The sequence below is a fragment of the Parasulfitobacter algicola genome, from assembly GCF_013315265.1.
In the GTDB taxonomy this organism is placed as follows: Bacteria; Pseudomonadota; Alphaproteobacteria; order Rhodobacterales; family Rhodobacteraceae; genus Parasulfitobacter; species Parasulfitobacter algicola.
This window is the reverse complement of record NZ_JABUFE010000005.1, coordinates 170,903-224,174: the sequence shown is the minus strand read 5'-3', so window position 1 is coordinate 224,174 and position 53,272 is coordinate 170,903. Positions and strand designations below refer to the sequence as shown.

Sequence of the window (53,272 nt, the reverse complement as noted above, 5' to 3'; positions counted from 1 at the left end):
TTCGAAGAGAACAAAGGTAACCTCAGACATCGACAAACAGGAATTTTGGAAAACAGACATTGACGGATTAGAGAACAGAATCTGCACGAAAGCAGACTCCTGCGCAAACGCAGCGAAATGGTGCTTTGTCCGCATCTAACCAGTTCGAACACGATGCAGCGAAAGGCAGGTGTATGGATACGAAAGGTTTCTCAGAATTTCATCTGTACCAACCATATGACACACGACTGTCGCCTATTTTTACTCGACTCAGACATGACAGGCGATTGTAACGCAGAACGAACCTACGAATAGCGCTTTCGGCGTTAACGTACTATTCTGCCCTCTACCGAAGCAGACCCCTTTGTACAAAAATTTCAGTACCAAACCCGTGTACAAAATATACAAAACTGCGCGCGGGGCGGCTACCTGTTGGTAATCCAACGGCACTGATAGGGCGCAAAACTTAGATCTGTGCCGGTGGCATAAACTGCTTCGCCCGACAGCACATCAACCCAATCATCCCCGTCAATCAGGTTGATCGAACTTGGCGCGATGGTGACTGTTTGATCACTGACATTATGCAGCGCAAAAATAGATTGCGACCGGTCCAGGCTTTGCCGCCATATTCCGAATATGCGTTCATCCAATTGCAGCGTGAATTGCGTAGCATTTGGATGGAAAGCGGGCTGCGCACCCCGGATTGAGATACGCTTTTTCAATGAATTCAATGCTTTGCTTTGAATGCTGTCCGGATCATCGAGCAACGCGCGCAAGGTCGGGTAATCCCATCTGTGGCGATTGATCGACCGCGCACGGCCTGTTTTTGCAACCGCACCCGAGTCATTTGACGTGGCCAGCATAGCGTGAATATAAAATGCAGGGATCCCTTCCAGCGCCATAACAATCGTCTGACTGGCCAAAAAGCGATCCATTTGCAAATCATCTTCGCCCTCAAATGTGCCCTTCATTGCATCGAAAAAGGTGATGTTCAGCTCATAAGGCGCTTCGCCTCCGCCGGGCATGGCGCGCATGGACACTTGCCCACCAAAATCTTTAACCTTTTGTATTATTTTACCTTTTTCGTCATCAGAAAGGATATCTTCGACAGGTCGCATGCCGATCCCATCGTGGCTGGCCGAGAAATTCAGATAAGCGCACCCCAATTGTGCAGGCGGCATTGAAACTTGCCAGCGGTTCAATTCGCGCGCTGATCCGCTTAGCATCGCATGCAGCAAAAGCGGTGGAAGTGGAAAATTATAGATCGCGTGCGCTTCGTTCCGATTACCGAAATAGCTTAGGTTTTCAGTCTTAGGCACATTGGTTTCAGTCAATAAAATAACGTGTTCTGTAGCAAAATCACACAGCAATCGCATCAGCCGAACGATAGCATGCGTCTGGGGCATATGGATGGATTTGGTGCCAATCTCTTTCCAGATGAAAGCCACGGCATCTAGGCGGATTACCCGAACTCCATGATCGATATGCAGCCGCATAATCCGCAAAAATTCCAGCAAAACCTGCGGGTTACGAAAATCCAGGTCAACCTGATCATGGCTGAAGGTACACCAAACGTGGCGTGTCCCGCGGCTTGTTTCAACTTGGCGCAGCAGCGGGTTCACACGGGGTCTGACGACATGCCTTAGATCATCATCAGGCGACGCCTCAAAGAAAAATTTATCATATGGATCATGGCCTTGCAGGTAAGAGTTAAACCACGTCCCCTGACTGGATACGTGGTTCAGTACCAGATCGGACATCAACATAAAGTCCTGTGAAATTCGGGTGATATCGGCCCAATCCCCAAGGGAAGGATTGACCGCGCGATAGTCCGTCACCGAAAAACCATCGTCTGATGTATAGGGGAAAAAGGGCAGAATATGCACGCCGTCTACGGTCCCTTTTAGATACCGCAGCAGGAAATCGCGTAATAAATCCAGTGGTTTATGCGTACCATCGACGATCGAATTTCCATAGGTGATCAGCAATGCGTCGCGTTCGGACCACAGATTGTTCCCGGGCACCCGCCCCCGTCTGCGGCGCGATGTACCGTCGGGCCAAAAGGCCTCAATCACCTGACTGGCCAGAATATCGTGACTGACATCGGGATAAATTGCCGCCAAAAGGTCGGCCAGTTTTTGGCTAAATGAACGGCTTAGATCAGTCATCGCGCAGGCTTACGTTGTTGCATCCGCACCGTTAAGCCAGCCCAGATGCCTAAACGTCAAGTCTGTGGCTTACAACAGGTGAAAAAAGATCAGCGTCTTGAAAAATAAGCCTAAAAACTAGCCAAGTGCGTAACCGGCACCGCGAACAGTGCGGATCGGGTCCTGACCTTCGTACTGGCAAAGCGCCTTGCGCAGCCGTCCGATGTGCACATCGACCGTACGCGTATCAACGTAAATATCGCGCCCCCAAACACGGTCCAAAAGCTGTTCGCGGCTCCAGACGCGGCCCGGTTTTTCCATGAATGTGGACAGCAGGCGAAATTCGGTTGGGCCTAACTTTAGTGGTGCCCCACCGCGCATCACACGGTGTGTTTCGGCATCCAACACAATGTCTTCAAATTCCAGCTTTAGTCCAATAGAAGCAGGCCGCGTGCGGCGCAACTGTGTACGTACACGCGCCATCAGTTCGACCAGAGAATAGGGTTTGACGACATAATCATCCGCGCCCGTTTCAAGCCCGCGCACGCGGTCAACCTCTTCGCCGCGTGCAGACAACATGATAATCGGTACGCTGCGCGTATCGGGGCGCATTTTTAGACGGCGGCATACTTCGATCCCGCTGACATTGGGCAACATCCAGTCCAGCACGATGATGTCTGGCGACAACTCATCTACCAGCAGCAATGCTTCTTCGCCATTTTCAGCCTTTGAAACTAAGAAACCTTCGGCTTCAAGGTTATAGGCAAGAACTTCGCGCTGTGCCGGTTCGTCTTCAACCACCAGAACACTGGGTTGATCTGCGGCCATATCCCTATACTCCGGTCATATCATAGGAGGTACGATCCCCTTTGGGACGCGATTCATCGGGCATTTCGCCCGTCACATAGTAAATTACCTGTTCACAGATCGAAGTGACGTGATCGCCCATTCGTTCGATGTTTTTAGCGATGAAATGTAGATGCATACAGGCCGTGATGTTGCGCGGATCTTCCATCATGAACGTCAAAAATTCGCGAAATAGTGCATTGTACATCTGGTCCACATCATGATCACGCATACGCACATCCTGCGCCAATTCGGGATCGCGCTGAATATAGGCATCCAGCGCGTCTTTCAGCATGCTTTCAACCTCTTTCGCCATACGTCGCAGCGCGACCGATGTGCCATCGATCTGCTGCATCTGCACCAGAATACCGGTTCTTTTGGCCATGTTTTTCGCATAATCGCCAATGCGTTCAAGGTTTGCGCTGATTTTCATAACGCTTAGAACAATCCGCAAATCCTGGCCCATAGGCGCGCGCAGGGCGATGACGCGGGATGCTTCTTCGTTCACCTGTTCTTCCAGCGCATCAATACGTTTGTCATTATCACGCACGGTTTCAGCCAGCTCTTCATCACGATTTTCAAGCGATTTGGCGGCGTCAACGATAGCCTGTTCAACAAGACCGCCCATTTTGACGATTAGCGCCTGAACCGCTTCCAGGTCACGATCAAAGCCGGATACGATATGTGGTTCGTTCATCTGATATCTCCTTAGCCGATCCGGCCCGTGATATAGCTTTCGGTACGCGGGTCTTGAGGATTGGTAAAAATGTCACCAGTCTGACCGTATTCAACCAGATTACCCAGATGGAAAAAGGCTGTTTTCTGACTAACGCGCGCCGCCTGCTGCATTGAATGTGTGACGATCACCACCGAATAGCTTTGGCGCAGTTCGTCTATCAGCTCTTCGACTTGCGCTGTGGCAATGGGATCAAGCGCCGAACAAGGTTCATCCATCAGCAAGATTTCAGGTTCTGTGGCCACCGCGCGCGCAATGCAAAGGCGCTGCTGCTGACCGCCTGACAACCCGGTGCCAGGTTCGTTCAGACGGTCTTTCGCCTCGTCCCACAGGGCAGCGCGACGCAAGGATTTTTCAACGATCTCATCCAGACCTGCTTTGTTTTGGGCCAGGCCATGGATTTTCGGACCGTAAGCAACGTTATCATAAATAGATTTTGGAAATGGGTTTGGCTTTTGGAAAACCATACCAACCTTGGCACGCAATTGCACCGGATCAACAGCCTTGTCATAAATATCTTCGCCATCAATGCGGATGTCCCCTTCGACGCGGGCCACATCAATTGTATCGTTCATTCTGTTGATACAACGCAGAAATGTGGATTTACCGCATCCAGAAGGACCAATAAAAGCAGTCACTGTCTTATCAGCGATACTCACATCAACATCTTTGATCGCATGATTGTCGCCATAATACACCTGCACACCTTTGGCAGAAATTTTGATGTCGCTGGTGTCCACGTCTCTCTCCAGTCGTCTCATATCGTTCATCATATCTCTCCTACCAACGGCGTTCAAAGCGGCGGCGCAACAGGATTGCGATCAGGTTCATCGTCATCAGGAACAAAAGCAAGATGATAATCCCGCCCCACGCCCGTTCGTAATATGCCGGATCGGCCCGTTTGGCCCATTCGAAAATCTGTGCGGGCATGGCTGAATTCGGGTCAAGAAAGCCCTCTTGAATGCCATTGGGATACTCTGAAGCGATAAAACCCACCATCCCGATCAACAGCAGTGGCGCCGTTTCACCCAAAGCCTGCGCAAGGCCGATGATCGTACCAGTCAGAATGCCGGGCATGGCCAGGGGCAGAACGTGGTGAAAGACTGATTGCATCTTTGACGCACCAACCCCAAGGGCCGCATCGCGGATCGATTGCGGCACAGATTTCAGTGACGCGCGGGTCGAAATAATGATTGTGGGCAATGTCATAAGGGTCAGAACCAGCCCCCCCACCAACGGGGCAGACTGCGGCAGATGCGCAAACTGGATAAAGGCCGCCAAACCCAGAATGCCGAAAACAATCGACGGAACGGCGGCAAGGTTTGATATGTTGACCTCTATAATGTCCGTAAATCTGTTCTGCGGGGCAAATTCCTCAAGGTAGATCGAAGCCGCCACACCAATCGGCAAAGATAGGCACAGCACAACCAGCATCATAAAGAACGACCCAATCATTGAAGCCCCAATGCCCGCTTGTTCTGGCCGTGCCTCGGACGCGTCGGTGCCCGTGATGAAGCCCCAGTTGAACACACGTTCAACCACACCCAGTTCTTTCAGATCATCAATCAACAGCAGATGCGCGGACGAAATGTTGCGGTCGCGCGCAATCGACTCGCGCGTGACACGGCCCTTTAGGTACCCATCAACCCGGCTTGAGGCCAGAAAGCGAAATTCAATCGTTTCCCCAATCTGATCAGGATTGCCCAAAACATAGTCGCGCAGTTGGGCCGCTGCACTGGCTGACATGATCGCCCGCATATCACCCCCATCTTCAAGCAAAGTTTCAATGCCCAGACTTTCGACTTTGTTTTCCAAAGCACTGTTGATCAACGGTGCATAGCCGAACGTTGATACCTTTTTGATATCCGCCGGGTTACGATTGCCGTTCTTGTCCAGAACATCTTCATTCAAAGTAACATTCATCGTAACAAAGGTTTGCGTAAAGGCGTTGGTCCCATTCACAATGATCGCCGACAACAGGGCGACCAGAAACACCAAACCGATGCCAACCGCGATCATACCATAAATCTTAAACCGTTTTTCGGCAGCATTCCTGCGACGCGTCCGCTGATCAAGCTTTAGGAGGGATGTTTTTTTGGGTGCCCCACCGGGGGCTGCGGGCTGTGTCACGGTGGCGTCGGTCATTCGTACTGCTCCCGGTATTTGCGCACGATATAAAGGGCGAATACGTTCAGACCCAAGGTGATCACGAACAAGGTCATGCCAAGGGCGAACGCCACCAAGGCCTCGGGCGATGAAAAATCTGCGTCGCCGGTCAGTTGGCTGACGATTTTCGCGGTGACGGTTGTCATGGCGTCAAAGGGGTTCATGCTAAGCCGGGCGGCCGCCCCTGCCCCCAGAACCACGATCATCGTTTCCCCGATGGCACGCGATGCGGCCAAAAGGATCGCGCCGACGATGCCGGGCAAAGCGGCAGGCAAAACAACCTGACGGATCGTTTCTGAATGCGTGGCACCCAGCCCAAGGGACCCGTCGCGCATGGCTTGGGGAACCGCGTTGATAATATCGTCGGACAGCGAACTGACGAAGGGGATCAGCATAATGCCCATCACCAAACCGGCGGTCATCACGGCCGTACCCCCTTGCATCCAGTTCAGACCCAACGCGCCGTCATCGCCAAAAGCGCTGACCAGCAACGGCCCAACGGTCAGCAATGCAAAAAGCCCGTAAACGATTGTGGGAATACCAGCCAGCACCTCAAGCATGGGTTTGGCAAAGGCACGTACGGGCGATGACGCGTATTCAGACAAGTAAATCGCCGCGAACAGCCCAATTGGAACGGCAACCAACAGCGCAATTACCGAAATATAGAACGTGCCCCAAAGCAGCGGCAGAATGCCCAGTTCTGATCCACCGCCAAAGCTTGGGCTCCAAGTCGTGCCGAAAAAGAAATCTGCAAACGCGCTTAAATAATCGCCCGTTGTCACACTGAATGTTTCACCCGTTACTGATGTCATTTGATCCAGCAAGGCCACATTCCCAAGCGGGCAGTTCTGTAGGTTCATGTCAGCCGCACGCAATGCCGCAAGGTGGGTTTGTTCATAGTTATCCACTTCGCTTAGACACGCCTGGATCGAAAAGAATTCGCCTGTTGTGAAAATCAGCGACAAGACGATGCCCACTGTGGTCAGGATCGCAATCGATGCGGCCCCAAGCAGCAGGGTATAGATCGTTTTTTCGACTGTGTTACGCGCCCGAAACGTGACAGAGGTTTTGCGGAACGCATAGGCAAATCCGGCCAATGCAATGCCGATCACAAAGATCGCGCGCAGCATGTCACCTGTGGATGTCATGGTGCGGTATTCCTGCGCGGCTTGCAGAACCTCGGGCCTGACGCTTGATCCAAGAACGACGCCCGCCTGGCCTAAGCGCGCGCGAATATCACTGGATCCTGCCTGAACAGATCGCGCATCTTCTTCTGTCATGAAGCCTTGGCTGACCGCCACATCCAAACCATTGGCAAGGCGCTGCACGTCACTCATCACAAGGCCGATTGTGCTGCCTGGGTCAATGGTATCTGCCGGAATATGACTGCGTACGCTTGAGCTGACGATCAGCGGCTGTGCAAGCATCCATATTACCAGCAACAGAAACGATGGAACGATCGTAAAAATCGCGATGTTTGATCCATAATAAGATGGTAAAGAATGCAGCTTGCGCTTGTCACCGCTGGCAACCGACATTGCCCGCGACGTGCCGACGAAAAATCCGATTACGGCAAGCGAGACAATGATCAAAAAAAGCCAAAACGAAGACATGGCGCAGCACTCTCTGGGTTAAATAGAGAAGTTGAATGAGGCGCAGCGGGGGCAGCACAAGACTGCCCCCAAAGCAATTTACATATTTGTGCCGATGGTATCTTCGTCAGAAACCATCGTCTGTGTTTGACCAAGCTCTGGATCAGATACCAGACCATATTGCGCCAGTGGACCGTCTGGGCCGGCGATTTCATCGGCCACGAAGAATTCAGCAAATTCTTTCAGGCCGGGGATCACACCGATATGGGCCTTTTTGATATAGAAATACAGCGGACGTGATACCGGATATTCCCCGCTGGAAATCGTGGCAACTGTCGGTTCAACACCAGCCATTGTCGCCACTTGCAGCTTGTTTGTATTGTTTTCATAAAACGACAGACCAAACACACCGATGCCGTCTTTATTCGCGTCGATGCGGGCCAGTGTTTCGGTGTAATCACCGTCGATATCGACCGAGCGACCGTCTGTGCGCAAGCTCATGCATTTTTCTTCGGCTGTGTCTTCGTCAACACCGCTGTCCAGCATGGCCTGAAAGAAACCGCCATCTTCACAGCCCTGCAGGATCACTTTTTCTTCGAAAACTTCGCGTGTGCCGTGCTTGGTGCCCGGAACGAATGCTTGAATTTCCTGGTTGGGAAGATCTGCGCGTACCTGATCCCAAGTGGTGAACTGGTTTGGAACCAGTTGGCCGTCGATAAAGTGTTCGGCAGCCAGCGCTTTGTACCAATCTTCTTGTGTGAATTCGAACGAATTGCCGTTCACGTCAGATGCGAAAACAATACCGTCATAGCCGATGCGCACTTCGATGATGTCTGTCACACCATTTTCGGCACAAATTTGAACTTCACGTTCGCGGATTGCGCGGGACGCGTTTGCGATGTCGATTGTGTTGGCACCAACACCTTCGCAGAAACGCTTTAGACCCGCAGAGGACCCGCCTGATTCAACGACAGGGGTGGGGAATTCAAAATTTTCACCAAAGGCTTCTGCAACGATGGATGCATAGGGCAGCACAGTTGACGAACCGGCGACCTGAACTTGATCACGGGCCGAAGCAGCAGTTGCGGAAACAGCAGCGATCGCCAGGGCAGAGGCGGTCAGTTTCACGAAAGACATAAGGAAAGCTCCCAGTTGATAGGTTCTGGCCCTATTGTGGACCTATGCGATGGCTACCCATTGCGCACTATGCTTTTGTGAAGTTTTTGTAACAGTTTTATGACGATCCGGGAATTCCTGATCCGGATTATGAAAAACTTGCACCTGCACGTGTAATCGGCCCCTGATCAATCGGTAAAAGCACTGTAAAACAAGTGCCAACACCCTGTTCACTGTCCACACGCATGCGTCCGCGGTGGCGACTGACAATATGCTTCACAATCGCCAATCCAAGTCCTGTTCCCCCCATTTCACGCGACCTGTGGTTGTCTACGCGATAAAATCGTTCCGTTAAACGAGGAATATGGAGTGGATCGATTCCCTCGCCCTGATCCTGAACCTGAAGTTTCACGGCTGGACCACGCAGCGATGGGTCGCGCGTACTTGTCGTCAGATCAACATGAATCGTCTGATCATTGCGACCGTATTTGATGGCATTATCGATCAGATTGGTTAGCACTTGCATCAGTTGATCTGGATCACCCTGAACCCAAATTGGTGCATTATCTAAGGTAAATTCAATTTTTCCGCCGTTTTCTTCGGCAAGCGGACGCAACGTATCAACCGCTGAACCGACAATGGCCGCAAGATCAATACGTTCATTGGGGCGCATTCGTTCTTCGCCCTCGACCCGGCTCAGTGACAACAGATCGCGGACCAACCGGTTCATACGCGTGGCTTCACGCTCCATTATGCCCAGAAATCTGTCGCGGGCTTTTTCGTCATTGCGCGCAGCCCCGCGTAGCGTTTCGATAAACCCCAGCAAGGCCGTCAACGGCGTTTTCAGTTCATGACTGACGTTCGCCACAAAATCCCGACGCATCTGGCCCAGTTCTTCCAGATGGGTGGTGTCTTCCAACGTCACAATGACCGCAGGTTGCCCCGCATAAGTGATCGGTGAACACCGCACAGCGAAGGTCGTATCGCGCCCGGCCTCTGATCCGAAATAGCGTGTTTCATGGGTTTGACCGCTGCCAAGTGCGTTTTCAATCGTATCCAACAGCGCAGGCTGACGCAAAACCGTTACATAGTTGCGCCCAGTCAAACCACGGCCAAACAAATCTTCGGCCCTTGGGTTTAGGGCGATCACCGTTTCGTCTTGCGCAATCACCACAAGGGGCAGCGGAACAGCGGATATCACCGAAATCAAAACATCATGATCCATGGCTTGCCCGCCCCCAAACGTCTATGACGTCGCTTTTGCGGCGTTCAAACCTTGGATAATCTCGCCTTGCAACAAATTTATATCTTCGACACCAACGGACAGGCGAAAGAACCCTTCTTGAACGCCCATGCGAAGACGTTGGTCTTCGGTCAGCGCACGGTGTGATGATGATGCGGGATGCGAGATGGTCGTGTTGATATCCCCAAGGGTCGGGGCAAAGGCAAGATTTTCGCATCCCTTCACAAAAGCATTGGCCACATTGCGACCACCGTCGATTTCAAAACTCAGCATGTTGCCGCCCTGTCCATTCAGCAGGAACTGCGCGCGATTATGATCCGGGTGATCAGGACGTGTGGGATAGATCACGCGTTTGATCATTGGGTGGTCGGCAATATGGTCGGCCAGGGTTTTGGCATTCTGGCAAGCGCGTTCGTAACGCAGATCGAAGGTGTACAGACCCCGTTCGGCCAGCCAGCAATCAAAGGGGCTGGCGGTCAACCCAAGGGTGGCAATGATCCCGTCAAGCTGTTCGCTGTGTGCGGGATCCTTGGCGGCAACATAGCCCAACATCGCATCCGAATGCCCTGCCAACAGCTTGGTCACGGAATGAATGATGATATCGGCGCCATTGTCGAACGGGCTGTATCCGCGCGGCGTCGTAAACGTGTTATCGACGGCCAGCAGAGTATCGTTTTCCTTACAGAGGGCTGCGATGCCTTCCATGTCTGCCACGCGGATTGTGGGATTCGATACGACCTCGACCAGGATTAGTTTTGTGTTTGGACGAATGGCCTGCGCCATGGCATCGGCATCGGTGGAATCCGCCAGTGATGTTTCGATCCCGAAACGCGGCAAATCATCGGCCAACATGCGCAGAGACCGGCCATAAAGCTGGCTACCACCCACAACGTGATCGCCCGCCTTTAGCAAGCCCAGCATCACAGCCGTAACCGCAGCCATGCCCGAACTGACGACAATTCCGCCTTCGGCCCCTTCTAGCCCGTCAATCAACGTGGCCAAAGCCGTTGCATTCGCGTGCCCTTCGCGGGAATAAACAAAGCCCGGCGTGATGCCGTCGTATTGATCATCCAGCATGTCAGGACTGTCAGACGCATAAACGACGGATGGCTGCAAAGGTGACACAACAGGGCGACTGGCGCTTGCAGGAAAATGGCCACGCCGAACGAATGTTTTTTTCATGTTTGGGTCTTTCAAAGTGGTTTCAATCCCGCCCGAAAGCGGCGCATGTTGTCTTGATAATGCAATGCCGACGCATGCAGCATCTGGATCGCGTTTTCATCCAGCTGCCGCACGACCTTGCCCGGTGCGCCCATGACCAGACTGCCATCAGGAATATCTTTGCCTTCGGTGATCAGAGCCCCTGCCCCGATCAAACAATTTTTACCGATTTTGGCACCGTTCAGAACAGTCGCGCCCATGCCGATCAGACTTTGATCACCAATTGTGCAGCCGTGCAGCATCACCTTATGCCCGATCGTGCAATTTTCACCGATGGTCAGCGGGGATCCCATATCAGTGTGAAAGACACAGTTTTCCTGAACATTGCTGCCTGCGCCAACAGTAATCATCTCATTATCGCCGCGCAATGTGGAACCAAACCAGACTGATGCCGCCGTTTCGATCCGGACCTTGCCAATCAGATTGGCATCAGGCGCAATCCATGTGTCATCTGCAATTTCGGGGGCAATGCCATCAAGGGAATAAAGCGTCATGGCAAATCCTCAAACTGTTGTTGCAATGTGCGCACATGGTTCGTCAGACCGGGCTGTTGAGACCGGCGCAATCGCGTGGCCTTCAGGATTGTTTTCAGCTGATCTTCGGTTGCATCCAGATCGTCATTCACCAGCACAAAATCATAACCATCCCAATGGCTGATCTCATCCCAGCTTTTCTGCATTCGGCGTTCGATCACATCACTGGCGTCCTGGGCGCGTTCCACCAAGCGACGGTGCAATTCTGCAATGGATGGCGGCAAAAGAAAAATCGACAACGTATGTCGACCCAATGCCGAGTTGCGGATCTGCTGCGCACCTTGCCAATCAATATCGAACAATACGTCCCGTCCCGCTGAAATCGCGGTTTCCACAGGGCCTTTGGGCGATCCATAGAAGTTTCCGAAAACATGCGCATGTTCCAGCATTTCACCACTGGCCACTTGGGCCTTGAATTCAGCATCTGTAGAAAAGTGATAATCTATACCGTTTTTTTCGCCCGCACGCGGCGCGCGTGTCGTGGCCGAGATCGAAAAGCGGATATCAGGGTCCCAAGTCATCAGCCGTTTGGCCAATGTCGATTTTCCGGCACCCGAAGGTGACGACAGAATGATAAGAAGGCCACGGCGCTGGATCATATTATTCAACATTTTGAACCTGTTCACGCATCTGATCAATCACTGCCTTCAGGTCAAGCCCGATCCGCGTCAGATCCACTGATCCAGATTTAGAACAAAGCGTGTTGGCTTCGCGATTAAATTCCTGAGACAGAAAATCCAGCTTGCGGCCCACCGGCCCATCTGCAGCCAGCAAGTCACGCGCTGCATCAACGTGGGCTTTCAGGCGATCGATCTCTTCGGTGATGTCGGCTTTGACCGCCAGCAGCGCCAATTCCTGTGTCACGCGTGCTTCATCGACGTTATCCGTATTTTCCAGGACCCGCGCCAATGCTGTTTTCAGCGCTTCTGCCGCATCGCCCTGGCGCGCCTTGGCGGCAATTGCGGCTTGATCTGTCAAAGTTGCAATTTGGGTAATATGGTTTTCCAGAACATGTTGCAGCGCCGCCCCTTCGGATTGCCGCGCGTTCAAAAAATCGTCCAGAACCGGTTTGAAATCTTCCAGCAACAGCGCCTTTAACTGGGTTGTATCTGATGTCTGCGCGACCGCTTGATAAACTGACTTATGCTGCAAAAGATCAAAGGCGGATACATTGGCAAGCGGCACGTCCGCGCGGTTGGCCTGCGCTTCGATATGGGCGATTGCATCAAGCAGTTTGTTCAGTTGATCTGTATTGATCTCAATCGGAACTGTTGCCTCGTCGCGTGTCAGACGAAGGTTAATATTGATGCTGCCACGCACCATCTTCTTCGACGCAGTCGCTTTGATCGATTGTTCAAGCCCTTCGATCCAGTCCGGAATACGCAGGCGCAAATCGAAACCTTTTGCGTTAACGCCGCGTATGTCCCATTGCCAAGCATATCCTTGGCCTTCGCCTGTTTTTGCTGCAAATCCGGTCATTGACTGCATCTGCTATCCCCCATCATTTTTAGTTACTTATGCGGCTTAGACCCGATTGAGCAAGTCTGTCTTTGCGATCATGCCCGTTCTTTCATCACAGCCTTTGCAGATGTGGCAGCCGTACGTCCAGTTAACCAATCATATACAATTTTAGTTACATTTCGCTTTAAACCGCTAATTTTAATGAAATGGTAATGAATATGAATCGGACGTTAACACGCCCCGAACTCAGTTAAGACTTATGGTCAGGCAAATGAACGAACAGCGCACTCAGATTCAAAGCAAAGATAATGTCGTCTCACTTTTTGATTTCCAGCCCGAACAGATCGTTTCATCAACCGATGAAGTTGAAAAGTATTGGAATAAAATTCGGAATGGACGCATGCTGCCCTATCGTTCTGATGTAGATCCCCGGGGTATCGAAAATTCTTTGGAATACGCCTTTATCGTTGAACGCATTGCACCAGGTCTTGCGCGTTTTCGCCTGACCGGATCACATTTGAAGGACCTGATGGGCATGGATGTACGCGGGATGCCGTTGACCTGCATGTTTACCCCCGAGTCCCGCAAGCAGATGACCGGGTATATTGAACGCCTGTTTGATGGACCCGAAACAATATCGCTTTCACTGACCGCTGAAACCGGAATGCGCCGTCCGCAAATCTTTGCCAAGATGGTTCTTTTACCGCTGAAAAGCGATCTGGGTGATGTGAGCCGTGCGCTTGGTTGCATTGTCACGCAAGGCAAAATTGGCCGCTCACCGCGCCGGTTCGACATAGATTTTGCCAATTGCAAATTGATCAATTCAAAGCCTGCATGTCAAAAGCTTGTACAACCACAGCCAAGCCATCAGACAGAAACGAAAAAGCCGGACGATATCCGTCCGGCCCTGACTTTGTTGACGTTTGACAACTGATTAAACCGCAGCAGCATCCATGTTTGCGATGCGAAGATCCGACAGTTCCTCGGCCACCAAAAACGCCAGTTCAAGCGCTTGACTGGCGTTTAGCCGTGGGTCGCAGGCTGTGTGATAACGATCACTTAGATCTTCTTCGGACACTGCGCGCACACCGCCGGTGCACTCCGTTACATCCTTGCCGGTCATTTCGAAATGCACGCCCCCTGGAATTGTACCTTCGGACTTGTGAATGGCAAAAAATTCCTGAACTTCGCGTAGAACACTTTCAAAAGGCCGTGTCTTATATCCAGTCGCGGATTTGATGGTATTACCGTGCATCGCATCACAGGACCAAAGCACATTGGCACCTTCTTCGCGTACAGTCTTGATCAAACGGGGCAGATGTTCGCCAACAGACCCTGCACCGAAACGTGCGATTAACGTCAGTCGCCCGGCTTCATTTTCAGGGTTCAGCTTTTGCATCAGAATTTTCAGATCATCCGCAGTTGTGGTTGGCCCGCATTTCAGTCCGATCGGGTTTTGCACTCCGCGACAAAATTCCACATGCGCGCCGTCAGGCTGACGTGTCCGGTCACCGATCCAGATCATATGACCAGACCCTGCCACCCATTGGCCACTGGTGGAATCGATCCGCGTCAACGCCTCTTCATATTCCAGCAACAAGGCTTCGTGGCTGGTGTAAAAATCCACGGATTGCAGCGTATGTGCAGTCGCTTTATTGATCCCGGCAGCCTGCATAAAGTCCAACGTGTCGCTGATACGATTGGCCATATCGCGATATTTCTCGGCCTCGTCCGCATCCGTAAAACCCAATGTCCAGCCGTGAACCTGATGCACATCGGCATAACCGCCTGTTGAAAACGCACGCACAAGGTTCAGCGATGCCGCAGCTTGTGTATAAGCCTGCAACATGCGTGATGGATCGGGGATGCGCGCCTCGGGCGTGAAGTCGAAACCGTTAACGATATCACCGCGATAGCTGGGCAGTTCCTGATCGCCTTTCACTTCTGTCGGGGCACTGCGCGGCTTGGCGAATTGTCCTGCCATACGACCCACTTTGACCACTGGAACCTTTGCGCCATACGTCAGAACCATAGCCATTTGCAGCATCACCTTGAAGGTGTCGCGGATTGTATCTGCGGAAAATTCCGCAAAACTTTCGGCGCAATCCCCACCTTGCAACAAGAATGCTTCGCCCCGCGATGCGGCACCCAATTGCTTTTTCAGCCTGCGTGCTTCGCCTGCAAAAACCAACGGAGGATACTGTGAAAGCTGGGCTTCAGCCGCTTTTAGTGCCACATCATCCGTATATTCAGGCATCTGAACCCTAGGCTTGTTGCGCCAGTCAGATTTGTGCCAATTGGTCATTGTCTTTGCTCCGGTTAGCGATATCAGATGCCCCATATAGCGAATGATACCCCTTTTTGCCAATGCCTTTCCGCAGTGCTTTACCCTTGAATGCGCCTTGTAAAACTGTTGTGGTGCAGCACGACACTAAAACAGGTTGGCTCATGCCATTGGAAAATCAGATTACCCCCATCGACACGGCTGACCCAAAGTCCCGTAAATTTGCGTTTGTCCTGATGGATAATTTCACAATGCTATGCTTTGCAGCAGCTGTTGAATCCTTGCGCATTGCAAACAGAATGTCGGGTAAAACGATTTATGAATGGGTTGTGCTAAGCGACAGCGGCGATGTTGTGACCTGTTCAGCCGGTATATCGTTTCAGGTTGATGGTGATCTGTCAGAACTGTCACGCGATGACACGATTTTGTTGTGTGGCGGTATTGATATTCAGATCGCGACAACCAAACGGATATTGAACTGGCTGCGCCGTGAAGCGCGCAAAGGCGTGACCATCGGCGGGTTGTGTACCGCCGGGTATTCACTGGCCAAGGCTGGTTTGCTGGATGGTAAAAAGGCTACAATCCATTGGGAAAATCAGGATAGCTTTATCGAAGAATTCGAAGACGTTGATCTGACAAAATCAATCTTTGTCATGGATGGCAACCGCTATACGACTGCCGGCGGAACATCATCGATTGATTTGATGCTGAAGCTGATTGCAAACAATCACGGGGAAGAACTGGCCAATGCCGTGGCTGATCAGTTGATCTACAATTCGATCCGAACCGATCAGGATACCCAACGATTGTCGACACCCACGCGCATCGGGGTACGGCATCCAAAGCTAAGCCAGGTCATTCAGATTATGGAATCCAACATAGAAGAACCGATCAGCCCCTCGATCCTGGCCCAGAATGTCGGGATGAGCACGCGCCAACTGGAACGCTTGTTCCGTCGTTATCTGAACCGCTCGCCCAAGCGATATTATATGGAACTGCGCCTGCAAAAGGCACGTAATCTGCTGATGCAAACAGACATGAGCGTGATCAACGTGGCCTTGGCTTGCGGTTTTGCATCTCCATCGCATTTTTCAAAATGCTACAGATCGCATTACGATACAACGCCTTATCGTGAACGTGGTGCACAGGCTGCGCGCTTGTCGATCTGACGACGATAGAACCCAACCAGCTGAACCACGCCTTGCCGCCTGCGCGCCAGCGGTCTATGACGCAGAAAAAGTTTTGCCCACACGGAAGGCCAGCCAATGATCCCTCGTTATTCCCGCCCTGATATGGTTGCCATCTGGTCACCTGAAACCAAATTTCGCATCTGGTATGAGATCGAGGCGCATGCCTGCGACGCCATGGCCGATTTGGGCGTGATCCCCCGCGAAAATGCGGATGCGGTGTGGAAGGCCAAGGATGTGGACTTTGACGTTGCCCGAATTGACGAAATTGAGGCCGTCACCAAACACGACGTCATCGCCTTTCTGACCCATCTGGCCGAACATGTGGGCAGCGAAGAGGCCCGCTTTGTCCATCAGGGCATGACCAGTTCCGATGTGCTGGACACCTGTTTCAATGTCCAGCTCGTACGTGCGGCGGATATTCTGCTGGCCGATATGGATAACCTGCTGGCCGCGCTGAAACGGCGGGCGTATGAACATAAAGACACCATTCGGATCGGCCGAAGCCATGGCATTCACGCCGAACCCACCACGATGGGTCTGACCTTTGCCCGCTTTTACGCCGAGATGGACCGCAACAAACGCCGACTTCAGGTCGCGCGCGAAGAGATTGCAACAGGTGCGATCAGCGGCGCCGTCGGCACTTTTGCCAACATCGATCCCGCGGTCGAGGCGCATGTCTGTGACAAACTGGGCCTGGTGCCTGAACCGATCAGCACACAAGTTATCCCCCGCGATCGCCATGCCGCGTTTTTTGCCGCCCTTGGCGTTGTGGCGTCCTCGATCGAAAATATCGCGATCGAAGTGCGCCATATGCAACGGACCGAGGTGTTGGAGGCCGAAGAATTCTTCAGCGCCGGTCAAAAGGGATCCAGCGCCATGCCCCATAAGCGCAATCCGGTGCTGACCGAAAACCTGACGGGCCTAGCGCGTCTGGTCCGCATGGCTGTGATCCCCGCGATGGAAAATGTCGCCCTTTGGCACGAACGCGATATCAGCCACAGTTCCGTCGAACGCAACATCGGCCCCGATGCGACAATCACATTGGATTTTGCTCTGGCCCGTCTGACCAGCGTTGTCGATAAACTGGTGATTTACCCCGATAACATGCTGGCCAATATGAACAAATTCCGCGGCCTGGTCATGAGCCAGCGCGTGCTGCTGGCCCTGACCCAAGCTGGCGTCAGCCGCGAAGACGCCTATCGCCTAGTGCAACGTAACGCCATGAAGGTCTGGGAAGAGGGCAAGGATTTTAAAACAGAATTGCTTGGCGACCCAGATGTAACCGCGGCACTGTCAAAGGATGACATCGAAGAAAAATTCGACCTTGGGTATCACACCAAACATGTCGATACGATCTTTGCACGGGTGTTTGAAACAGCCTAAAGCTTCAGCAAGTTGCTTCTCATCACTCATAAAATATTGCGGCATCAGCATTGTCCAAAAGCGTTCAATCAAACAACCTTCAAGAATGTTAAGAATGCACTTTGTGACAGTATAGTATTATGATATGTCGAATTTGCTTATTTTAGCATTTTAAATAATTTTTTTTGAGGAGTTATATTATGTCTGATGAATTCATTTTTGTACCAAATGGCGAAATCCTGACAGAGAATGGTGTTGTTGTAGAGTATGAGTGGGTAGAGTCCCCAGAGCTTATTGCTAACTATCTCATGGCTGACGAAATGCTCGCAGCATGGTTTCAGGATTTCCTGATCAACCCTGAAGAGGCTGAGGCAAAGCCAACACCAGTCCCGGTGAGAGATATGCCTGTTCTGGTTGCCAATGTTGACGTTTGGGCCGAAACTTTTGAACTTCTTGGCTGGTGCGGGAATGATGGTCTACCTGTGCCGTTCACCCCTGATGATTGGCGCAATCCAGAAGAGCCAGATGATTGTGGTGGTCCCTTCTTCACGGACATTGGTACATTCGAAGAAATGGGCTTTCTTTAAGTTTGTTCAGCCAACGGATATTGCAGAAGCACGTCTATTGACTGTGCTTATGTGGAATACAGATGACTATCGGTTAGCGCTGATAGTCATTTTAAGTCGCACGTTCTTCCAACAGCAGCCATTCTTCTTCTGCAGCCTGAAGCGCAGCCTGGCGTTCAACCAACGCCTCTGTTCCCTTTTGAAATTTCACCGGTTCTTTGCTGAACAAATCAGGTGCAGCCAGAAATTCTTCCAGCTTGGCAATTTCTGCCTCAAGTCGTTCAATCACCGAAGGCAGTTCTTCCAGACGATGTTTTTCGGTAAAACTAAGCCCTGGTTTAGTTTCTTTTTGAACCGTCGGCTTACCGTTTTTTGCAGACGATTTTAATGCGACATCCGGTGTTTTGGCCACAGATCTTTGCGTTTGATAATCGCTCCATCCGCCGGCATAGGTTACGGCCGTGCCCTGCCCCTCCATCGCGATTGTCGTGGTCGCGACACGGTCCAGAAAGTCGCGGTCGTGGCTAACCAAAAGGACTGTGCCATCGTATTCCCCCAAGATGTCCTGCAGCAGATCAAGCGTTTCTATATCCAAATCATTCGTCGGTTCGTCCAATATCAGCAGATTGCTTTCCCGTGCCATGATCTTGGCCAATAACAAGCGTGCCTTTTCGCCGCCCGAAAGACTTTTGACAGGCGCACGCATCTGTCTGTCATCAAACAGAAAATCTTTCAGATAGCCCACAACATGCCGTGGTGTGCCCCGCACCATGACCTGATCGGCCTTGCCAGACACACGCATATCCGGATCACCGGTCATACTGTCCCAAAGCGACATTTTCGGATCCAATTGCGCGCGCGCCTGATCAAAAACAGCCAATTGCAAATTCGTACCCAACGTGACGCTGCCGTCATCTGGCGCGACCTCGCCGGTCAGCATTTTCAGCAACGTTGTCTTACCCACCCCGTTTGGTCCGACAAAGGCCACACGGTCACCACGCTGCACTCGGATCGAAAAGTCGCTGACGATCACCTTGCCTTCAAACTCTTTGGATATGCCTTTGGCTTCGATCACTTTTTTTCCGGACTTTGATCCCGACTCCAGCGCCATATCCGCAGCCCCCTGACGACGAATCATGCTTGATCTTTCGGCCCGCAATTCCTGTAATGCCCGCACACGGCCCTGATTGCGTTTACGGCGCGCGCTGATGCCTTCAACGGCCCACCGCGCTTCGGATTTGATTTTACGATCCAACTTGTGACGTGCATCGTCTTCCTCTTCCCACGTCTTGTCGCGCCAGGCCTCAAAGGTGCTGAACCCTTTTTCCTGTCGCCGCACCATTCCCCTGTCAATCCAAAGGGTTGCGCGGGTTAGTTCATTCAAAAACGCACGGTCATGGCTTATCAGAACATAGGCACTACGGGTTTCTTTCAATTCCCGTTCAAGCCATGCAATCGCTTCGATATCCAGATGGTTGGTCGGTTCATCCAACAACATCAACTCTGGCGCTTCGGCCATTAGCTTAGCCAATGCTGCCCGCCTGCGTTCCCCGCCCGATGCTGTATCAATAGGTGTTTCAGGTTTAAACTTCAGACCTTCTGCATACATATCGGCACGGTATGCGTCTGCCGGATCCAAACCACTTGCGGCGTAGTCACCCAAAGTCGCAAACCCCGCCATGTCAGGGTCTTGTTCCATATATCCGACAGCGACCCCCGGCGGAATAACACGTGTGCCGTGATCCGCTTCGACCAGCGCTGCCATCACCTTCATCAGGGTCGATTTGCCCGATCCGTTGCGCCCAACCAACGCCACACGATCACCGGGTTGCACCACCAGCGACAGATCGGAAAATACAGGATCACCGCCAAATGTCAGCGAGATATCGGAAAGCTGTAATAAAGGGACACGTGCCATGGGCCCCAGCTAGACACGGTGGCGGGGCGCGTCAAGTCACCCTGCAACGGCACGTAAAAGCCGCGCGCGTGCTGGCGGGATCGCCTTGATCTCAAGTCCAGTGAAAACATGCAGCGTGTTCAGATCACGGTCCACAACCGCATGATCGCTAACCCAGCCCCCCATCACCAGATACGTCTTTAACAATGGCGGCATCCGCAGCATCGCCTGCTTGCGATCTGGCTTGCCCCGCAACAGATTGGTAAAGCGAAACACACTGGGGGCTTTAACCTTGGGCAACCAGCGTTTTGGTGCCAGATGGCGATCCCGTAATATCGCAAATGCGTCATGATAATCTGCCGCATCAATGCCCTGAAACGACGAACACCCAAACAACAGCTCGACCCCTGCATTATCGACATATTTGGTCATCGCAGCCCAGGCCACACGCAGGATATTTGCATCATAACAATCCGGATCAATACAAAATCGTCCCATTTCAACCATCGGACCCTTAAAATCCTGCAAGGCTGATAACTCGTAATATTGTGCCGAATAGCTTTCGCCGATGTGCTGGCCACCGTTCAAAGGTAATAAACGAAAACAGCAGACAAGCGCGTTAGTTTTTATGTCTTCGACCAGAACATGATCACATTTTTCATCAAAACTATCCTGATCAACACCAACGCTGTCATAATCCCGAAACGCCTTGTATCGAAGCTGTTGCGCGCGCAGAACATCACTTTGCCCGTCCGCCAATCGCGCATTATAATTGCCTTTTTTAAAGACCAACATCGCCGATCCTTTCTGGCGCGCTGCAAATTCAGACCTATCTATCTATAAAATGATCTGACACACCAGATGTGTCAAAGTTTTGACGACAGGACAGAATATATGGACAAAGTGATCAAATCCGAAGACGAATGGCGCGCAAAGCTGGATGATATGGAATATAAAGTGTTGCGCAAACACGGCACAGAACGCGCCCATACACATGACAATTTTCCAAAAGATCCAGGCACATTCCTGTGCAAAGGATGTGGCGCCCCCTTATTTGATCAAGCCACAAAATTCGAATCCGGCACCGGCTGGCCTTCTTTCTATGCCCCGCTTGAGGGCGACATGGTTGGCGAAAGCGAAGATAACAGTTGGTTCATGCGCCGGACAGAAGTTCACTGTAATCGGTGTGATGGCCACTTGGGCCATGTCTTTCCCGATGGCCCCCAACCCACAGGCCTGCGGTATTGCATCAACGGTGTCGCGTTGAAATTTGAACCCGAAGAATAAACACTTGCGATTAATCAATGAACGGGCCAAACAAAGCGGCAATCGCAAAGCAAAGGCCTTTCATTGTTGTATAAATACTCATTGTGCGAGGTGCAAAACTGCACGAAGTGCCAGAAAGAATGCGCGCAAGCGCCCCTTTCGATAGTCCCTCGCTAAGCTATGCCGTTTGATGCTCTGATCACCGCATTTGTCACGCTTTTCGTGATTATCGACCCCATCGGTTTGGCACCACTATTTGTTGCCCTGACCCAAGGGATGACACCCACAGAACGTCGTGCCATTGCCGCACGCGCTTGCGTCATCTCTATTGGAATTCTGCTGTTATTTGCTTTTTTCGGCGAAGCCGTTCTTGGGTTTATCGGCATTTCCATGCCCGCATTTCGTATCGCAGGCGGTATTCTGTTGTTCTTAACCGCCCTTGATATGCTGTTCGAACGCCGTCAAAGTCGGCGCGAAGATCAGGCTGAAGAACGCCCCGACCCATCGGTATTTCCCATCGCCATTCCCCTGCTTGCCGGTCCAGGTGCGATCACCACGATTATCCTTTTGACGGGCGACGAAGACTGGACCGGGTTTGCTGCGATCACAGGGGTCATGGTCGCAGTCATGGCCATTGTCTTTATCATGTTCATGGCCTCAAACTTGGTTGAACGCGCACTGGGTAAGACAGGCATCAATGTGGTCACCCGTCTTTTGGGTATGCTTTTGGCAGCCCTTGCGGTTCAGTTCGTTCTTGACGGAATGCGCGACTTTGGATTTGGCATCCTGTGACCCATATAGAACTGCAGGAGGGTTGAGATTATGACAGGTGACGATACCGCAAGACTGATTTATCTTGTTTTGCTTGGCGCAGTTATTGGGGGTTCATTCCTGATGCAAAGCCGCGGACAGATGAGTAAGACCGCACAACAGGCCGCGATATGGGGTCTTATCTTTATCGGCGTCATTGCAGCAGTCGGGCTATGGGATGATATCAGCAATGATGTCTCGCCGCGCCAATCACTTACACAGGACGGTACAATTCTGGTTCCGCAGTCCAGTGACGGCCACTACTATCTGACCCTTCGTCTGAACGATGTCCCTGTCGATTTTGTTGTTGATACAGGTGCCACAGATATGGTTTTGACCCAAGCCGATGCAGAGCGTATCGGAATTGACACCGAAAATCTGTCCTATTTTGGGCGCGCGCGTACTGCGAACGGTTTGGTTGAAACAGCACAAATCCGGGTGGATCAAGTCCAGTTGGAAAATATCAGTGACCAAAGCGTTTCCACATCTGTCAATCGGGGTGATATGGACATGAGCTTGCTTGGCATGACCTATCTGAACCGTTTCAACACGCTTTCCTTTTCGAACGGCCAACTGACCCTGTCGCGCTAATTCTTAATACGCGCCGCACGTCCGCCACGGCGCTTTGCCACGGGTGCAGGGGCCAAACCTTCGGTCAAAACCTGCGTCATCGGGTGATCTGGGTGATCCGACTGGTAAAGCTTAAGCAAAGCTTTGATAGATCGCTGTGCAGATCGCCCTTGTGGTACACCAATGGCCCAATCCAGAAAAATTGAACGACATTCGGGCAAGGCAATGTTTTCAATATTGTAAGCCTCGCGAATTAGTCCTTTGGGATCTATATTTTTGTCGCTCATCACGCTCTCCTTGATGCATTCAATTAACATCTAGCGGCGGATTGGCAAGCACCCGGTCTGCGATGGCCGCAACCTTATCGCGTAAACTTGATAGCGTTTTCAAAATATCGTCCAGACTGTTTTGCCCCGTTTCGCGCAACAGAATATCACAGGCGCCCTGACCAAGTGTATCTGGCGCAAAGCTGTCGTCCCCCAGTAACTGACCCGTTGCGCGAATTGCCCAAAACTGTTCATAGCCTTCGGTCAACTTCTGCATATCCTGATCGCTGTACCAACCAATATGTGCGCCCGCCTGCAACTGTGCAACGACATCATGCGAAGGTTCGCCGGCTATCAAAGCTGACGCTTGGGCCAAAAGCTCAATATCCTGCATGCCACCATGGCCAAGTTTGATATCCCATTCGGTTTTCGCGGGTTTCGCAGCGATCAACCTGCGACGCATATCGATCACATCATCACAGGTTTTCTGTGGCGCGCCCGCATTTTGCAACAGATCCTCGCGAAATGCTTCGATATCAGCGATTAAATCATGACGACCTGCGATGACGCGGGCACGGGTTTGGGCCAGATGTTCCCATGTCCAAGCCTCGGTCAGTTGATATTTTTGGAATGACGTCAAACTGGTGGCAACTGGCCCCTGCCGACCAGATGGACGCAATCGCATGTCAACTTCATACAGTTTACCCTGTGCCATCGGCGCGCTAAGGGCTGTGACCAAAGCTTGCGTCAGCCGTGCGAAGTAGCTGCGCGTAGGCAACGGGCGACGACCGTCTGATGCATCAATCCCCTGATCATCATAGATTACAATCAGATCCAGATCAGACGCCGCATGCAGTCGCCCTGCCCCAAGGGACCCCATTGCAACAACAGCCGCCCCGCGCCCCGGTGGATCACCGTGCTTGGTTGCAAACTGGGCAACAACACAGGGCCAAAGTGCGGCAACAACAGCCTGTGCAATATCTGCGTACTGTGCACCTGCATCTGCTGCACTGATCAAGCCACGCAAGTGGTGTACGCCCACACGAAAATGCCATTCCTTCGCCCACAGCCGCGCCGTATCCAGCTGTGCCTCATAGTCTTGCAGTTGCAACAGTGTTGTTTCAAGGTTGTGTGTCAAATCGGTCCCCCCCGGCCAAGGTGCAAAGAAATCACCCCCAATGACCGCATCCAAAACAGCAGAATTTCGGGACAGATACTGCGCCAATGCCGGGGCCGATGCACAAATATCCACAATAAGATCAACCAGTTGCGGACTGGCCTGAAACAACGAAAACAGCTGCACGCCTGCAGGCAGACCCGCCAGGAACCCGTCGAACTGAACCAAAGCTTCTTCGGGCTTTGCCGCCCTTTTCAGCTTGCGCAACAGCTCTGGCCGCAGACGTTTAAAAATCTCAACAGCGCGCGTGGATCGCAACGCAGGATAATTCGGCCAGCGCGCCGTAATCTGATCGCCGAACGTATCATCATCGTCGTTCGGCCGGTCCGATGGCGCGAAAAAGCTTTCTGTTAGCTCGTGGACCTGGGTCAGGCTATCATTTAAATCACGGCGCAGGGTTTCAGTCGACGTGCCCATGAAAGCCGCCAATCGGTCAAACCCTTCGACATTTTTCGGCAAGTCATGTGTTTGTGCGTCACCGATCATCTGCAATCTGTGTTCAACCTCGCGATGGGTCCGATAATGGGTTTTCAGAACATCTGCCACATGATCAGGCACCCAATTTCTGTCCACGAGCGCGTCAAGCCCGTCGATTGTTCCGCGCAGTCGTAAACTTGGATCGCGCCCACCTGCAATCAATTGGCGTGTCTGCGTGAAAAATTCAATTTCACGAATACCACCACGGCCCAGTTTCATATTATGACCTTCCAGCGTAATGGGGCCGTGTAACCCCTTGTGCGATCGTATTTTCAGACGCATATCGTGGGCATCCTGAATCGCTGCAAAATCCAGGTGTTTCCGCCAGACGAAAGGCGTCAGTGTCTGCAAAAACCTGTCGCCCGAAGCAATATCGCCCGCGCAGGCCCGCGCCTTGATATAGGCGGCCCTTTCCCAGGTCCGCCCGACGCTTTCATAGTATCGCTCGGCCGCGGCCATCGACAAACACACAGGCGTCACCGATGCATCGGGGCGCAGGCGCAAATCTGTTCGAAACACATACCCATCGGCCGTTATATCGCTTAGCATGGCAGCCATTTTGCGGGTGGCACGAACGAATGCCGCGCGTGCTTCGTGATCATCACCGGGGTTAAAGCGAGTTTCGTCAAACAAACAAATCAGGTCGATATCCGACGAATAATTCAGCTCGGCCGCGCCCATTTTGCCCATCGCCAAGGCAACCATGCCGCCCGCCGTCGGAATTGCGTCTTCACCCTGCCCCGGCACTTTGCCGCGTGTGATTTCCGCCCCGACTAAGGCTTTGATCGCGACATCGACGCTTAGATCGGCTAATTGCGTTAATGTTCCGGTCACCTGCTCTAAGGGCCAGACCCCTGCTAGATCGGCCAAGGCTGTTAATAATGCGATGCGCCGCTTGGCCTGTCGTAACGCCGCTGGAAGGTCCGTTAGGCGCGTGTCTTTAAGATCATCAAAAATCGTTTGTGCTGCTGTCTCGGGCGTATCGAATGCGGAGGCTAGCCATTTGGCCTCTTTTTCGATCAGAAGCTTCAGATACGGGCTGCACCCTGCAGTCCCTGCCAAAAGATCACATAATTCGGACGGAAGATGATCAAACAACGCTAAAACCTCGCGTCCGTGGACGGCATTATAAGGGTCTGGACAGCGGGTCATACGTTTGATGAAACTCATGCACTATACATGGTCAGATACGAACGATCTGGTCAATCAAACAGGGGCACCGGATGAGCAAAAGCCTGAAACGGGTAAAACACGCACTGGCAGAGGCTGGTGTGGAAACAGACGTACTGGAAATGGGCACAGAAACACGCACAGCCCAACAAGCGGCTGATGCAGCGGGTTGTAAATTGGATCAAATCGCTAAATCCATCATCTTTCGCGGCGAAACTTCAGGGGATGCTATTTTGTTCATCACCGCAGGAGGCAATCAGGTCGATAATGCAAAGGCATCAGCGGTCGCTGGACAATCCCTTGGCAAAGCCGATGCGGCGCTGATCCGTAAACAAACCGGCTTTGCCATCGGCGGCGTTGCCCCAATCGGGCATCTTTCCCCTATTACGACGTATCTTGATCCCAAATTACTGACATTCGATCTGATTTATGCCGCCGCAGGTACCCCGCGCCATATTTTCCCAATCAAACCTGCTATTTTACAGCAATTAAGTAATGCGCAAGTGTCTGATTTCACGTCGTAATTCAAATTAATGTAAATTTCCTTTACATATCCTCTTGATCCGTTCTCGTAAAACTCCAATATCAGTAATGTGAAAGACATTCACATACATTAAAATATGGAGAGCATAATGACCCCCGCCCCCGCAACACATGCGCAAATGCAAAATCAGGGTAACTGGTTTTCACGCGCCGAAGCCTGGATGGATCACAAGGGCAAAGGCGCCTGGATCGCTGCCATGGTGCTTGGTTTTATTTTCATATGGCCCGTTGGTCTGGCCCTTTTAGTATATATGATCTGGAGCAAACGCATGTTTTCAAATTCCTGCAGCCAAAAAATGAACCGTATGTCACGCAGCGCAATGACTTATCGGTCCAGCGGTAACAGCGCATTTGATGCATATAAATCCGATACATTGCGTCGTCTGGAAGAAGAACAAGCCAGCTTTGAACAGTTTCTTGAGCGTCTGCGCGATGCCAAGGATAAGGCCGAGTTTGATCAATTCATGAATGACCGCGCAAAATCGACAAAAGACGAATCTGATAACTAAAACTGAAATCAGGCAGCCAAAGCACGGCTGCCTCTTTCCATTTCCAACAAAATTCCCATATTTGGTAAACATGACATATAACGCACCATATTCCGGCCTGCCCGATCCTGGATACCAATCCGAATTCTATGACGATATTCCGACAAAGCGGTTTATTGCATGGATTATCGACGTTGTTATTGTGGTTCTGATATCCATCGGCATCAGCATCCTGACCCTTGGTTTAGGATTTTTCCTGTTTTTCGGCATCATGTTCATTGTCGGATTTCTGTATCGTTTCATAACGTTAAACGGAAAATCTGCAACATTGGGCATGCGTTTGGTTGCCATTGAAATGGTCCGCAGCGAAGGAACACCTTTTGATACCAGCACTGCGCTTTTACACACCGTCGGCTATTATATTTCGATGTGGTTTTTTCTGCTGCAGATCGTATCAATCGTGTTGATCATCGTCACGGCGCGTAAGCAAAGCGCGACAGATCACGTGCTTGGAACCGCCGCACTAAACCAAAAGGCGAGATATTAGACTTGGCGTGACGCATTCCTGTTGCTAACGTCTGTTGAACAAGCAGATAAGGTCCAATGCGCCATACACTACCAATTGCACCGCAGTTTTATGTAACCGCACCGCAGCCCTGCCCTTATCTTGAGGGCAGGATGGAGCGCAAATTGTTTACAGCCTTACAAGGTGATCATGCCGAAAAACTGAACGACGGTTTGTCAAAGCAAGGCTTTCGCCGGTCCCAAAATGTGCTATATCGCCCATCTTGCGCCGATTGCGCGGCCTGCCTATCAGCACGGATCAGAGTTGCGGATTTCAAGCCATCACGCAGTCAGAAGCGCACGATTAATCGCAATAAACCCTTGCAACGCTCGGCTTCAAGCCCTTGGGCGACAGAAGATCAGTACGAGCTTTTCCGCACCTATCTGGACAGCCGTCATTCCGATGGCGGCATGGCGGATATGGATATCTTTGAATTTGCGGCAATGATCGAAGAAACGCCAATCCGCAGTCGGATCATTGAATATACGCTGCCCTCAAAATCGGATCAATATACGACAGATTTGACAGCGGTCTGTCTGACGGATGTTTTGGACGATGGGCTAAGCATGGTCTATTCATTCTATGATCCTGAACAGGCGCGCAATTCGATGGGCACCTATATTATTCTGGATCATATCGCCATCGCGCAAGAGGCTGGCCTGCCCTATGTTTATCTGGGCTATTGGGTACCCGGATCGCCAAAAATGGGATATAAATCCAACTTTTCGGGCCTTGAGGTTTACCGCCGCGGCACTTGGGAACGCATGGATGATCCCAAATCCTATACCGCGGATACGCACCCGTTGTCTGTCGACCCGATTGCCGAACAAGTGGCCAAGATCAGTTTGCCGGATACGCGCAGCTAAGCCACGTTACGGTGTCATGCGATAAATCTCGCCATTTCCCACAGACATGAACCAGATCGACCCGTCCGGCGCTTCGCGAATATCACGCACGCGGACCGTTTCATCGCCTTCGATCTGCTCAACCTCAGCTACATTATCGCCGTCCAAGCGGCTGATATAACTGAACTTTAGCGAACCAACAAACATATCACCACGCCATTCAGGCCACAACGTGCCAGAATAGATCATCATACCGGACGGGGCGATAGACGGATCCCAATAGTGTGCAGGTTGTTCCATGCCCTCTTTTGACGTGCCCTCACCAATGGACAAGCCCGAATAATGACGACCATAGGAGATGACAGGCCAGCCAAAGTTTGCACCGCGCTTGACCTGGTTGACTTCATCCCCGCCACGCGCACCATGTTCGTTGACCCACAGATTACCTTGCAAATCCAATGCAGCACCCTGCGGATTGCGATGGCCATAGGACCAGATTTCCGGTTGCACGCCATTTTGTCCGACAAACGGATTATCATCCGGCACGGATCCGTCACGATTAATGCGCAATACCGATCCATTATGCATCGCCAGATCTTGCGCTGACGGACGATCGCCGCGATCACCGACCGTCAGAAACAGCGTGCCGTCAAGTGCCTCGACCAGACGACTGCCAAAATGGCGCCCCCCGCTTGAACCGGTTGCGATTTCAAAAATTACGCGCGTCTCTTCCAGACTGTCACCTGCTGCATTCAGCCTACCAACGGCAACAGCCGTGCCTTCACCCCGCCCCTGCGCCTTGGCGAAGGTCATATAGATCTGACGCGTTTGTGCAAAATCACGCGGGATCATCACATCCAACAATCCGCCCTGACCGTCCACATGAATGTCTGGCAATCCAGTGACCTGTGTGCGGTTTCCATTGCCATCATAATTCCAAAGCCGGCCACCGCGTTCTGTCACCATAAAACCGCCGTCAGGCAGAAAACCCATGGCCCATGGTGCATCAAGCCCGGATGCCATTTCGGTTATAGTGACATCCCCCTGACTGGTCCCAAGTGCAAAACCAGGCGAGGTTATCGCGCATGACAATACTGCAGACAGAATAAAGCGATGCATGTGAAATCCCTTTTAGGTGTCATTTCATCTCAGATATGTGCGTAAATCCCGGCGTCCAGTCTTGATAAAGCCGTTGTGAGGAATATTCGACTGATTGCGGCTCTTTTCATTTGAAAAAGACCGGCTTAGGCTCTGACAGGATTAAAAAATCCAATATGGGAGAAGAAAGTATGAAAAAGCTGCTTATGGCAACTGCGCTGACAGCTGTTACTGCCACCGGGGCTTTCGCTGCCGGTCATAGCGAAGAAATTAAACTGGGGATTATCCTTGGATTTACGGGACCAATTGAATCGCTGACACCGCCTATGGCTGCTGGTGCAGAACTGGCGATGCAAGAGGCGACTGAATCCGGTCTGTTGCTTGGTGGGGCGACAGTCACACCAGTCCGTGCGGATTCGACCTGTATCGATTCTGCTGCCGCCACAACAGCCGCCGAACGTCTGATCACATCAGATGGCGTCAAGGGCATCATGGGCGCAGATTGTTCAGGCGTCACAGGCGCGATCCTTAGCAATGTGGCCGTGCCAAACGGCATTGTTATGATTTCACCATCTGCCACATCACCCGCTTTGTCGCAGGCTGAAGATAATGGTCTTTTCTTCCGCACAGCCCCGTCAGATGCACGTCAAGGTCAGGTCATGACAGATGTCCTGATCGAACAAGGCGTCACAGAGGTTGCACTGACTTACACAAACAACGATTACGGTAAAGGCCTGGCAGACAGCTTTCAGTCGGCGTTTGAAGCCGCAGGTGGCATCGTAACCATCAGTGCGGCCCACGAAGACGGCAAAGCCGATTATACAGCCGAAGTTGCAGCCCTGGCATCAGCTGGCGGTGAACGCCTGGTTGTGGCCGGTTATGTTGATCAGGGTGGGAACGGTATCGTACGTGCGGCCCTGGATACGGGCGCCTTTGATACATTCCACTTTCCCGATGGCATGATGGGTCAGGGTCTGGAAGAAAACTTTGGTACAGAAATCGAAGGATCGACAGGTCAGCAACCTGGCACCGACAGCCCCGGTGCTGAACGCTTTATCGAACTTGTGGGCGATGCATTCGATCCAACATCGACCTTTACGCCTGAAAGCTATGATGCAGCGGCCTTGATACTGTTGGCCATGCAAGCGGCAGAGTCGTCTGACCCATCCGTTTACAAAAATAACGTCATGGATGTGGCGAACGCCCCCGGTGAACAGATTTTCCCTGGCGAGCTGGCTAAAGCCCTGCAAATACTGGCTGACGGCGGCGAAATTGACTATGTCGGCGCGACTGCGGTCGAGTTGCTAGGTGCCGGTGAATCCGCTGGTAATTTCCGCGAAGTTGTTTTTAAAGACGGTAAAATGACAACGGTTAAATACCGCTGATTGAATATAGGCAGCGCAAAGGTTTCTTTGTGCTGCCTTCTATAATAAAAGCGCGCAAAGCGTGACAGGGAAATAAGAATGATCGTCGTCGAAGACGTACACAAACATTTTGGCGGCTTTCATGCCGTGGATGGCGCATCACTGGAAATCGAACAGGGATCAATCACCGGCTTAATCGGCCCAAATGGTGCCGGTAAGACCACACTGTTCAACGTGATTGCAGGGGTTTTAAAACCCACGTCCGGTCGGGTGACGATGGCGGGCCAAAATATCACCGGCCTGCCCCCGCACGAGTTGTTTCACAAAGGATTGCTGCGTACCTTTCAAATAGCCCATGAATTCACCAGCATGACCGTGCGTGAAAATCTGATGATGGTGCCCGGCGGCCAATCGGGTGAAACGCTGTGGAATACATGGTTTGGACGCAAGCGGATCGCCGACGAAGAACGCGCGCTGCTGGCCAAGGCAGATGAGGTGTTGGAGTTTCTGACCATTGATCACCTGAAAGACGAACGTGCAGGCAATCTGTCGGGTGGTCAGAAAAAACTGCTTGAACTGGGCCGTACTATGATGGTCGACGCCAAGATCGTCTTTCTGGATGAGGTCGGCGCAGGCGTGAACCGGACACTGCTGAATACAATCGGCGATGCAATCATCCGTCTGAACAAGGAACGGAACTATACCTTTGTCGTGATCGAACATGACATGGATTTCATCGGGCGACTGTGTGATCCGGTCATTTGCATGGCCGAAGGCAAAGTGCTGGCCCAGGGCACGCTGGACGAAATCAAGGCAAACGAACAGGTGATCGAGGCATATCTGGGCACCGGTCTGAAAAACAAGGTCTCGGCGTAAGTATGATGGGTTTTTCATGCCTTCGGCGTAAGTATTTTGGAAATAATGAATGTAAGGGACAACAGATTTGGCTGATCCTTTTTTAATTGGTGACGCCATGTCTGGCGGTTACGGCAGTGGGCCTGATATCTTGCATGGCTGCACCATTGCGGTTGAAAAAGGCCAGATTGCCGTGATTGTTGGCCCAAACGGCGCTGGAAAATCCACAGCGATGAAAGCGGTCTTTGGGATGCTGAATGTGCGCGATGGGGCTGTGCGTTTGGCGGGCGAGGATATCACTGGGCTGACACCTCAGGCACGTGTGGCCAAGGGCATGGGGTTCGTGCCGCAAACAAGCAATATTTTCACATCCATGACAGTCGAAGAAAACCTTGAGATGGGCGCGTTTCTGCGCCGCGATGATATTATGACGACGATTGAACAGGTCTATGATCTGTTCCCGATCCTGCGCAATAAACGCAATCAGGCAGCAGGTGAACTTTCAGGCGGCCAACGCCAGCAAGTCGCTGTGGGGCGTGCTTTGATGACCCAGCCCAAGGTCCTGATGCTGGATGAGCCCACCGCCGGGGTCAGCCCGATTGTGATGGACGAGCTGTTTGACCGCATCATCGAAGTTGCCCGCACCGGCATCAGTATCCTGATGGTCGAACAAAACGCCCGCCAAGCGCTTGAGATCGCGGATAAAGGCTATGTTCTGGTTCAGGGCCGCAACGCATTTGCTGGGACTGGTCAAGATCTTTTGGCCGACCCTGAAGTACGCAAAAGTTTTTTAGGAGGATGAATAAATGCTAGAATATATAATGACATTTACCCTACATCATAAAGCTACGCTGACCGTGAAGTATGCCTTTTATGCGGCTTTAGCCGTTTTGTTTTCATCTACAATCGCGGCCGCATCTCCGCAGAGTTATTCATGCGCGATTACAACAATTTGCGCATCCGATCAAAGCTGTCAGCCAGCGACGGATCTGGAATTTTGGGTGACTGTGATCGACGACAATACTTTGGAAACCGGTGATTTCGCAGATGACAGCAATCGTGAACGATATGCCAGACTTGACGGATCGTGGGAAACCGGCGGCACATTTGCACTTGGGCTGAAAGGGAGCGCAATTATATTCACATCAAAGGCCGATAAGTCATTCGTATACACCGGTTATCAATACGGTCTGGCAAGCCAGGTCTCTGACGATTTGCAAACTGTGTATTCAGGCCATGGTACATGCAGCGCAAAATCATGATACGTTTGATGTCTTTATTGGCCCTGTTGCTATCAACAAATCTGGCCTTTGCAGGCAAAATGGAATGCGTTTTCTTTCTGCCGTGCCGCGATCTGGCCAATTGCAAGATGCGGCCCTTTGATATGATACTTGAATGGTCAGAAGGTACGGAAATTGCGAATATCAAAGAGACAAAATATACGTTCCGAGCCCTTCGTTCGGTCAATACAAAAGATGGAACTGAATTATTCCGCACCCAACCCAGTGAACTGGCGGCTTATATGATCGAAGTTCAAGCCAATGGCGATGCAATTTGGGTAAAACAGGTGCAAGCCATCGGCGAAGCTAACTTGCCTCAGGTGATCGTGCGCGATGGAAAATGTGAGAAATAGACGATAATGGATTTTCTGAACGCCATCGTGGCCTTGTCCAATTTTGTACTGATCCCCGCGGTCACCTATGGTGCGCAGCTGGCGCTTGGGGCTTTGGGCGTGACATTGATCTATAGCATCTTGCGATTTTCGAACTTCGCCCATGGCGATACGATGGCCTTTGGCGCGATGGTGACCATCTTTGTGACCTGGGGCTTGCAAGGTTTGGGCATCACATTTGGTGTGCTGCCTACAGCCCTTTTGGCCCTGCCCATCGGGATTGCAGCGACAGGGCTGTTGGTATTGAGCACCGATAAACTGGTTTATCAATTCTATCGACGCCAAAAAGCGGCCCCTGTGATATTCGTAATCGTATCAATGGGTGTCATGTTTATCATGAATGGCTTGGTGCGACTGTTCATTGGCCCTGATGATCAGCAGTTTGCAGATGGGGCACGCTTTATCATTTCAGTCCGCGATTTCCGTGAAATGACGGGGTTGCGCGAAGGTCTTGCGATCAAAACGACCCAAGGCATTACAGTCGTGACTGCAATTATCGTAGTGGCATTGCTGTTCTGGTTCCTTAACAAGACCCGAACCGGAAAATCCATGCGCGCCTACAGCGACAACGAAGATCTGGCACTACTATCAGGCATCAATCCCGACCGGGTTGTCATGTATACTTGGCTGTTGGTCGCGGCATTGGCGACTACGGCGGGCGTTCTGTATGGACTGGATAAATCTTTTAAGCCCTTCACGTATTTCCAGCTTTTACTGCCGGTATTCGCTGCTGCGATTGTGGGTGGTTTGGGAAATCCTATTGGGGCCATCGTGGGTGGCTTTGTCATCGCCTTTTCCGAAATCATGATCACCTATGCTTGGAAAAAAGTGCTGGTCTATTTGATGCCAGAAATGCTTGAGCCGTCAGGGTTAATGCAACTCATGTCCACAGACTATAAATTCGCGGTCAGTTTTGTGATCTTGATCATCGTCCTGCTGTTTCGCCCCACGGGCTTGTTTCGGGGGAAAGCCGTATGAATCCTGTGATGAAAAACTCTGCCTTGTTCGCGCTTGTGGGTGTACTGATCCTGATAACCGGCTTTCTGCAAAGCTGGAATACCGCGCTTTTGATCCTGAATATGGGATTAATCTCAGCCATTCTGGCCCTTGGGGTTAACTTACAATGGGGCTTTGCAGGGCTTTTTAACATCGGCATCATGGGCTTTGTGGCCCTTGGCGGTCTTGCCGCCGTACTAATCGCTATGCCACCCACCAGCGATGCATGGGTGGCCGGGGGGGCACGGGTTATTTTGGGACTGTTGATGGGGGTTGCCACGATAGTCGCGGCTGTTCTTGTGCAAAAACATATGCCCAAGGGACGCGTCCGCAATAGTGTCACACTGATTATTCTTTTGGGTGGTTTTATCCTGTATCGAATGATTTTCGATCCGGCTGTCGATGCGGTCGAAAGCGTCAACCCTGCTCTGACCGGATACCTTGGCGGGCTTGACTTACCGATTTTACTGGCTTGGCCTGTGGGTGGTTTGCTTGCAGCCGGTGCGGCGTGGATTATCGGGAAAACCGCTTTGGGTTTGCGGTCCGACTATCTGGCGATTGCCACCCTTGGCATTGCAGAAATAATCATTGCCGTTCTGAAAAATGAAGATTGGCTAAGCCGCGGCGTGAAAAACGCAATCGGCCTGCCACGACCTGTTCCGCGTGAAATTGACCTGCAACAAAGCGCCAGCTTTGTTGAGCGCGCAGAAGCTTTGGGCCTGAACCCGGTCACCGCGTCGTCGCTTTTTGTCAAACTGGGGTATTCGGTTTTGTTCACCATAGTGCTGGTTCTCTTACTGGTCCTAGCGCAACTGGCTTTGAAATCCCCTTGGGGGCGCATGATGCGTGCGATCCGCGACAATGAAACAGCCGCACGGGCGATGGGCAAAGATGTAACACGGCGCCATTTGCAGATTTTCATTCTGGGCAGTGCTATCTGTGGAATTGCTGGGGCAATGATGACAACGTTAGACGGGCAACTGACACCATCCAGCTATCAGCCATTGCGCTTTACCTTTCTGGTCTGGGTCATGGTTATTGTCGGTGGGTCTGGCAATAATTTTGGCGCCGTCCTGGGTGGGTTCCTGATCTGGTTCCTGTGGGTTCAGGTTGAACCGATGGGCTTGGCACTGATTGATCTGGTAACATCCGGGATGTCGTCTGATAGCCCGCTGCGCAATCACCTGCAGGATTCTGCTGCACATATGCGACTTTTGACTATGGGTATCATTTTGCTTGTCGTGTTGCGTTTCAGCCCACGTGGACTGATCCCAGAGCGTTAAAAATAGCCATTAGACACCTAAGCGCATTATTTCGGTTAATGCGACGTAAGGCTTTTTGTGTGCTTGAGCATTGCCCAGACCCATAGCCCTGCCAATCCAAAGGATGCCAAAGCATTCCAGCCAGCCATAGATATGCCAAGCATTTGCCACGCGATTTGATCACACATCACAATACCTGGACCATCAAGCGACAGAAGATCAGCACCGCTAAGGCCACTTAATCCACCACCAGAACATGATTGCGGACCTGCCCACCATTTCTGTTCGACACCAGCGTGATAGACACCAATCAAGGCAGTTGCCAGTGCCGCCAGTGCACCCAAAGCCATCCACAGCCGTGATGTTCCAAAAGCCACCGCCGCCGCACCAAAAGCAACCGCCGCCATATGTGGCCAACGCTGCCAATAACACATCTGGCAAGGGGCAAGCCCACCGATGTATTGAAACGCCCACGCCCCCATCAAAAGCGCCATCGATCCGGATGCGGCCAGTATAACCAAAGTTCTGGATGTCATATGTATTTTACCACTGCGAAACCCCCGACAAGAAGGACCACAAAGACAATAAAGACAAGCCCAAGCCGACGTTCAATAAAATCACGAATGGGTGTGCCGAACGCCCACAAAAGACCGGCCACGATAAAAAACCGTCCGCCGCGCGCGATAATCGATGTGATGATAAACGTTCCAAGCGGCATGCCTGTCCAACCCGCCATGATCGTGATGACTTTGTAAGGAAACGGCGTCAGTCCTGCGATCAGAACGGCCCAAAACCCAAAGTCGTTGAACCGGGTGTTAAACGCCTCCATCGCGTCGGCTTTTCCTAGTGATGCCAGGATCGGCTGCCCGATCTGTTCATAGAAAAACGCCCCTATGGCATAGCCCAGCAATCCGCCCAGAACCGACGACACTAGCGCCACGCTGGCAATCAGCCAGGCGCGCGACGGGCGTGCCAAAATCATCGGGATCATCAGAACATCCGGCGGGATCGGAAAGACCGAGCTTTCGATAAAAGATACAAACGCCAGGACCCAAAGCGCACGCGGATGATCCGCCAGGGAAATGGTCCAATCGTAAAGCCGTCTTAACATCACTGTTCCCGTCGTTTTCATCCTTAGGACATGGTTGGGCGACACCGTCAAGGATCACATAACAGGTTTAAAAACGCCCTTCGGCAAAGCTTGACTTACTGCCTGCCCTAAAATCGGCTGAACAAAGCTCAGATTCTTGACTGTACCCGCTTTACGCTTGATGACACCGTACAACGTACCCACGTTTGCAAACACCCACCGATTGAACAGGAGCCGCCAATGTCCCGAAAACTGCTTGATTTACAACGGCCAAGGCCCACCGGTGGCAGTGTTATATCATTTCATGCCGGCGTTGATCTGGCCACGCAACATAGCATTTTATCAAATCTGGCGGGATCAGATGTCGCATCTTATGTGCCGCAGGCCGGGCATTTTCCGGACGAAGCGCAGCAGATGGGCGCGTTGATCCTTGAACACGTCAACATCGGGTTTTTATCTGAAAATCTGGGCTTATCAGAAAATTCAAATATCAGATCAAAACTAAAAGACGACGAGCGGGTGCGGTCTGTGCGGCCAGAATTTTACTATTTCGCGTTCGAGACCTTTGAAGATGACGATGAAAAGACATGGGGGGTAGATGCTGTTGGCGCATGGACCAGTGCCTTGACGGGTGCTGGCGTCAAGCTTGCCGTTTTGGATACCGGGTTTGATCTTCAACATCCGGATTTTACGGGGCGCAACATCGTTTCCGAAAGTTTCGTGCGTGGCGAAACCGTGCAAGATGGTCAGGGTCATGGCACCCATTGCGCAGGTACCGCGGCAGGCGGCCTGACATCGGATGGCAGCTTTAGATACGGCGTCGCGCCCGAAGCCGATTTATATATCGGTAAAGTTTTGGGCAACAACGGTACCGGGCGTGAACGGGACATTCTGACCGGCATGGCGTGGGCCATCGAACAGAATTGCGACATCATTTCTATGTCACTTGGCGCCCCCGTCCGCGAGGGCGAGACATTTATACCGGAATATGAAGATCTTGCCCAGATTGCCTTGCAAAATGGATGTCTGATCATCGCGGCGGCAGGGAACGATAGCGCACGCAGCTATGGCTATATCGCGCCTGTGGGCAGCCCTGCGAATGCGCCATCAATCATGGCTGTCGCCGCGCTTGATCCGACACTGGCCGTGGCTGACTTTTCCAGCGGCGGCATCAACTCGAATGGCGGCGAGATTAACATCGCCGGTCCCGGTGTCGGTGTTTTTTCCGCCTCGCCCGCACCACAGTTGTACCGCACCTTGTCAGGGACCAGCATGGCCTGCCCACATGTGGCAGGTATCGCCGCCCTTTGGGCGGAAACTGACCCCAACTTGCGCGGACAGGCTTTGTGGGATGCGCTGGTGCAGAATACGCGACCATTGCAGGATGCAGAACGCGACATCGGTGCGGGTCTTGTGTTTGTGCCGGGCGTTGCAGATGCAATCGCCTAGGTTCTTTTTGCTGCAAAAGCGCATATATAAGGATGAACAGACACAAGGATCCACCACATGGCCCAAGTAGACATCAAAGTGATTGTCGACATCAAAGGCGGCACAGACCCAGAAGACGTCAGTCGTAGTGCGGCTCAGATGGGTATGCAGGTTGAACGGGTCATCCCGATGATCGGCGCGATTTACGGATCCTGCGACGCAGATAACATTTGTAAATTGGAAGAGCTGAAGGGCGTTCTGCGGGTCGCCCCCGAAAGTCACGTGCAACTGCCGCCAATTTCACCTAAGATCCCGCAGTAAGCTGCGGCAATACAGCGTCACGTATCACGCGCTCAAGATGCTTAGCCAAGGATTTACGACAGCTGAAATCAGCGATGCGGACCGGCGGGTGATAAACCACATCGACACGCCCTTGCCGACGCGCTGCCAGTATCTTTTTCAGATGGCTGCCAAAACCCATGTCGCCCCACCATCCGTAAAACCGCACATCTTCGCCGTTTGGCGCAGTGTATAGAACACTTACGGGCTGAATCCACAGAATATCCTTTAACTCATCTGTTAAGAACGCCGCAAAAAGCGTTGATTTAAAAGGTAAAACACGCTGCCCATCGGTTGAAGTGCCTTCGGGAAAGAAAAGCAGCTTATGACCCGCCTTAAGGCGATCCTGGAACATCTGCTTTTGCGCCTGCGCCTCGCGACGGTCACGGTTGATAAAAACCGTGCCAGTGGCACGCGCCAATAAACCAATTCCAGGCCAATCTGCGACCTCGGACTTGGACACAAAATAAATACGCTTACTGACATTCAATGCAAAAATATCCAGCCATGACCCATGATTGGCCACAACTGCACCGTGCTTTTTCATCACCTCACCGGTGACCCGATGCTTGATGCCCATAATGCGAAAGGCGCTCCAACACACAAACTGCGTGATAAAAGGCGTCACAGGGCGATGCACGCCGCACAATGGGCGTTCAAACAATCGGATCAGCAACAACACTGCAAGACAGCCAAAGGTCACCAAGGCCAGTGGCACCGCGCGCAGTCCGGCCCGCAACCAGCCCGCAAGCGTCATATGAACCGGCTGCGGCTGCAGCCCTTGATCCCAAGCCTGGCTCATGCGGCGTTGCCTTTTGTGTACAAATTGGCCTGCCGCGCATTCAAACGTTCGGTATCCATAATTAGACACACATCTGTTGTATTGAATGCATGATCAATAAAGGCCCCTTCGGCCACCACACCGCCAAGACGCAGATAAGCTTTGATCAGCTGGGGGGTCTTCATAATCGCCTGCTTGCGATCAATCTGATTTTCAGGGATCAAGTCCATGGATTGAAAATGACCGTCGCGCGCCCGTACCCGAATATCTTCTGGCGCAAGATAGCGATGGTGCAGAAAGCTAAGCGGTTGCGCCAAGGCTTGTGCGTCAGTGCCGTGAAAACTGGCCACACCAAACAGCACTTCGATCTGATGCGCTTTCACATAATCAGCCAGCCCGTTCCAAAGCTGAAACAGGGCAGTACCACCGCGATAATCTGCATCCACGCATGATCGTCCCAGTTCCAGCAAACGTCGCCCGCTGGTCTTTAACTTAGTCAGATCATATTCATCTTCGGAATAAAACTGTCCCGCATCCGCGGCCTGATCACAACGCAACAAGCGGTACACCCCTACAACAGGTGATCCGGTACGCGCATGATCCAGCAACAACATATGATCAAAAAAGGGATCAAACCGATCTTTTTCAAGCTTTTCGTTGTGATCGACCAAATCACCCTCACCGCCCAGTTCAGACACAAAAACACGATACCTAAGCGCTTGTGCAGCGCGCAGGTCATCCTCGTTTTCGGCCAAACGGGTTTCAAATTCGGGGCAATGGGTCATTCAGACTTATGTCGTTGTTGACAGTGCGCTGCTTCTAAGCATCGACCAGCGGAATGGCAACATCAGATTCATTGACTCGACCATAAGTTGTGATAGCTTCACCTGAACACAATTTTGCATAATTATGCGTCAAAAACCGGGACAAGTTCGATATGTGTACCATCAATCACGACCTTACCTGCGTCTCGGAAATTCACCGTGATTTTGCCACCAATGTTGGATTGCACCTGTCCCATCCCCCAATCAGGCTGATCCGGGTGACGCACCAGCATTCCAGGCTCTAGCATTGCATTCATATCCTGCATTCAAATCCCCTAAGGAAACACATCATGTCTGATCGCACACCCGACCTGACCGCGCTTGTCGGTTCTCGTATCTGCCACGACCTTATCAGCCCCATTGGGGCAATCGCAAATGGTGTTGAACTTTTGGGTATGTCGGGCGTCGCACAAGGCCCGGAAATGCAGTTAATTTCGGAAAGTGTCGAAAACGCGAATGCACGTATCAAGTTTTTCCGCATCGCTTTTGGGGCGGCCAGCGATGACAGCAAAATCAGCGAGACTGAGGTGATCGCGTCGCTGAATGCTGTATCTCAGGGCGGGCGCGTGGAATACGACTGGAAACCCCAAGGAGCCCAATCCCGTGTCGATGTCCGTCTGGTTTTTCTGGCCTTGCAATGTCTAGAAAGTGCTATGGCCTATGGCGGTGCGATCATGATTGAGAAAACCGCAGAACGCTGGACCCTGACAGCGACAGCTGACAAATTCAAAACGGATCCAGCACTTTGGGAACGGCTTTACAAGGACGATACCTCCGACCTTCCCGCCGCTGCACATGTGCAATTTGCACTTCTACCAGGATTTTTAATCGCAGCCGGTCGTAATATTGAATATACGCTGGAAGATCGCCAGATTGTTATCACTTTATAAGTCTGAATTAATTCGACAGTGATAAAATTACGAATTCAGTCCGAAACTACGCCTGCTTTTAGCCGATGTCATCAACACGAATTTTTTATTCTCTGAACAATCTAGATCAACGCAAAAGAGATTCTAAAGCCGCTTGCGCTTCATGATCGCCCAGATCAGCGGCGCGGCGATACCATTCGATGGCCTTTGCACGATCCGCCCGCGTTCCAATGCCTTCTTCATAAAAGTATCCGGCGTTATACATTCCAATAAGGCTGCTACGCTCTGCGGCTTTCAACGTTGCTTCAAAAGCCATCCTGTCGTTCTGGTCTGCACCAAGACCCTTCAGATGCATCATGCCCAGATTTGCCCAAGCATCGGCATGACCCAGATCAGCTGCATGCTGATAAAGATTTACGGCACCAGTCAGATCAGCCTCGCCGCCAATGCCGCGCCGTTTCATCACACCAAGATTATACATCGCATGAGCATTGCCAGCTGCAACGGCACGGTCATACCATTCCCTTGCAATAGCATTGTCCTGTGGAAGCAACCTGCCCTCACGATAGATAAGCCCCATCTGGTACTGCGCAGCGGGATACCCCAGTTCTGCAGTTTTTAACATCAAGGGCAGACCATGTTCAGCATTATCATCTGCCAGATAGGCCCGGGCCAGCTGAAACTTAAATCTCAAATTCTCGGGGTATGTATTAAACGCGTTCTGACAAGCCAGGATAGCATCTGGCAAATGCCGAACCAAGATGTCTACTTCTATGGCCTCTGAAACGGTCTGATGATCTCGCCCATAACTGGCAAGACGATCACACTTATGAATATCTGCAATCGATATACCGGCGCCAAAGATAAAAACACTGATAAAAACCCAGAATGTCTGCTTCATTGCCAGTCCATTTACATATGTAATACTTATCTGCGGTTAGCTGCGCACAGCCCCATCACCCGTCACAAGATACTTGAAACTGGTCAGCTGTTCGGCCCCAACAGGCCCGCGGGCGTGCATTTTACCCGTCGCAATTCCAATTTCAGCCCCCATTCCAAATTCGCCACCATCCGCGAACTGGGTCGAGGCATTGTGCATCAGAATTGCGCTGTCGAGCCGTATGAAGAAATGCTCGGCCGCCACATCATCTTCGGTCAGAATACAGTCGGTGTGCTGTGATCCGTACTTCCGGATATGCGCAATGGCTTCATCAATATTATCAACGGCCTTCGCGGCGATCTTCATGTCCAGATATTCGCAGCCCCAATCGGTATCTACGGCCTGAACCACGCCATCAATCGTCATCAGGGTTTCATCGCCACGAACTTCGACGCCCTTATCAATCAATGCACGGATCACACCCTGCCCGATTGTATTGACTACATCGCGGTGGATCAGCAGGCATTCGGCCGAACCACAAATGCCCGTGCGGCGGGTTTTGGCGTTCAGGATCACCTTCAGCGCTTTTTCAGGATCGGCCTTGGCATCAACATAGACATGCACGATCCCTTCCAAATGGGCGAACACAGGTACGCGGGCTTCGCGCTGGACCAGACCAACCAGACCTTTACCGCCACGTGGCACAATAACGTCAATTGTATCAGTCATTTGCAACATCTGGCTTACGGCATCCCGATCACGGATTGGGACACGCTGAATGGCATCTTCAGGCAGATTTGCACTGCGTAGGCCGTCTTGCAAACATTCGTGGATCAGGCCCGATGAATGAAAGCTTTCGGAGCCACCACGCAAAATCACAGCATTCCCGGCTTTCAGACACAACGCACCCGCGTCGGCCGTCACATTCGGGCGGCTTTCATAGATCACGCCGATCACACCCAGGGGCGTACGAACGCGCTTAATATGCAGCCCGCTGGCCATATCCCATTCGGTCATAACCTCGCCCACAGGATCTTTTTGTTCAGCAACAGCGCGCAACCCATCGACAATGCCGCGAATGCGATCTTCGTCCAGCATCAGACGATCCATCATCGCATCAGTCAGGCCCTTTTCACGGCCATAATCCATATCCTTGACGTTCGCCTCGATAATCTCAGCACGGCGTTGCCAAACGGCGTCAGCTGCACCAATCAGGGCAGCATGTTTGCGTTCTGCACTGGCAAAGGCCAAGTCATGCGCTGCAGCTTTAGCCAGCGCACCGATCTCGGCCATCATTGCGGCAATATTTTCCATGTCTTTCATAGCACCATATCATCCCTGTGGATCAACGCAGCGCGTCCGGGATAACCCAAAATCGCCTCAATGTCACGGCTTTGACGCCCTTTGATCGTCTCGGCCTCGGCTGCTGTATAGCGGGTCAAACCCTGGGCGATCCGCACGCCATCAGGGCCAAGAATAGTCACCGTATCCCCACGGCCGAATTGCCCGACCACCTGCGTCACGCCAGCAGGCAACAGGCTTTTGCCCTGTTTCAACGCCTGTACAGCGCCCTGATCAACTTTGATCTGCCCCTTGGGCTTCATTGCCGCAATCCAACGCTTACGTGCGACTTGTGGATCATCCTGTGCAGAAAACCACGTTGCTGCCGCGCTATTGTATAATTTTTGCAGTGGGTTATTAGCCGTTCCTAATGTAATTGCCATCGCGCAACCTGCATCAGTCGCCATACGCGCCGCCATTAGTTTGGTTTTCATGCCACCCTTAGACAGCCCCGATCCTGCGTCACCGGCCATTGCTTCAATCTGGGGTGTGATCACATCAATGCGATCAAATCGCTTAGCCAGCGGGTCATCGTTGGGATTACCGCTGTAAAATCCGTCGACATCAGACAGCAGAATCAATTGATCCGCACCCACGGTCACTGCGATTTGCGCAGCCAACCGGTCATTGTCGCCGTATCGAATTTCGTCTGTGGCAATCGTGTCATTTTCATTCACAATCGGCACGACAGAAAGCGATAAGAGCTGTTCCAACGTCGCACGGGAATTCAGATAACGCCGCCGATCCGCGCTGTCTTCCAGTGTTACCAAAACTTGCGCTGTGGTGATATTATGCGGGGTCAATGCCTCTTCATAAGCGCGCGCAAGACGGATCTGGCCGACGGCCGCGGCGGCCTGCGATTGCTCTAAAGGCAGGTCAGCGGTGGTTAAGCCCAACACACCACGTCCCAAAGCGATAGAGCCCGAGGACACAAGAATAACGTCTTTGCCCTGCCCCTTTAGCCACGCAACATCTTCGGCCAGCGCCTTAAGCCAATCAGATTTTAACGCCCCGGTGGTCCGATCCACCAAAAGAGCTGACCCGATTTTCAGAACAATACGTCGCGCGTCGTTTAGGGACGCCATGGCTCAGGCTCCACACCGGCATTGGCGATACGCAAGCGGTCCTGCTGTATTTCAGCCCGCACAGCGCGTAATACTTCTGTCAGCCCTTCGCGGCTGACGCCAGACATCATCAGGACAGGTGCGCCGACCGCATCTTCAAGCTCATCTTTGGCCGCAGCGCGTTCATCGTCGTCCAGCGCATCGATTTTATTCAGCGCCGTGACGCGCGGTTTGTCAGCCAAATGCCCGCCGTAAGCCTCTAGCTCGCCGATGATCGTATGATAGTCTTCGGCAATCGTGTCGGACGTACCATCAACCAGATGCAAAAGGACCGAACAGCGTTCGACATGCCCCAAAAACCGATCACCAATTCCGCGCCCTTCATGTGCGCCGGCTATCAGACCTGGAATATCGGCCATCACAAATTCTGCATTATCCACACCGACAACACCCAAATTGGGATGCAACGTGGTAAAGGGATAGTCGGCGATCTTGGGCCGTGCATTCGACGTGGCTGCCAAAAAAGTCGACTTGCCCGCATTCGGCAGACCCAGCAAACCTGCGTCAGCAATCAGCTTCAGACGCAGCCAAAGGGTTCGTTCAACGCCCTCTTGCCCCGGGTTGCCACGGCGCGGCGCGCGGTTGGTAGACGATTTGAAGTGCAGGTTGCCAAACCCGCCATTACCGCCCTTGGCCAGAATAACGCGCTGCCCGACTTCGGTCAGATCTGCGATGACAGTTTCTTCGTCTTCGTCCAGAATTTCAGTACCAACAGGCACTTTCAGCACGATATCGGCGCCATCTGCACCTGTGCGCTGCTTTCCCATGCCATGCACACCGTTCTTGGCAAAGAAGTGCTGCTGATAACGGAAATCGATCAAGGTGTTCAGCCCCTCGACCGCCTCGGCAACAACATCCCCACCGCGCCCGCCATCACCGCCATCGGGTCCGCCATATTCGATATACTTCTCGCGCCGGAAACTGACGCAACCGCCACCGCCCGCACCGGATCGGATATAAACCTTGGTCAGATCAAGAAATTTCATGGATTGGCCCCAAATCGTTCTTGTGTCAGGCGATAAAGGGAAACGGGTGCAGGCTCAAGCCGTGCTGCCGATGTTCCCATGCCGTTGCCCGTTTTTTCGAACCCAAGCCGTTCCAACACAAGCATTGAGGCAGGGTTGTCGTGAAACACATCCGCCTCGATGTCATCAATCGCGAAACGGGCATAACAAGCGGTCAGGAAAACATGCAGCGCCTCTGACGCATAGCCCCTGCCCCAATGGGACTGATCGAAGAAATAAAAGATATCAGGCACTTTGCTGATACCCACCGACCCAATCAACGTATCCTTAAGATAGATACCAAGCCTGAATCCAAGATCATCCTGCCAGCGCCAGTCATGTATGAAATCGCGTACTTCATCCTCGGGCCATGGCACCTTGGCCCGAAAAATCATGCGAGCGACATCCAGCACACCGGCCAATGCTGCCAAAGCAGGCGCGTCATCGGCTGTCATCGGGCGCAATGTCAGCCGTGGTGTGGTCAAATGGGGCAAGGTGCGGCGGGCAAGCCAATCCTGATGTGTCAGGATCATCCTTTGCATCGGGACTTGGACCCCGCGAAAATTGCAGAAAGCGTTTTCAACATGGGTGTTCTGAAAACCTAGCTTTGACAAAACTGCAGCCGATGCCGGATTATCAGTAAAATGTCCGGAATTCAGATCCGCGCCACCGCTTTGGAAATGATGATCAACAACGGCCGATGCGGCTTCGGGCACCACACCTTTGCGCCAACAGGGTTTTGCCAGCCAATACCCAAGTTCATTACGACAAGACACAATCCCCATTGGGTTTTTGCCCTGAATGACAAAAACATCCGTCCGCTGAGCACTCTGTTCAACAAATTCCTGCGCATCTTTCAAAGTATAAGGATGTGGCGGGCGCGTAAGCATGCGCTGCACGTCTGGATTTGCGATCTCATGTGCGATCCAGGGGGCATCGTCTGCGATCACCGGCCTAAGTATGAAACGCGGTGTCCGCAGCGTTTTTATGTCGGACACCGCAGCCATTCATCCAAGCTTTTTCAGATAGGTCCAAGTGGCAACTTTGGCATTTCGAGCAACCGAAAAGGCTTCGGCGTCACCAAGATATTCGAACCCGCAATGGGTCAGCACCCGCGCCGATGCAGGATTATCCTGAAAGACCGATCCAAACAGCGTTTTAGCGCCCTGTGGATTGGCCTCGACAATGGCTTGCAAGGCTTCGGATGCAAAGCCGGTATTCCAGAATGCAGGCGCGACCCAATAGCTGATTTCGGACTGTTGACGATCCATACGTTCAAGACCGATCACACCCAAAACTTCCGCCAGGCCGCGTTCGGACCCGTCCATCACCCAAACGTCTTCAGTGCGGTTGACGTCGCTTGCACGAGAGATAAACGCCTCTGTCGCGCCAGGGGGTAACGGGTGTGGAATGCTGGTGGTCATGCGCGCCACGCGTTCATCGCTGGCATACATGTCGATTAATCCCTGATCCGAGGCCCGTAATGGTCGCAAAACCAGACGTTGCGCCGTAATGACGTTTGGTTGGATAAATAAATCAACAGTCATAACTTTCCTCCTCCTGAAAAGTATGAAACGAAAAAAGGACCGGCTTTTAAGCCGATCCCCCTAAAATGTCTAATTCAGGTTTCGGCTTATTCAGCGGCCTCCGCCACCGGGAGAACCGAAATAAATGTGCGACCCTTCAGTCCTTTGTGGAACTGAACAGCGCCTTCGACCTTTGCAAAGATCGTATGATCTTTACCAAGGCCAACACCAGCGCCCGGCCACCACTTGGTGCCGCGCTGACGCACGATGATATTACCTGGAATAACGGCTTCGCCGCCAAATTTCTTTACGCCCAACCGGCGACCGGCTGAGTCGCGACCGTTCCGGGATGAACCGCCTGCTTTTTTGTGTGCCATGTGGTCTTACTCCTTCTCGGCTGCAAGTTTAGCAGCCTGATCAAGCCAACCGTCGCGTTCAATACGGCCTTTGAATGACAGTTGGTCATCCATATAGGCAATTTCATCCGCAGTCCAAGCTGAAATCTGATCAAAGTGGAAAACGCCATTATCGTGCAACAGACCTTCCAGCTTTGGTCCAACGCCGGAAATCTTTTTCAGATCATCAGGTTTGCCATCGCGGGCTTTCTTCAGCAGGTTGGCAGGTTTGGTACCAGCGCCAGTTGCTGCAGATTCTGTTTTCACAGCCTTTTTAGGCGCTTCTTTCTTTGGCTCAGCCTTCTTTTCTGCTTTTTTAGCAGGTTTAGCGTCGGCTTTTGCCGGTTTTTTCGCATCCGCCTTTTTGGCCGGTGCGCTTACGGCAGCAGCAGACACAGATCCCGCACCCATTGCAGCCTTGACGCCGGATTTATCAGCGCCTTTTTCCATAAGATCAGTGATACGCAACAGCGTCAGTTGTTGACGGTGTCCTTTTGTACGCTTTGATCCGTGCTTACGACGGCGTTTGACAAAGTGGATCACCTTGTCACCTTTGATCTGATCGATCACTTCGGCCTGAACGCCGGCACCTTTGACAAAAGGTGCACCAATCGTGCTGCCGATCATCAAAATATCGTTGAATTGAACTGTTTCGCCAGCGTCAGCAGCCAGTTTCTCAACGCGAAGCACATCGCCGCTGGAAACTTTATATTGCTTGCCACCAGTCTTTAGGACCGCAAACATACGTCTTTCCTTTTTGTTTCCGCGTCCTTTGGTCCCTTGTTTCCAAGGCGTTTCGGGGTATTCCACCACAGACTGCGCGCCCAATCGGGCGAATTTAAACTGATTCCGCGGGGGTTTCCCGCCGAAGTCGGGCTTATCCTTCCAACACACTTGCAAGTCAACCCCAAAGACACACACTTATAAGCTATGAAGGCTCGGATTCTATTACTACCAGCGGTTGCTGGCCTGTTAGGATGTACAAATGAAGCAAGTCATGTGCCAAATGTCTTGCTGCTTCCCGGGTATGCCGTATCTACAGCGATCGAGAACGCAGCTTATTATCGCAAACGCGATCAGGTCGAGGTTTTTGTCAAAAACAACCATCCTTCGTTGATTAATGAAATTCTGACTGGCGGCGGACCTTTATTACAAGAAGCTATGAAAATTGCCCGCGTTCCAATGTCAGAAAGGGAAGCATTACTTCTTGAATTACAGGAAAATAAAAACCTTTATGCCGAAAATGCAGAGGCAATGGTTGTGACCCTAATGGTACATGGCATCTAAAGCCATTGCCTTGCGCATTGACCGACAGGGCAACTGCGGTTTATCGCGACATTTATGAAAGCCATTATCACATATCTGATCGCAGCAGCAGCCGTGGCCGCCGCTTACTTCACAAAAGAAAGTGTCCCTGCTGATCTTCATCCGCAACTGGGTGCCGGGGCTGTTGTATTGGCTTTTGTCGTGGCCATGCTTGGAACAATCGACAACCTAGTATCCCTGAAAGTGCGCCGGATTGTCATTGCGGCACTATTTGCGCTTTATGGTTTTGCTGCAGTCTATGGTTACGACAGCGTAAATCCACAATCAGATCTGATTGTGGGCGGCGTTTTCTTGATTGGCGTTATGATCCTGTTTTTGACTAAAACCGTACCCGCCGGATGTTGCTTGCTTTTGATCGTTTTTGGTCTTTGGACCGGGTTTAACATCGGTTTGATCGGTGGGTTTATAACTATATTGATGGCATCTATCGGGTTTGCCATTATTTGGAAAATTCGGTCAAAAGAATTCGTAGGATGCGGCGCGCCCATCTGCATTGCCATTGCTCTTATCTTGGTCAATAGAATGGCGATTTACGGGCTGCCTTTTTTCTAAAGCTCCTGACCGCCCATGTAAATCCCGACAGACGTGCCAAGCGCCCGCGATATATTTGTGAACATCATATCAAAGCCGACAAACAGCGCCCTATTCATCGCCTGTGCTTCCTCAGAGGTGCTGAATTCGACATAGGCCTGCAATTCGTCATCCGTCAGCGGCTGATAGGCCAGTAATTGATATGAATAAAGCCATTCCGTCGTATTTTCGCGAATTTCAGGTTCCTGTTCCCAAACATCGGTCAGGATCTGTTCTTCTGTCAGTTGGTTTGGAAACCCGCCTGCATCTATTAATCCGATGAAAAACGCATAGTTTGAATTCATTGCCCCAACGACATTTGAATCAATTAGATCATTGGTGCGTGAGAATTCCTTGATCAGATCAAGCCGCGCATCGCCGTCCTGTTCCAACATACGAAAACGGTCATTTGCAGCCTCTTCAACGCTTTCATCCAAAAACGCCTCGCGCGCGGATAATTCCAATCCAATGATCTTTTTGCCAAGGTCACTTTGGAAAAACGTCACCAAAGGCTCAATCTCGACCCCTTCCATTTCGACTTCAAGCGTGGTCGCAATGGTCGTCATCATGCGCTCAGTCTCGTAAATACCACTGACAGTCGCTTGCCAATCCGGCCCCGTGCCGCGACCTGGAAACATGTCATCCGCAAGCTCGTCGCCATAACTCAACCCCTCCTGGCGCATCACGGTGATAATCTCTTCCAACCGCAGCGCTTCGATCAGCGGATCAACGCGATTTTGGGCGAACGATATCACCGGCGTACACAGAAAAACCAGAAAAAAGGTTAAAGAACGGATCATAGCACATCTCAACATTGTTGCGTTTCAAAAGGGATAGCACTGATAAGGCCCGTGCCAACCCATATGTCTGTTATCTATGCCATTTTGTTAAAAATCCTAGGGACCGGTACACAAATGCCCTTGCACGGCAGATCACAGCGCAGTAAATGGCGTATTCCCCCGCGGAGAGGTGCCGGAGTGGTCGAACGGGGCGGTCTCGAAAACCGTTGTCCCTTTACGGGGACCCAGGGTTCGAATCCCTGTCTCTCCGCCACCCACCATTTTCATTCAGTTCTATTGATAGCTAGTCAACCCCTTATGGGGCTATTTTGTTGGTTTATCTACATTCCTTCTTGCTTTTCAATGATCTTCGATTGGATTCTTTTCTATTCATTACATGGTAGAATTCGTGGTATTTTCATGACTGCTCTTAGCGGAAAGCTGACAAAAATCTGGTCCGAACCCTCGGCCATGGTCGCCATGGCGACGGCAGCGGTTTGTACCCTGTCGTCGATCCATCCGGCGCAAGACGCTGGACTGTACGTGTCACCGTGAAGGGCCAGCGGAACCGCGAAGGCAAGCCTCTGCGCACTGACTTCAGTCTTGGTGGCGCAGACGTTGTGACACTGAACGAAGCGCGTGATCGGGCCTTAGAATACAGGCGGCTGCCGAAGCGAGGGATCAACCCGCGCTACTGGCGTCGGTTGGTACTACATTGCGCCCGGTAAGCCGATGCAAAACGCATTCGTGGAAAGCTTCAACGGCCGACTGCGCGACGAGTGCCTGAACCAACACATCTTCGGCAACCTCGCCGAAGCCCGGGAGATCATCGAAAACTGGAGGATCGATTACAATACAGAACGACCACACACATCGCTTGGAGGGCTGGCTCCGGTCGTCTACGCCAATCTAAACCGCAGCACCCGGCCTGCTTCGCTTAAGCTCCGCAAAGGCTCCGCTCAGCAGGCCTTGACCGCAACCAACTCAACGGAAAGAAACAGGAACCGATTCTACACATGAACGGCCCGGATCAGCAGGCTGGGTCATTCACAGCTCGCGGCGGATGAAAGTTCAAGGCATCACGGTGCATGGTTTCCGGTCAGCGTTCAGGGATTGGGCGTCAGAGCAGCCGAACGTGACACGTGAGATTGCCGAGTTGAGTTTGACGCATACAGTCAGCAGTGAGGTCGAGCGGGCTTATGAGTATCTGGACTATCAACTAGCCGCCAAGTTCCATTTTCATCAAGAAATTCATCTTTCCCAGCACGAGGGTTTGTTCTAAGGGTACCGTTCGCTGCGATCTCGACCATGTCGCTCATGGTTTTGTGCAACCCGCATCCGATTTTGCCCAGGGCAGCGATCGACGCTCGGAAGGCATTGATGATGTCAACGATAACGCCCAAGCAGCGGGCCACCTGGATGTTGGCAAGGTCGACAGCCTCGGTGGCCAGTTTGCCTGCCCGGGTGGTCAGCCGGGTCGTAAAGGTTGCAATCCTTGTAACCAGCCATGGCGCGAGCGTCCCGCCGGATAAAGCAGCGATGACCGCCAGAATCACAGTAATGACGATCTCGGGCAGGATGAACCCCTCTACGACACCGATCATCTCGGCCCAGAAATTCGGCGTCATGTTCATGAAGACCGCGCCAACACGTGGAAGACGGCCTCGAACGCGTTGGTTTAGTTAATCAGTGGTTTATTCGCCGTATTTATTTTCTATGTGTCTATAAATTTTTACTTATCTCAAATGAGTCTTTTAGATCTAAAATGATTGAATTATTTGAATCAGGGTGTTTGGCTAAATCGATACAGCTTTGTTTAAGCGTCTCTTGCAATTCTTGAAGTACTTCTTTCAAATCCATTTCTATCTTGATACCAGGAAAAGAAAGCGAAGCAATTTTCCTATCTCCATCAAAAATCGATTTATGACCGTCGTCAAAAGTATAGGATTCTTTTGTTGAATTTATATAAGCTGTATAAGCCATCCCAAAAAAGTTAAGTAATTCAACATAAACCATGTAATTTTTGGAGGACTGAGCATCTTCACTACTTAGTCCGGTTTTTTTGTCTTTTAAATGTAACCATCCGATATCGTATGGATCTGGATAATCTTCACCGGCTTTTGTAATGTAAAACACCACTAGCTTCCTCCTAACATAGGATACATTGTTACAACCTCATCGGTGACTGTATCAACGACAACCTTATAGTTTGCTCTCATACCATTAATTGTCATTCGCTTTGTGAAAGTTTGAACTTTATTCGTTGGTGGCGTTTGCCGGGCGCCGTTTTGAACAATTTCATCCGCCGCATCCTGAAGTTGCTCACGCGTTGTTCCCGGAGCGAAAAGGTCTGCCTCCCCATCTGGTGGCATATGTCGTTTTTGAATATGTTCCCAGCCCTTTCTAGAATTACCATCTAGGATTCTGGGCCGTCCTACTTTCCGCACAATTCTGATCGGAACTGGATTTGAATAGAGTGTACCGGGATTAAACCCGACAAACTCCGCCTTATACTGGTTCAGCGGCCGAACTATGCGGGCGGTACCGTTCGCTGCGATCTCGACCATGTCGCCCATGGTTTTGTGCAACCCGCGTCCGATCTTGCAAAGAGCAGTGATCGACGCTCGGAAAGCATTGATTTAGCGAAAATTTTTTAGATATTGGGAAACGTAGGCTTTTCTAATCAATCAGTTTTTGATCTGCTAAATGTTTTAGATAACCAAATGGTTCTTCTTTGAATATATCACGGCCTTCCATCATATAAGCACGTAACAGTGGATTAGTTGCTTCATCTTTACGATCAAGATCATAAAGCGATACCCCAAGACCAAACTGAACAAATGCGTTCATCGCACCGTCGCCGGATGCATTCGCAGACTGAAAGGCAGAAAGAGCATTTTCATGATCATTTTTGGCCCGGTAAGCATCGCCAAGGGATGCATAAAGCCACATCGCCGCATCCCATTTCGACTGCGGCTCCGGCAACAAACCAAGCGCTTTCCTCCAATATCCAATGGCTTCATCAGGCTTGCCCGTATCTAAGGCGACGTTTCCATCTTCGGACAAGACTTCGATTTGCTCAAAAATATCGTCTGGAAGCTCATCCACGTCTTTTTGCTCGCTCTTTTAGATAAAATTCAAGGTATTCCAAATGCTCGCCTTTGAAGCCATCACGATCATAAAGTTCATAGATACGGCCAAAGACATCATATGCTTCTTCTTTTAGTCCAAGT

At 51.7% G+C, this 53,272-nt stretch carries 62 protein-coding genes, 1 tRNA gene and 1 pseudogene (1 of these 64 only partly in view); 27 read left to right on the top strand and 37 right to left on the bottom strand.

The features are described from left to right. Positions 1 to 404: 404 nt before the first annotated feature. The 12 genes from HRQ87_RS10960 to HRQ87_RS10905 form a co-directional block, all read right to left on the bottom strand. Complete coding sequence (locus tag HRQ87_RS10960) at positions 405 to 2,147, bottom strand: sugar phosphorylase (RefSeq protein ID WP_174138218.1); 1,743 nt, start codon at positions 2,145 to 2,147, stop codon at positions 405 to 407. Positions 2,148 to 2,264: 117 nt separating this feature from the next. Continuing rightward, positions 2,265 to 2,954, bottom strand: coding sequence for a phosphate regulon transcriptional regulator PhoB (gene phoB, locus HRQ87_RS10955; protein WP_174138216.1), 690 nt, complete (start codon positions 2,952 to 2,954; stop codon positions 2,265 to 2,267). Positions 2,955 to 2,958: 4 nt separating this feature from the next. Continuing rightward, positions 2,959 to 3,669, bottom strand: a complete 711-nt coding sequence (gene phoU, locus HRQ87_RS10950; RefSeq protein WP_174138215.1) for a phosphate signaling complex protein PhoU — start codon at positions 3,667 to 3,669, stop codon at positions 2,959 to 2,961. 11 nt (positions 3,670 to 3,680) lie between these two features. Further along, positions 3,681 to 4,478 carry a phosphate ABC transporter ATP-binding protein PstB gene (gene pstB / locus HRQ87_RS10945; RefSeq protein WP_174138213.1) on the bottom strand — a complete coding sequence of 266 codons (798 nt, stop codon included), beginning with the start codon at positions 4,476 to 4,478 and terminating at the stop codon, positions 3,681 to 3,683. A 10-nt stretch (positions 4,479 to 4,488) separates the two neighbouring features. Continuing rightward, the gene (pstA, locus tag HRQ87_RS10940) at positions 4,489 to 5,853 is read right to left on the bottom strand and encodes a phosphate ABC transporter permease PstA (RefSeq protein WP_174138211.1); all 1,365 of its coding nucleotides are present in this window, start codon (positions 5,851 to 5,853) and stop codon (positions 4,489 to 4,491) included. Next, complete coding sequence (gene pstC / locus HRQ87_RS10935) at positions 5,850 to 7,487, bottom strand: phosphate ABC transporter permease subunit PstC (RefSeq protein WP_174138209.1); 1,638 nt, start codon at positions 7,485 to 7,487, stop codon at positions 5,850 to 5,852. Before pstC ends, pstA begins: the two co-directional genes overlap by 4 nt. Before the next feature lie 78 nt (positions 7,488 to 7,565). Then, complete coding sequence (locus HRQ87_RS10930) at positions 7,566 to 8,603, bottom strand: substrate-binding domain-containing protein (RefSeq protein ID WP_174138207.1); 1,038 nt, start codon at positions 8,601 to 8,603, stop codon at positions 7,566 to 7,568. 127 nt (positions 8,604 to 8,730) lie between these two features. Continuing rightward, positions 8,731 to 9,807 carry a sensor histidine kinase gene (locus tag HRQ87_RS10925; RefSeq protein WP_174138205.1) on the bottom strand — a complete coding sequence of 359 codons (1,077 nt, stop codon included), beginning with the start codon at positions 9,805 to 9,807 and terminating at the stop codon, positions 8,731 to 8,733. Between the two features lie 21 nt (positions 9,808 to 9,828). Beyond that, positions 9,829 to 11,007 (bottom strand): trans-sulfuration enzyme family protein, encoded by a 1,179-nt coding sequence (locus tag HRQ87_RS10920; protein ID WP_174138203.1) that lies wholly within the window; start codon positions 11,005 to 11,007, stop codon positions 9,829 to 9,831. An 11-nt stretch (positions 11,008 to 11,018) separates the two neighbouring features. Beyond that, positions 11,019 to 11,540, bottom strand: coding sequence for a gamma carbonic anhydrase family protein (locus HRQ87_RS10915; RefSeq protein WP_174138201.1), 522 nt, complete (start codon positions 11,538 to 11,540; stop codon positions 11,019 to 11,021). After that, complete coding sequence (gene gmk, locus HRQ87_RS10910; protein WP_425501550.1) at positions 11,537 to 12,178, bottom strand: guanylate kinase; 642 nt, start codon at positions 12,176 to 12,178, stop codon at positions 11,537 to 11,539. The genes HRQ87_RS10915 and gmk overlap by 4 nt, the downstream gene beginning before the upstream one ends. Before the next feature lies 1 nt (position 12,179). Then, complete coding sequence (locus HRQ87_RS10905) at positions 12,180 to 13,058, bottom strand: YicC/YloC family endoribonuclease (RefSeq protein ID WP_174138197.1); 879 nt, start codon at positions 13,056 to 13,058, stop codon at positions 12,180 to 12,182. Between the two features lie 253 nt (positions 13,059 to 13,311). On the opposite strand from HRQ87_RS10905, the gene HRQ87_RS10900 reads away from it, so the two are divergent. Beyond that, complete coding sequence (locus tag HRQ87_RS10900; protein ID WP_174138195.1) at positions 13,312 to 13,974, top strand: PAS domain-containing protein; 663 nt, start codon at positions 13,312 to 13,314, stop codon at positions 13,972 to 13,974. On the opposite strand, the gene HRQ87_RS10895 is transcribed toward HRQ87_RS10900, so the two are convergent. Beyond that, entirely contained in the window at positions 13,975 to 15,345 is a 1,371-nt protein-coding gene (locus HRQ87_RS10895; RefSeq protein ID WP_174138193.1) for a class II 3-deoxy-7-phosphoheptulonate synthase, read from the bottom strand. It abuts the gene before it with no gap. 143 nt (positions 15,346 to 15,488) lie between these two features. On the opposite strand from HRQ87_RS10895, the gene HRQ87_RS10890 reads away from it, so the two are divergent. The 3 genes from HRQ87_RS10890 (at position 15,489) to HRQ87_RS10880 (ending at position 18,463) form a co-directional block, all read left to right on the top strand. Next, on the top strand, positions 15,489 to 16,493 hold the full coding sequence (locus HRQ87_RS10890; RefSeq protein ID WP_174138246.1) for a GlxA family transcriptional regulator: 1,005 nt from the start codon (positions 15,489 to 15,491) through the stop codon (positions 16,491 to 16,493). A gap of 96 nt (positions 16,494 to 16,589) precedes the next feature. Continuing rightward, positions 16,590 to 17,897, top strand: coding sequence for an adenylosuccinate lyase (gene purB / locus HRQ87_RS10885; RefSeq protein WP_174138191.1), 1,308 nt, complete (start codon positions 16,590 to 16,592; stop codon positions 17,895 to 17,897). A 179-nt stretch (positions 17,898 to 18,076) separates the two neighbouring features. Beyond that, positions 18,077 to 18,463, top strand: coding sequence for a hypothetical protein (locus HRQ87_RS10880; RefSeq protein WP_174138189.1), 387 nt, complete (start codon positions 18,077 to 18,079; stop codon positions 18,461 to 18,463). Between the two features lie 91 nt (positions 18,464 to 18,554). Here the strand turns inward: HRQ87_RS10880 and HRQ87_RS10875 are convergent, their stop codons facing one another. Together HRQ87_RS10875 and HRQ87_RS10870 are read right to left on the bottom strand one after the other, a co-directional pair. After that, on the bottom strand, positions 18,555 to 20,360 hold the full coding sequence (locus tag HRQ87_RS10875) for an ABC-F family ATP-binding cassette domain-containing protein (RefSeq protein ID WP_174138187.1): 1,806 nt from the start codon (positions 20,358 to 20,360) through the stop codon (positions 18,555 to 18,557). 36 nt (positions 20,361 to 20,396) lie between these two features. Further along, entirely contained in the window at positions 20,397 to 21,134 is a 738-nt protein-coding gene (locus HRQ87_RS10870; RefSeq protein ID WP_174138185.1) for a GNAT family N-acetyltransferase, read from the bottom strand. Between the two features lie 99 nt (positions 21,135 to 21,233). Between HRQ87_RS10870 and msrB the strand changes: the two genes are divergently transcribed. From msrB to HRQ87_RS10855, 3 genes are all read left to right on the top strand, one after another. Then, positions 21,234 to 21,626: a peptide-methionine (R)-S-oxide reductase MsrB gene (msrB, locus tag HRQ87_RS10865; RefSeq protein ID WP_174138183.1), complete on the top strand. Its 393-nt coding sequence runs from the start codon at positions 21,234 to 21,236 to the stop codon at positions 21,624 to 21,626. A gap of 159 nt (positions 21,627 to 21,785) precedes the next feature. Beyond that, positions 21,786 to 22,397: a MarC family protein gene (locus tag HRQ87_RS10860; protein ID WP_174138181.1), complete on the top strand. Its 612-nt coding sequence runs from the start codon at positions 21,786 to 21,788 to the stop codon at positions 22,395 to 22,397. A gap of 30 nt (positions 22,398 to 22,427) precedes the next feature. After that, a complete protein-coding gene (locus tag HRQ87_RS10855) occupies positions 22,428 to 23,006 on the top strand; it encodes a retropepsin-like aspartic protease family protein (protein WP_174138179.1) in 579 nt (192 codons plus the stop codon). On the opposite strand, the gene HRQ87_RS10850 is transcribed toward HRQ87_RS10855, so the two are convergent. Together HRQ87_RS10850 and HRQ87_RS10845 are read right to left on the bottom strand one after the other, a co-directional pair. After that, a complete protein-coding gene (locus HRQ87_RS10850) occupies positions 23,003 to 23,272 on the bottom strand; it encodes a hypothetical protein (RefSeq protein ID WP_174138177.1) in 270 nt (89 codons plus the stop codon). The genes HRQ87_RS10855 and HRQ87_RS10850 overlap by 4 nt on opposite strands. Before the next feature lie 19 nt (positions 23,273 to 23,291). Further along, the gene (locus HRQ87_RS10845) at positions 23,292 to 26,075 is read right to left on the bottom strand and encodes a bifunctional [glutamate--ammonia ligase]-adenylyl-L-tyrosine phosphorylase/[glutamate--ammonia-ligase] adenylyltransferase (protein WP_174138175.1); all 2,784 of its coding nucleotides are present in this window, start codon (positions 26,073 to 26,075) and stop codon (positions 23,292 to 23,294) included. A 53-nt stretch (positions 26,076 to 26,128) separates the two neighbouring features. Here HRQ87_RS10845 and HRQ87_RS10840 point away from each other — a divergent pair, with 53 nt between their 5' ends. The 4 genes from HRQ87_RS10840 to HRQ87_RS10825 all read left to right on the top strand — a co-directional run bounded on the left by HRQ87_RS10840 (position 26,129) and on the right by HRQ87_RS10825 (position 28,537). Further along, positions 26,129 to 26,599: a YbaK/EbsC family protein gene (locus tag HRQ87_RS10840; protein WP_174138173.1), complete on the top strand. Its 471-nt coding sequence runs from the start codon at positions 26,129 to 26,131 to the stop codon at positions 26,597 to 26,599. Between the two features lie 108 nt (positions 26,600 to 26,707). Next, positions 26,708 to 27,127: a DUF2852 domain-containing protein gene (locus HRQ87_RS10835; RefSeq protein ID WP_174138171.1), complete on the top strand. Its 420-nt coding sequence runs from the start codon at positions 26,708 to 26,710 to the stop codon at positions 27,125 to 27,127. 70 nt (positions 27,128 to 27,197) lie between these two features. After that, positions 27,198 to 27,653 carry an RDD family protein gene (locus HRQ87_RS10830; protein WP_174138169.1) on the top strand — a complete coding sequence of 152 codons (456 nt, stop codon included), beginning with the start codon at positions 27,198 to 27,200 and terminating at the stop codon, positions 27,651 to 27,653. A 56-nt stretch (positions 27,654 to 27,709) separates the two neighbouring features. Next, a complete protein-coding gene (locus HRQ87_RS10825; protein ID WP_174138167.1) occupies positions 27,710 to 28,537 on the top strand; it encodes an arginyltransferase in 828 nt (275 codons plus the stop codon). Between the two features lie 6 nt (positions 28,538 to 28,543). Here the strand turns inward: HRQ87_RS10825 and HRQ87_RS10820 are convergent, their stop codons facing one another. Further along, positions 28,544 to 29,635, bottom strand: a complete 1,092-nt coding sequence (locus HRQ87_RS10820; protein ID WP_174138165.1) for a PQQ-dependent sugar dehydrogenase — start codon at positions 29,633 to 29,635, stop codon at positions 28,544 to 28,546. Positions 29,636 to 29,805: 170 nt separating this feature from the next. On the opposite strand from HRQ87_RS10820, the gene HRQ87_RS10815 reads away from it, so the two are divergent. The 7 genes from HRQ87_RS10815 (at position 29,806) to HRQ87_RS10785 (ending at position 35,784) form a co-directional block, all read left to right on the top strand. Continuing rightward, positions 29,806 to 30,999, top strand: a complete 1,194-nt coding sequence (locus HRQ87_RS10815) for an ABC transporter substrate-binding protein (protein WP_174138163.1) — start codon at positions 29,806 to 29,808, stop codon at positions 30,997 to 30,999. A gap of 78 nt (positions 31,000 to 31,077) precedes the next feature. Beyond that, positions 31,078 to 31,854: an ABC transporter ATP-binding protein gene (locus tag HRQ87_RS10810; RefSeq protein ID WP_174138161.1), complete on the top strand. Its 777-nt coding sequence runs from the start codon at positions 31,078 to 31,080 to the stop codon at positions 31,852 to 31,854. Between the two features lie 67 nt (positions 31,855 to 31,921). Continuing rightward, complete coding sequence (locus HRQ87_RS10805; RefSeq protein WP_174138159.1) at positions 31,922 to 32,635, top strand: ABC transporter ATP-binding protein; 714 nt, start codon at positions 31,922 to 31,924, stop codon at positions 32,633 to 32,635. A 4-nt stretch (positions 32,636 to 32,639) separates the two neighbouring features. Then, positions 32,640 to 33,095, top strand: a complete 456-nt coding sequence (locus tag HRQ87_RS10800) for a hypothetical protein (protein WP_174138157.1) — start codon at positions 32,640 to 32,642, stop codon at positions 33,093 to 33,095. Between the two features lie 8 nt (positions 33,096 to 33,103). After that, positions 33,104 to 33,466 carry a hypothetical protein gene (locus HRQ87_RS10795; protein WP_174138155.1) on the top strand — a complete coding sequence of 121 codons (363 nt, stop codon included), beginning with the start codon at positions 33,104 to 33,106 and terminating at the stop codon, positions 33,464 to 33,466. 6 nt (positions 33,467 to 33,472) lie between these two features. Beyond that, positions 33,473 to 34,483: a branched-chain amino acid ABC transporter permease gene (locus tag HRQ87_RS10790; RefSeq protein ID WP_174138153.1), complete on the top strand. Its 1,011-nt coding sequence runs from the start codon at positions 33,473 to 33,475 to the stop codon at positions 34,481 to 34,483. After that, positions 34,480 to 35,784 (top strand): branched-chain amino acid ABC transporter permease, encoded by a 1,305-nt coding sequence (locus tag HRQ87_RS10785; protein WP_174138151.1) that lies wholly within the window; start codon positions 34,480 to 34,482, stop codon positions 35,782 to 35,784. Before HRQ87_RS10790 ends, HRQ87_RS10785 begins: the two co-directional genes overlap by 4 nt. A 35-nt stretch (positions 35,785 to 35,819) precedes the next feature. On the opposite strand, the gene HRQ87_RS10780 is transcribed toward HRQ87_RS10785, so the two are convergent. Further along, a complete protein-coding gene (locus tag HRQ87_RS10780; protein ID WP_174138149.1) occupies positions 35,820 to 36,299 on the bottom strand; it encodes a disulfide bond formation protein B in 480 nt (159 codons plus the stop codon). Next, a complete protein-coding gene (locus HRQ87_RS10775; protein ID WP_174138148.1) occupies positions 36,296 to 36,874 on the bottom strand; it encodes a YqaA family protein in 579 nt (192 codons plus the stop codon). Before HRQ87_RS10775 ends, HRQ87_RS10780 begins: the two co-directional genes overlap by 4 nt. A gap of 219 nt (positions 36,875 to 37,093) precedes the next feature. Here HRQ87_RS10775 and HRQ87_RS10770 point away from each other — a divergent pair, with 219 nt between their 5' ends. Further along, the gene (locus HRQ87_RS10770; RefSeq protein WP_217430434.1) at positions 37,094 to 38,302 is read left to right on the top strand and encodes a S8 family peptidase; all 1,209 of its coding nucleotides are present in this window, start codon (positions 37,094 to 37,096) and stop codon (positions 38,300 to 38,302) included. A gap of 57 nt (positions 38,303 to 38,359) precedes the next feature. Further along, positions 38,360 to 38,602, top strand: coding sequence for a hypothetical protein (locus tag HRQ87_RS10765; RefSeq protein ID WP_174138146.1), 243 nt, complete (start codon positions 38,360 to 38,362; stop codon positions 38,600 to 38,602). Here HRQ87_RS10765 and olsA read toward each other — a convergent pair. The 3 genes from olsA to HRQ87_RS10750 all read right to left on the bottom strand — a co-directional run bounded on the left by olsA (position 38,586) and on the right by HRQ87_RS10750 (position 40,491). After that, positions 38,586 to 39,422, bottom strand: a complete 837-nt coding sequence (gene olsA, locus HRQ87_RS10760) for a lyso-ornithine lipid O-acyltransferase (RefSeq protein ID WP_174138144.1) — start codon at positions 39,420 to 39,422, stop codon at positions 38,586 to 38,588. The genes HRQ87_RS10765 and olsA overlap by 17 nt on opposite strands. Then, the gene (gene olsB, locus HRQ87_RS10755; RefSeq protein ID WP_174138142.1) at positions 39,419 to 40,186 is read right to left on the bottom strand and encodes an L-ornithine N(alpha)-acyltransferase; all 768 of its coding nucleotides are present in this window, start codon (positions 40,184 to 40,186) and stop codon (positions 39,419 to 39,421) included. Before olsB ends, olsA begins: the two co-directional genes overlap by 4 nt. A gap of 122 nt (positions 40,187 to 40,308) precedes the next feature. Next, entirely contained in the window at positions 40,309 to 40,491 is a 183-nt protein-coding gene (locus tag HRQ87_RS10750; RefSeq protein WP_174138140.1) for a DUF3553 domain-containing protein, read from the bottom strand. A gap of 24 nt (positions 40,492 to 40,515) precedes the next feature. Between HRQ87_RS10750 and HRQ87_RS10745 the strand changes: the two genes are divergently transcribed. Further along, positions 40,516 to 41,115 carry a histidine phosphotransferase family protein gene (locus HRQ87_RS10745; RefSeq protein WP_174138137.1) on the top strand — a complete coding sequence of 200 codons (600 nt, stop codon included), beginning with the start codon at positions 40,516 to 40,518 and terminating at the stop codon, positions 41,113 to 41,115. Between the two features lie 106 nt (positions 41,116 to 41,221). On the opposite strand, the gene HRQ87_RS10740 is transcribed toward HRQ87_RS10745, so the two are convergent. From HRQ87_RS10740 to HRQ87_RS10705, 8 genes are all read right to left on the bottom strand, one after another. Continuing rightward, positions 41,222 to 41,995: a tetratricopeptide repeat protein gene (locus HRQ87_RS10740; RefSeq protein ID WP_174138135.1), complete on the bottom strand. Its 774-nt coding sequence runs from the start codon at positions 41,993 to 41,995 to the stop codon at positions 41,222 to 41,224. A 36-nt stretch (positions 41,996 to 42,031) separates the two neighbouring features. Next, entirely contained in the window at positions 42,032 to 43,297 is a 1,266-nt protein-coding gene (locus HRQ87_RS10735; protein WP_174138133.1) for a glutamate-5-semialdehyde dehydrogenase, read from the bottom strand. Continuing rightward, positions 43,294 to 44,400, bottom strand: a complete 1,107-nt coding sequence (gene proB / locus HRQ87_RS10730; protein WP_174138131.1) for a glutamate 5-kinase — start codon at positions 44,398 to 44,400, stop codon at positions 43,294 to 43,296. Before proB ends, HRQ87_RS10735 begins: the two co-directional genes overlap by 4 nt. Then, on the bottom strand, positions 44,388 to 45,425 hold the full coding sequence (gene obgE, locus HRQ87_RS10725; protein WP_174138129.1) for a GTPase ObgE: 1,038 nt from the start codon (positions 45,423 to 45,425) through the stop codon (positions 44,388 to 44,390). Before obgE ends, proB begins: the two co-directional genes overlap by 13 nt. After that, a complete protein-coding gene (locus HRQ87_RS10720; protein WP_174138127.1) occupies positions 45,422 to 46,441 on the bottom strand; it encodes a GNAT family N-acetyltransferase in 1,020 nt (339 codons plus the stop codon). The genes obgE and HRQ87_RS10720 overlap by 4 nt, the downstream gene beginning before the upstream one ends. Before the next feature lie 9 nt (positions 46,442 to 46,450). Continuing rightward, complete coding sequence (locus HRQ87_RS10715; protein WP_174138125.1) at positions 46,451 to 46,990, bottom strand: GNAT family N-acetyltransferase; 540 nt, start codon at positions 46,988 to 46,990, stop codon at positions 46,451 to 46,453. 86 nt (positions 46,991 to 47,076) lie between these two features. After that, a complete protein-coding gene (rpmA, locus tag HRQ87_RS10710) occupies positions 47,077 to 47,346 on the bottom strand; it encodes a 50S ribosomal protein L27 (protein ID WP_174138123.1) in 270 nt (89 codons plus the stop codon). 6 nt (positions 47,347 to 47,352) lie between these two features. Continuing rightward, the gene (locus HRQ87_RS10705; RefSeq protein ID WP_174138121.1) at positions 47,353 to 48,108 is read right to left on the bottom strand and encodes a 50S ribosomal protein L21; all 756 of its coding nucleotides are present in this window, start codon (positions 48,106 to 48,108) and stop codon (positions 47,353 to 47,355) included. Between the two features lie 186 nt (positions 48,109 to 48,294). Between HRQ87_RS10705 and HRQ87_RS10700 the strand changes: the two genes are divergently transcribed. Together HRQ87_RS10700 and HRQ87_RS10695 are read left to right on the top strand one after the other, a co-directional pair. Next, positions 48,295 to 48,651 (top strand): hypothetical protein, encoded by a 357-nt coding sequence (locus HRQ87_RS10700; protein ID WP_174138119.1) that lies wholly within the window; start codon positions 48,295 to 48,297, stop codon positions 48,649 to 48,651. A 54-nt stretch (positions 48,652 to 48,705) separates the two neighbouring features. Next, positions 48,706 to 49,242 carry a hypothetical protein gene (locus HRQ87_RS10695; RefSeq protein ID WP_174138118.1) on the top strand — a complete coding sequence of 179 codons (537 nt, stop codon included), beginning with the start codon at positions 48,706 to 48,708 and terminating at the stop codon, positions 49,240 to 49,242. On the opposite strand, the gene HRQ87_RS10690 is transcribed toward HRQ87_RS10695, so the two are convergent. Beyond that, complete coding sequence (locus HRQ87_RS10690; protein ID WP_174138117.1) at positions 49,239 to 50,060, bottom strand: DUF2059 domain-containing protein; 822 nt, start codon at positions 50,058 to 50,060, stop codon at positions 49,239 to 49,241. The two genes, HRQ87_RS10695 and HRQ87_RS10690, sit on opposite strands and share 4 nt — an antisense overlap. Positions 50,061 to 50,223: 163 nt before the next feature. Here HRQ87_RS10690 and HRQ87_RS10685 point away from each other — a divergent pair. The 4 genes and pseudogenes from HRQ87_RS10685 to HRQ87_RS20240 all read left to right on the top strand — a co-directional run. Further along, a tRNA-Ser gene (locus tag HRQ87_RS10685) sits at positions 50,224 to 50,313 on the top strand. Positions 50,314 to 50,459: 146 nt separating this feature from the next. Beyond that, positions 50,460 to 50,594, top strand: coding sequence for a hypothetical protein (locus HRQ87_RS20480; protein WP_281356635.1), 135 nt, complete (start codon positions 50,460 to 50,462; stop codon positions 50,592 to 50,594). Then, positions 50,537 to 50,767 (top strand): Arm DNA-binding domain-containing protein, encoded by a 231-nt coding sequence (locus tag HRQ87_RS10680; RefSeq protein ID WP_246252077.1) that lies wholly within the window; start codon positions 50,537 to 50,539, stop codon positions 50,765 to 50,767. The genes HRQ87_RS20480 and HRQ87_RS10680 overlap by 58 nt, the downstream gene beginning before the upstream one ends. Next, positions 50,739 to 51,059, top strand: a pseudogene (locus HRQ87_RS20240) (integrase core domain-containing protein); the annotation flags it as partial. The gene HRQ87_RS10680 and the pseudogene HRQ87_RS20240, both read left to right, overlap by 29 nt. A gap of 155 nt (positions 51,060 to 51,214) precedes the next feature. Here the strand turns inward: HRQ87_RS20240 and HRQ87_RS10670 are convergent. From HRQ87_RS10670 to HRQ87_RS10650, 5 genes are all read right to left on the bottom strand, one after another. Further along, positions 51,215 to 51,673 carry a hypothetical protein gene (locus HRQ87_RS10670; protein WP_174138116.1) on the bottom strand — a complete coding sequence of 153 codons (459 nt, stop codon included), beginning with the start codon at positions 51,671 to 51,673 and terminating at the stop codon, positions 51,215 to 51,217. 88 nt (positions 51,674 to 51,761) lie between these two features. Then, a complete protein-coding gene (locus tag HRQ87_RS10665) occupies positions 51,762 to 52,178 on the bottom strand; it encodes a hypothetical protein (RefSeq protein WP_174138115.1) in 417 nt (138 codons plus the stop codon). Continuing rightward, complete coding sequence (locus tag HRQ87_RS10660) at positions 52,178 to 52,615, bottom strand: hypothetical protein (RefSeq protein ID WP_217430433.1); 438 nt, start codon at positions 52,613 to 52,615, stop codon at positions 52,178 to 52,180. The genes HRQ87_RS10665 and HRQ87_RS10660 overlap by 1 nt, the downstream gene beginning before the upstream one ends. Positions 52,616 to 52,718: 103 nt before the next feature. Further along, entirely contained in the window at positions 52,719 to 53,147 is a 429-nt protein-coding gene (locus HRQ87_RS20575) for a tetratricopeptide repeat protein (protein WP_174138114.1), read from the bottom strand. Beyond that, positions 53,140 to 53,272 carry the end of a hypothetical protein gene (locus HRQ87_RS10650; RefSeq protein WP_174138113.1) on the bottom strand. It continues 320 nt past the right edge of the window, so the window shows 133 of its 453 coding nt (coding positions 321-453); its start codon lies off the right edge, out of view; the stop codon is at positions 53,140 to 53,142. The genes HRQ87_RS20575 and HRQ87_RS10650 overlap by 8 nt, the downstream gene beginning before the upstream one ends.

What these genes read in the sequence shown, in the direction of transcription:
- HRQ87_RS10960 (WP_174138218.1), bottom strand. Translation starts at nt 2,147, where the DNA reads ATGACTGATCTAAGCCGTTCATTTAGCCAAAAACTGGCCGACCTTTTG.
- phoB (WP_174138216.1), bottom strand. Translation starts at nt 2,954, where the DNA reads ATGGCCGCAGATCAACCCAGTGTTCTGGTGGTTGAAGACGAACCGGCA.
- phoU (WP_174138215.1), bottom strand. Translation starts at nt 3,669, where the DNA reads ATGAACGAACCACATATCGTATCCGGCTTTGATCGTGACCTGGAAGCG.
- pstB (WP_174138213.1), bottom strand. Translation starts at nt 4,478, where the DNA reads ATGAACGATATGAGACGACTGGAGAGAGACGTGGACACCAGCGACATC.
- pstA (WP_174138211.1), bottom strand. Translation starts at nt 5,853, where the DNA reads ATGACCGACGCCACCGTGACACAGCCCGCAGCCCCCGGTGGGGCACCC.
- pstC (WP_174138209.1), bottom strand. Translation starts at nt 7,487, where the DNA reads ATGTCTTCGTTTTGGCTTTTTTTGATCATTGTCTCGCTTGCCGTAATC.
- HRQ87_RS10930 (WP_174138207.1), bottom strand. Translation starts at nt 8,603, where the DNA reads ATGTCTTTCGTGAAACTGACCGCCTCTGCCCTGGCGATCGCTGCTGTT.
- HRQ87_RS10925 (WP_174138205.1), bottom strand. Translation starts at nt 9,807, where the DNA reads ATGGATCATGATGTTTTGATTTCGGTGATATCCGCTGTTCCGCTGCCC.
- HRQ87_RS10920 (WP_174138203.1), bottom strand. Translation starts at nt 11,007, where the DNA reads ATGAAAAAAACATTCGTTCGGCGTGGCCATTTTCCTGCAAGCGCCAGT.
- HRQ87_RS10915 (WP_174138201.1), bottom strand. Translation starts at nt 11,540, where the DNA reads ATGACGCTTTATTCCCTTGATGGCATTGCCCCCGAAATTGCAGATGAC.
- gmk (WP_425501550.1), bottom strand. Translation starts at nt 12,178, where the DNA reads ATGATCCAGCGCCGTGGCCTTCTTATCATTCTGTCGTCACCTTCGGGT.
- HRQ87_RS10905 (WP_174138197.1), bottom strand. Translation starts at nt 13,058, where the DNA reads ATGACCGGATTTGCAGCAAAAACAGGCGAAGGCCAAGGATATGCTTGG.
- HRQ87_RS10900 (WP_174138195.1), top strand. Translation starts at nt 13,312, where the DNA reads ATGAACGAACAGCGCACTCAGATTCAAAGCAAAGATAATGTCGTCTCA.
- HRQ87_RS10895 (WP_174138193.1), bottom strand. Translation starts at nt 15,345, where the DNA reads ATGACCAATTGGCACAAATCTGACTGGCGCAACAAGCCTAGGGTTCAG.
- HRQ87_RS10890 (WP_174138246.1), top strand. Translation starts at nt 15,489, where the DNA reads ATGCCATTGGAAAATCAGATTACCCCCATCGACACGGCTGACCCAAAG.
- purB (WP_174138191.1), top strand. Translation starts at nt 16,590, where the DNA reads ATGATCCCTCGTTATTCCCGCCCTGATATGGTTGCCATCTGGTCACCT.
- HRQ87_RS10880 (WP_174138189.1), top strand. Translation starts at nt 18,077, where the DNA reads ATGTCTGATGAATTCATTTTTGTACCAAATGGCGAAATCCTGACAGAG.
- HRQ87_RS10875 (WP_174138187.1), bottom strand. Translation starts at nt 20,360, where the DNA reads ATGGCACGTGTCCCTTTATTACAGCTTTCCGATATCTCGCTGACATTT.
- HRQ87_RS10870 (WP_174138185.1), bottom strand. Translation starts at nt 21,134, where the DNA reads ATGTTGGTCTTTAAAAAAGGCAATTATAATGCGCGATTGGCGGACGGG.
- msrB (WP_174138183.1), top strand. Translation starts at nt 21,234, where the DNA reads ATGGACAAAGTGATCAAATCCGAAGACGAATGGCGCGCAAAGCTGGAT.
- HRQ87_RS10860 (WP_174138181.1), top strand. Translation starts at nt 21,786, where the DNA reads ATGCCGTTTGATGCTCTGATCACCGCATTTGTCACGCTTTTCGTGATT.
- HRQ87_RS10855 (WP_174138179.1), top strand. Translation starts at nt 22,428, where the DNA reads ATGACAGGTGACGATACCGCAAGACTGATTTATCTTGTTTTGCTTGGC.
- HRQ87_RS10850 (WP_174138177.1), bottom strand. Translation starts at nt 23,272, where the DNA reads ATGAGCGACAAAAATATAGATCCCAAAGGACTAATTCGCGAGGCTTAC.
- HRQ87_RS10845 (WP_174138175.1), bottom strand. Translation starts at nt 26,075, where the DNA reads ATGAGTTTCATCAAACGTATGACCCGCTGTCCAGACCCTTATAATGCC.
- HRQ87_RS10840 (WP_174138173.1), top strand. Translation starts at nt 26,129, where the DNA reads ATGAGCAAAAGCCTGAAACGGGTAAAACACGCACTGGCAGAGGCTGGT.
- HRQ87_RS10835 (WP_174138171.1), top strand. Translation starts at nt 26,708, where the DNA reads ATGACCCCCGCCCCCGCAACACATGCGCAAATGCAAAATCAGGGTAAC.
- HRQ87_RS10830 (WP_174138169.1), top strand. Translation starts at nt 27,198, where the DNA reads ATGACATATAACGCACCATATTCCGGCCTGCCCGATCCTGGATACCAA.
- HRQ87_RS10825 (WP_174138167.1), top strand. Translation starts at nt 27,710, where the DNA reads ATGCGCCATACACTACCAATTGCACCGCAGTTTTATGTAACCGCACCG.
- HRQ87_RS10820 (WP_174138165.1), bottom strand. Translation starts at nt 29,635, where the DNA reads ATGCATCGCTTTATTCTGTCTGCAGTATTGTCATGCGCGATAACCTCG.
- HRQ87_RS10815 (WP_174138163.1), top strand. Translation starts at nt 29,806, where the DNA reads ATGAAAAAGCTGCTTATGGCAACTGCGCTGACAGCTGTTACTGCCACC.
- HRQ87_RS10810 (WP_174138161.1), top strand. Translation starts at nt 31,078, where the DNA reads ATGATCGTCGTCGAAGACGTACACAAACATTTTGGCGGCTTTCATGCC.
- HRQ87_RS10800 (WP_174138157.1), top strand. Translation starts at nt 32,640, where the DNA reads ATGCTAGAATATATAATGACATTTACCCTACATCATAAAGCTACGCTG.
- HRQ87_RS10795 (WP_174138155.1), top strand. Translation starts at nt 33,104, where the DNA reads ATGTCTTTATTGGCCCTGTTGCTATCAACAAATCTGGCCTTTGCAGGC.
- HRQ87_RS10790 (WP_174138153.1), top strand. Translation starts at nt 33,473, where the DNA reads ATGGATTTTCTGAACGCCATCGTGGCCTTGTCCAATTTTGTACTGATC.
- HRQ87_RS10785 (WP_174138151.1), top strand. Translation starts at nt 34,480, where the DNA reads ATGAATCCTGTGATGAAAAACTCTGCCTTGTTCGCGCTTGTGGGTGTA.
- HRQ87_RS10780 (WP_174138149.1), bottom strand. Translation starts at nt 36,299, where the DNA reads ATGACATCCAGAACTTTGGTTATACTGGCCGCATCCGGATCGATGGCG.
- HRQ87_RS10775 (WP_174138148.1), bottom strand. Translation starts at nt 36,874, where the DNA reads ATGTTAAGACGGCTTTACGATTGGACCATTTCCCTGGCGGATCATCCG.
- HRQ87_RS10770 (WP_217430434.1), top strand. Translation starts at nt 37,094, where the DNA reads ATGTCCCGAAAACTGCTTGATTTACAACGGCCAAGGCCCACCGGTGGC.
- HRQ87_RS10765 (WP_174138146.1), top strand. Translation starts at nt 38,360, where the DNA reads ATGGCCCAAGTAGACATCAAAGTGATTGTCGACATCAAAGGCGGCACA.
- olsA (WP_174138144.1), bottom strand. Translation starts at nt 39,422, where the DNA reads ATGAGCCAGGCTTGGGATCAAGGGCTGCAGCCGCAGCCGGTTCATATG.
- olsB (WP_174138142.1), bottom strand. Translation starts at nt 40,186, where the DNA reads ATGACCCATTGCCCCGAATTTGAAACCCGTTTGGCCGAAAACGAGGAT.
- HRQ87_RS10750 (WP_174138140.1), bottom strand. Translation starts at nt 40,491, where the DNA reads ATGCAGGATATGAATGCAATGCTAGAGCCTGGAATGCTGGTGCGTCAC.
- HRQ87_RS10745 (WP_174138137.1), top strand. Translation starts at nt 40,516, where the DNA reads ATGTCTGATCGCACACCCGACCTGACCGCGCTTGTCGGTTCTCGTATC.
- HRQ87_RS10740 (WP_174138135.1), bottom strand. Translation starts at nt 41,995, where the DNA reads ATGAAGCAGACATTCTGGGTTTTTATCAGTGTTTTTATCTTTGGCGCC.
- HRQ87_RS10735 (WP_174138133.1), bottom strand. Translation starts at nt 43,297, where the DNA reads ATGAAAGACATGGAAAATATTGCCGCAATGATGGCCGAGATCGGTGCG.
- proB (WP_174138131.1), bottom strand. Translation starts at nt 44,400, where the DNA reads ATGGCGTCCCTAAACGACGCGCGACGTATTGTTCTGAAAATCGGGTCA.
- obgE (WP_174138129.1), bottom strand. Translation starts at nt 45,425, where the DNA reads ATGAAATTTCTTGATCTGACCAAGGTTTATATCCGATCCGGTGCGGGC.
- HRQ87_RS10715 (WP_174138125.1), bottom strand. Translation starts at nt 46,990, where the DNA reads ATGACTGTTGATTTATTTATCCAACCAAACGTCATTACGGCGCAACGT.
- rpmA (WP_174138123.1), bottom strand. Translation starts at nt 47,346, where the DNA reads ATGGCACACAAAAAAGCAGGCGGTTCATCCCGGAACGGTCGCGACTCA.
- HRQ87_RS10705 (WP_174138121.1), bottom strand. Translation starts at nt 48,108, where the DNA reads ATGTTTGCGGTCCTAAAGACTGGTGGCAAGCAATATAAAGTTTCCAGC.
- HRQ87_RS10700 (WP_174138119.1), top strand. Translation starts at nt 48,295, where the DNA reads ATGAAGGCTCGGATTCTATTACTACCAGCGGTTGCTGGCCTGTTAGGA.
- HRQ87_RS10695 (WP_174138118.1), top strand. Translation starts at nt 48,706, where the DNA reads ATGAAAGCCATTATCACATATCTGATCGCAGCAGCAGCCGTGGCCGCC.
- HRQ87_RS10690 (WP_174138117.1), bottom strand. Translation starts at nt 50,060, where the DNA reads ATGATCCGTTCTTTAACCTTTTTTCTGGTTTTTCTGTGTACGCCGGTG.
- HRQ87_RS20480 (WP_281356635.1), top strand. Translation starts at nt 50,460, where the DNA reads ATGACTGCTCTTAGCGGAAAGCTGACAAAAATCTGGTCCGAACCCTCG.
- HRQ87_RS10670 (WP_174138116.1), bottom strand. Translation starts at nt 51,673, where the DNA reads ATGAACATGACGCCGAATTTCTGGGCCGAGATGATCGGTGTCGTAGAG.
- HRQ87_RS10660 (WP_217430433.1), bottom strand. Translation starts at nt 52,615, where the DNA reads ATGGGCGACATGGTCGAGATCGCAGCGAACGGTACCGCCCGCATAGTT.